At 43.9% G+C, this 54,593-nt stretch carries 58 protein-coding genes, 1 other RNA gene and 1 pseudogene; 31 read left to right on the top strand and 29 right to left on the bottom strand.

Annotated features, from left to right (window positions below; translation table 11 throughout):
* The first annotated feature begins 459 nt into the window (after positions 1 to 459).
* The 3 genes from MSG38_RS11165 (at position 460) to MSG38_RS11155 (ending at position 5,094) form a co-directional block, all read left to right on the top strand.
* Positions 460 to 1,536: an efflux RND transporter periplasmic adaptor subunit gene (locus MSG38_RS11165; RefSeq protein WP_248401869.1), complete on the top strand. Its 1,077-nt coding sequence runs from the start codon at positions 460 to 462 to the stop codon at positions 1,534 to 1,536.
* Positions 1,536 to 4,649, top strand: a complete 3,114-nt coding sequence (gene vexH / locus MSG38_RS11160; protein ID WP_248401868.1) for a multidrug efflux RND transporter permease subunit — start codon at positions 1,536 to 1,538, stop codon at positions 4,647 to 4,649. The genes MSG38_RS11165 and vexH overlap by 1 nt, the downstream gene beginning before the upstream one ends.
* 124 nt (positions 4,650 to 4,773) lie before the next feature.
* The gene (locus tag MSG38_RS11155; RefSeq protein ID WP_004736423.1) at positions 4,774 to 5,094 is read left to right on the top strand and encodes a DUF1244 domain-containing protein; all 321 of its coding nucleotides are present in this window, start codon (positions 4,774 to 4,776) and stop codon (positions 5,092 to 5,094) included.
* A gap of 93 nt (positions 5,095 to 5,187) precedes the next feature.
* On the opposite strand, the gene MSG38_RS11150 is transcribed toward MSG38_RS11155, so the two are convergent.
* On the bottom strand, positions 5,188 to 6,255 hold the full coding sequence (locus MSG38_RS11150; RefSeq protein ID WP_017064069.1) for a PLP-dependent cysteine synthase family protein: 1,068 nt from the start codon (positions 6,253 to 6,255) through the stop codon (positions 5,188 to 5,190).
* A gap of 129 nt (positions 6,256 to 6,384) precedes the next feature.
* Between MSG38_RS11150 and MSG38_RS11145 the strand changes: the two genes are divergently transcribed.
* Together MSG38_RS11145 and MSG38_RS11140 are read left to right on the top strand one after the other, a co-directional pair.
* Complete coding sequence (locus MSG38_RS11145) at positions 6,385 to 6,858, top strand: Lrp/AsnC family transcriptional regulator (RefSeq protein WP_017062025.1); 474 nt, start codon at positions 6,385 to 6,387, stop codon at positions 6,856 to 6,858.
* Positions 6,859 to 6,930: 72 nt separating this feature from the next.
* Positions 6,931 to 7,596, top strand: a complete 666-nt coding sequence (locus MSG38_RS11140) for a hypothetical protein (protein ID WP_059021110.1) — start codon at positions 6,931 to 6,933, stop codon at positions 7,594 to 7,596.
* 133 nt (positions 7,597 to 7,729) lie between these two features.
* On the opposite strand, the gene tesB is transcribed toward MSG38_RS11140, so the two are convergent.
* On the bottom strand, positions 7,730 to 8,590 hold the full coding sequence (gene tesB, locus MSG38_RS11135; protein ID WP_029224039.1) for an acyl-CoA thioesterase II: 861 nt from the start codon (positions 8,588 to 8,590) through the stop codon (positions 7,730 to 7,732).
* 168 nt (positions 8,591 to 8,758) lie between these two features.
* On the opposite strand from tesB, the gene MSG38_RS11130 reads away from it, so the two are divergent.
* Positions 8,759 to 9,199 carry a YbaY family lipoprotein gene (locus MSG38_RS11130; RefSeq protein ID WP_048609270.1) on the top strand — a complete coding sequence of 147 codons (441 nt, stop codon included), beginning with the start codon at positions 8,759 to 8,761 and terminating at the stop codon, positions 9,197 to 9,199.
* Between the two features lie 75 nt (positions 9,200 to 9,274).
* Here the strand turns inward: MSG38_RS11130 and MSG38_RS11125 are convergent, their stop codons facing one another.
* Positions 9,275 to 9,577 (bottom strand): MGMT family protein, encoded by a 303-nt coding sequence (locus MSG38_RS11125; protein ID WP_059021108.1) that lies wholly within the window; start codon positions 9,575 to 9,577, stop codon positions 9,275 to 9,277.
* A gap of 223 nt (positions 9,578 to 9,800) precedes the next feature.
* Here MSG38_RS11125 and MSG38_RS11120 point away from each other — a divergent pair, with 223 nt between their 5' ends.
* Both MSG38_RS11120 and ffs read left to right on the top strand, forming a co-directional pair.
* Positions 9,801 to 10,544 (top strand): hypothetical protein, encoded by a 744-nt coding sequence (locus MSG38_RS11120; RefSeq protein ID WP_248401867.1) that lies wholly within the window; start codon positions 9,801 to 9,803, stop codon positions 10,542 to 10,544.
* A gap of 196 nt (positions 10,545 to 10,740) precedes the next feature.
* An RNA gene (ffs, locus tag MSG38_RS11115) (signal recognition particle sRNA small type) lies at positions 10,741 to 10,837 on the top strand.
* 230 nt (positions 10,838 to 11,067) lie between these two features.
* Here the strand turns inward: ffs and MSG38_RS11110 are convergent.
* A pseudogene (locus tag MSG38_RS11110) lies at positions 11,068 to 11,308 on the bottom strand (hypothetical protein); the annotation flags it as partial.
* A gap of 372 nt (positions 11,309 to 11,680) precedes the next feature.
* Here MSG38_RS11110 and MSG38_RS11105 point away from each other — a divergent pair.
* Positions 11,681 to 12,331 carry a helix-turn-helix domain-containing protein gene (locus tag MSG38_RS11105; RefSeq protein ID WP_050634784.1) on the top strand — a complete coding sequence of 217 codons (651 nt, stop codon included), beginning with the start codon at positions 11,681 to 11,683 and terminating at the stop codon, positions 12,329 to 12,331.
* A gap of 400 nt (positions 12,332 to 12,731) precedes the next feature.
* Here MSG38_RS11105 and MSG38_RS11100 read toward each other — a convergent pair whose 3' ends face one another.
* The 12 genes from MSG38_RS11100 to MSG38_RS11045 form a co-directional block, all read right to left on the bottom strand.
* Positions 12,732 to 13,004 (bottom strand): hypothetical protein, encoded by a 273-nt coding sequence (locus MSG38_RS11100; RefSeq protein ID WP_050634783.1) that lies wholly within the window; start codon positions 13,002 to 13,004, stop codon positions 12,732 to 12,734.
* Positions 13,005 to 13,711: 707 nt separating this feature from the next.
* On the bottom strand, positions 13,712 to 13,897 hold the full coding sequence (locus MSG38_RS11095) for a hypothetical protein (RefSeq protein WP_050634782.1): 186 nt from the start codon (positions 13,895 to 13,897) through the stop codon (positions 13,712 to 13,714).
* A gap of 609 nt (positions 13,898 to 14,506) precedes the next feature.
* The gene (locus MSG38_RS11090) at positions 14,507 to 14,896 is read right to left on the bottom strand and encodes a hypothetical protein (RefSeq protein WP_140402843.1); all 390 of its coding nucleotides are present in this window, start codon (positions 14,894 to 14,896) and stop codon (positions 14,507 to 14,509) included.
* Complete coding sequence (locus MSG38_RS11085; protein ID WP_248401866.1) at positions 14,847 to 15,176, bottom strand: hypothetical protein; 330 nt, start codon at positions 15,174 to 15,176, stop codon at positions 14,847 to 14,849. The genes MSG38_RS11090 and MSG38_RS11085 overlap by 50 nt, the downstream gene beginning before the upstream one ends.
* A gap of 81 nt (positions 15,177 to 15,257) precedes the next feature.
* Entirely contained in the window at positions 15,258 to 15,566 is a 309-nt protein-coding gene (locus tag MSG38_RS11080; protein ID WP_050634780.1) for a hypothetical protein, read from the bottom strand.
* A gap of 84 nt (positions 15,567 to 15,650) precedes the next feature.
* The gene (locus MSG38_RS11075; protein ID WP_052879784.1) at positions 15,651 to 15,926 is read right to left on the bottom strand and encodes a hypothetical protein; all 276 of its coding nucleotides are present in this window, start codon (positions 15,924 to 15,926) and stop codon (positions 15,651 to 15,653) included.
* A gap of 65 nt (positions 15,927 to 15,991) precedes the next feature.
* Positions 15,992 to 16,993: a porin gene (locus MSG38_RS11070; protein ID WP_248401865.1), complete on the bottom strand. Its 1,002-nt coding sequence runs from the start codon at positions 16,991 to 16,993 to the stop codon at positions 15,992 to 15,994.
* A gap of 536 nt (positions 16,994 to 17,529) precedes the next feature.
* Complete coding sequence (locus MSG38_RS11065) at positions 17,530 to 18,021, bottom strand: hypothetical protein (RefSeq protein WP_050634777.1); 492 nt, start codon at positions 18,019 to 18,021, stop codon at positions 17,530 to 17,532.
* Between the two features lie 282 nt (positions 18,022 to 18,303).
* A complete protein-coding gene (locus MSG38_RS11060) occupies positions 18,304 to 18,726 on the bottom strand; it encodes a hypothetical protein (protein WP_248401864.1) in 423 nt (140 codons plus the stop codon).
* Positions 18,713 to 19,186, bottom strand: coding sequence for a J domain-containing protein (locus MSG38_RS11055; RefSeq protein ID WP_017093466.1), 474 nt, complete (start codon positions 19,184 to 19,186; stop codon positions 18,713 to 18,715). The genes MSG38_RS11060 and MSG38_RS11055 overlap by 14 nt, the downstream gene beginning before the upstream one ends.
* Positions 19,187 to 19,402: 216 nt before the next feature.
* Positions 19,403 to 19,624 carry a hypothetical protein gene (locus tag MSG38_RS11050; RefSeq protein ID WP_122082024.1) on the bottom strand — a complete coding sequence of 74 codons (222 nt, stop codon included), beginning with the start codon at positions 19,622 to 19,624 and terminating at the stop codon, positions 19,403 to 19,405.
* 182 nt (positions 19,625 to 19,806) lie between these two features.
* Entirely contained in the window at positions 19,807 to 21,546 is a 1,740-nt protein-coding gene (locus MSG38_RS11045) for a YadA-like family protein (RefSeq protein WP_248401863.1), read from the bottom strand.
* 526 nt (positions 21,547 to 22,072) lie between these two features.
* Between MSG38_RS11045 and MSG38_RS11040 the strand changes: the two genes are divergently transcribed.
* On the top strand, positions 22,073 to 22,669 hold the full coding sequence (locus MSG38_RS11040; protein WP_162926810.1) for a LysR family transcriptional regulator substrate-binding protein: 597 nt from the start codon (positions 22,073 to 22,075) through the stop codon (positions 22,667 to 22,669).
* A gap of 33 nt (positions 22,670 to 22,702) precedes the next feature.
* On the opposite strand, the gene MSG38_RS11035 is transcribed toward MSG38_RS11040, so the two are convergent.
* Positions 22,703 to 23,041, bottom strand: coding sequence for a hypothetical protein (locus tag MSG38_RS11035; protein WP_050650325.1), 339 nt, complete (start codon positions 23,039 to 23,041; stop codon positions 22,703 to 22,705).
* 236 nt (positions 23,042 to 23,277) lie between these two features.
* On the opposite strand from MSG38_RS11035, the gene MSG38_RS11030 reads away from it, so the two are divergent.
* The 5 genes from MSG38_RS11030 (at position 23,278) to MSG38_RS11010 (ending at position 26,499) form a co-directional block, all read left to right on the top strand.
* Complete coding sequence (locus MSG38_RS11030; protein ID WP_017071183.1) at positions 23,278 to 24,111, top strand: AraC family transcriptional regulator; 834 nt, start codon at positions 23,278 to 23,280, stop codon at positions 24,109 to 24,111.
* A 104-nt stretch (positions 24,112 to 24,215) separates the two neighbouring features.
* Positions 24,216 to 24,944 (top strand): AzlC family ABC transporter permease, encoded by a 729-nt coding sequence (locus MSG38_RS11025; RefSeq protein WP_248401862.1) that lies wholly within the window; start codon positions 24,216 to 24,218, stop codon positions 24,942 to 24,944.
* Between the two features lie 2 nt (positions 24,945 to 24,946).
* Entirely contained in the window at positions 24,947 to 25,276 is a 330-nt protein-coding gene (locus tag MSG38_RS11020; protein ID WP_102434275.1) for an AzlD domain-containing protein, read from the top strand.
* 62 nt (positions 25,277 to 25,338) lie between these two features.
* A complete protein-coding gene (locus MSG38_RS11015; RefSeq protein WP_017070270.1) occupies positions 25,339 to 25,644 on the top strand; it encodes an NIPSNAP family protein in 306 nt (101 codons plus the stop codon).
* 81 nt (positions 25,645 to 25,725) lie between these two features.
* Positions 25,726 to 26,499, top strand: coding sequence for a ribonuclease H family protein (locus MSG38_RS11010; RefSeq protein ID WP_248401861.1), 774 nt, complete (start codon positions 25,726 to 25,728; stop codon positions 26,497 to 26,499).
* Positions 26,500 to 26,684: 185 nt separating this feature from the next.
* On the opposite strand, the gene MSG38_RS11005 is transcribed toward MSG38_RS11010, so the two are convergent.
* Complete coding sequence (locus MSG38_RS11005) at positions 26,685 to 27,833, bottom strand: glycosyltransferase family 4 protein (protein ID WP_248401860.1); 1,149 nt, start codon at positions 27,831 to 27,833, stop codon at positions 26,685 to 26,687.
* 315 nt (positions 27,834 to 28,148) lie between these two features.
* Between MSG38_RS11005 and MSG38_RS11000 the strand changes: the two genes are divergently transcribed.
* The 5 genes from MSG38_RS11000 to MSG38_RS10980 all read left to right on the top strand — a co-directional run bounded on the left by MSG38_RS11000 (position 28,149) and on the right by MSG38_RS10980 (position 32,193).
* Positions 28,149 to 29,075: a glycosyltransferase gene (locus MSG38_RS11000; protein ID WP_248401859.1), complete on the top strand. Its 927-nt coding sequence runs from the start codon at positions 28,149 to 28,151 to the stop codon at positions 29,073 to 29,075.
* A gap of 16 nt (positions 29,076 to 29,091) precedes the next feature.
* Positions 29,092 to 30,528 (top strand): lipopolysaccharide biosynthesis protein, encoded by a 1,437-nt coding sequence (locus MSG38_RS10995; RefSeq protein ID WP_248401858.1) that lies wholly within the window; start codon positions 29,092 to 29,094, stop codon positions 30,526 to 30,528.
* A 136-nt stretch (positions 30,529 to 30,664) separates the two neighbouring features.
* Complete coding sequence (locus MSG38_RS10990) at positions 30,665 to 30,997, top strand: hypothetical protein (RefSeq protein ID WP_017062216.1); 333 nt, start codon at positions 30,665 to 30,667, stop codon at positions 30,995 to 30,997.
* Between the two features lie 98 nt (positions 30,998 to 31,095).
* The gene (locus MSG38_RS10985) at positions 31,096 to 31,710 is read left to right on the top strand and encodes a LysE family translocator (protein WP_248401857.1); all 615 of its coding nucleotides are present in this window, start codon (positions 31,096 to 31,098) and stop codon (positions 31,708 to 31,710) included.
* A 48-nt stretch (positions 31,711 to 31,758) separates the two neighbouring features.
* Positions 31,759 to 32,193: an N-acetyltransferase gene (locus MSG38_RS10980; protein WP_248401856.1), complete on the top strand. Its 435-nt coding sequence runs from the start codon at positions 31,759 to 31,761 to the stop codon at positions 32,191 to 32,193.
* Positions 32,194 to 32,235: 42 nt separating this feature from the next.
* On the opposite strand, the gene MSG38_RS10975 is transcribed toward MSG38_RS10980, so the two are convergent.
* The 4 genes from MSG38_RS10975 to MSG38_RS10960 form a co-directional block, all read right to left on the bottom strand.
* Positions 32,236 to 32,703, bottom strand: coding sequence for a DUF3429 domain-containing protein (locus MSG38_RS10975; RefSeq protein WP_248401855.1), 468 nt, complete (start codon positions 32,701 to 32,703; stop codon positions 32,236 to 32,238).
* Positions 32,700 to 33,245, bottom strand: coding sequence for a glutathione peroxidase (locus tag MSG38_RS10970; protein ID WP_248401854.1), 546 nt, complete (start codon positions 33,243 to 33,245; stop codon positions 32,700 to 32,702). The genes MSG38_RS10975 and MSG38_RS10970 overlap by 4 nt, the downstream gene beginning before the upstream one ends.
* A 104-nt stretch (positions 33,246 to 33,349) precedes the next feature.
* Positions 33,350 to 34,669 (bottom strand): AarF/ABC1/UbiB kinase family protein, encoded by a 1,320-nt coding sequence (locus MSG38_RS10965; RefSeq protein WP_248401853.1) that lies wholly within the window; start codon positions 34,667 to 34,669, stop codon positions 33,350 to 33,352.
* 398 nt (positions 34,670 to 35,067) lie between these two features.
* A complete protein-coding gene (locus MSG38_RS10960; RefSeq protein ID WP_248401852.1) occupies positions 35,068 to 35,454 on the bottom strand; it encodes a DUF393 domain-containing protein in 387 nt (128 codons plus the stop codon).
* Positions 35,455 to 35,840: 386 nt separating this feature from the next.
* On the opposite strand from MSG38_RS10960, the gene MSG38_RS10955 reads away from it, so the two are divergent.
* The gene (locus MSG38_RS10955; RefSeq protein WP_248401851.1) at positions 35,841 to 37,631 is read left to right on the top strand and encodes a hypothetical protein; all 1,791 of its coding nucleotides are present in this window, start codon (positions 35,841 to 35,843) and stop codon (positions 37,629 to 37,631) included.
* A gap of 154 nt (positions 37,632 to 37,785) precedes the next feature.
* On the opposite strand, the gene MSG38_RS10950 is transcribed toward MSG38_RS10955, so the two are convergent.
* Positions 37,786 to 39,129: a sigma-54 dependent transcriptional regulator gene (locus MSG38_RS10950; RefSeq protein WP_248401850.1), complete on the bottom strand. Its 1,344-nt coding sequence runs from the start codon at positions 39,127 to 39,129 to the stop codon at positions 37,786 to 37,788.
* A 285-nt stretch (positions 39,130 to 39,414) separates the two neighbouring features.
* Between MSG38_RS10950 and MSG38_RS10945 the strand changes: the two genes are divergently transcribed.
* From MSG38_RS10945 to MSG38_RS10935, 3 genes are all read left to right on the top strand, one after another.
* Positions 39,415 to 39,972: a DUF1439 domain-containing protein gene (locus tag MSG38_RS10945; protein WP_086775067.1), complete on the top strand. Its 558-nt coding sequence runs from the start codon at positions 39,415 to 39,417 to the stop codon at positions 39,970 to 39,972.
* Positions 39,973 to 40,198: 226 nt separating this feature from the next.
* The gene (locus tag MSG38_RS10940; RefSeq protein ID WP_248401849.1) at positions 40,199 to 41,761 is read left to right on the top strand and encodes a glutamate synthase-related protein; all 1,563 of its coding nucleotides are present in this window, start codon (positions 40,199 to 40,201) and stop codon (positions 41,759 to 41,761) included.
* 325 nt (positions 41,762 to 42,086) lie between these two features.
* Positions 42,087 to 42,608 carry an NAD(P)H-dependent oxidoreductase gene (locus MSG38_RS10935; protein ID WP_102446091.1) on the top strand — a complete coding sequence of 174 codons (522 nt, stop codon included), beginning with the start codon at positions 42,087 to 42,089 and terminating at the stop codon, positions 42,606 to 42,608.
* A 114-nt stretch (positions 42,609 to 42,722) separates the two neighbouring features.
* On the opposite strand, the gene MSG38_RS10930 is transcribed toward MSG38_RS10935, so the two are convergent.
* Positions 42,723 to 43,535, bottom strand: a complete 813-nt coding sequence (locus tag MSG38_RS10930; protein WP_050644619.1) for an enoyl-CoA hydratase/isomerase family protein — start codon at positions 43,533 to 43,535, stop codon at positions 42,723 to 42,725.
* Between the two features lie 130 nt (positions 43,536 to 43,665).
* Between MSG38_RS10930 and MSG38_RS10925 the strand changes: the two genes are divergently transcribed.
* Positions 43,666 to 44,625: a LysR family transcriptional regulator gene (locus MSG38_RS10925; protein WP_012604456.1), complete on the top strand. Its 960-nt coding sequence runs from the start codon at positions 43,666 to 43,668 to the stop codon at positions 44,623 to 44,625.
* A gap of 152 nt (positions 44,626 to 44,777) precedes the next feature.
* Positions 44,778 to 45,218 carry a redox-sensitive transcriptional activator SoxR gene (soxR, locus tag MSG38_RS10920; protein WP_248401848.1) on the top strand — a complete coding sequence of 147 codons (441 nt, stop codon included), beginning with the start codon at positions 44,778 to 44,780 and terminating at the stop codon, positions 45,216 to 45,218.
* Positions 45,219 to 45,235: 17 nt separating this feature from the next.
* On the opposite strand, the gene MSG38_RS10915 is transcribed toward soxR, so the two are convergent.
* The gene (locus tag MSG38_RS10915) at positions 45,236 to 46,000 is read right to left on the bottom strand and encodes a carbohydrate deacetylase (RefSeq protein ID WP_248401927.1); all 765 of its coding nucleotides are present in this window, start codon (positions 45,998 to 46,000) and stop codon (positions 45,236 to 45,238) included.
* 109 nt (positions 46,001 to 46,109) lie between these two features.
* Positions 46,110 to 47,438, bottom strand: a complete 1,329-nt coding sequence (locus MSG38_RS10910; RefSeq protein ID WP_248401847.1) for a 6-phospho-beta-glucosidase — start codon at positions 47,436 to 47,438, stop codon at positions 46,110 to 46,112.
* Positions 47,439 to 47,542: 104 nt separating this feature from the next.
* On the opposite strand from MSG38_RS10910, the gene MSG38_RS10905 reads away from it, so the two are divergent.
* From MSG38_RS10905 to MSG38_RS10895, 3 genes are all read left to right on the top strand, one after another.
* Entirely contained in the window at positions 47,543 to 48,427 is an 885-nt protein-coding gene (locus MSG38_RS10905; protein ID WP_050646353.1) for a LysR substrate-binding domain-containing protein, read from the top strand.
* A 76-nt stretch (positions 48,428 to 48,503) separates the two neighbouring features.
* Positions 48,504 to 48,884 carry a VOC family protein gene (locus MSG38_RS10900; RefSeq protein WP_248369084.1) on the top strand — a complete coding sequence of 127 codons (381 nt, stop codon included), beginning with the start codon at positions 48,504 to 48,506 and terminating at the stop codon, positions 48,882 to 48,884.
* A gap of 170 nt (positions 48,885 to 49,054) precedes the next feature.
* Positions 49,055 to 49,456: a globin gene (locus MSG38_RS10895; RefSeq protein ID WP_048616730.1), complete on the top strand. Its 402-nt coding sequence runs from the start codon at positions 49,055 to 49,057 to the stop codon at positions 49,454 to 49,456.
* 62 nt (positions 49,457 to 49,518) lie between these two features.
* On the opposite strand, the gene MSG38_RS10890 is transcribed toward MSG38_RS10895, so the two are convergent.
* Both MSG38_RS10890 and MSG38_RS10885 read right to left on the bottom strand, forming a co-directional pair.
* Positions 49,519 to 50,079, bottom strand: a complete 561-nt coding sequence (locus tag MSG38_RS10890; RefSeq protein WP_048614692.1) for a hypothetical protein — start codon at positions 50,077 to 50,079, stop codon at positions 49,519 to 49,521.
* Between the two features lie 366 nt (positions 50,080 to 50,445).
* The gene (locus MSG38_RS10885) at positions 50,446 to 51,216 is read right to left on the bottom strand and encodes a DUF481 domain-containing protein (RefSeq protein WP_248401846.1); all 771 of its coding nucleotides are present in this window, start codon (positions 51,214 to 51,216) and stop codon (positions 50,446 to 50,448) included.
* A 139-nt stretch (positions 51,217 to 51,355) separates the two neighbouring features.
* Between MSG38_RS10885 and MSG38_RS10880 the strand changes: the two genes are divergently transcribed.
* Together MSG38_RS10880 and MSG38_RS10875 are read left to right on the top strand one after the other, a co-directional pair.
* The gene (locus MSG38_RS10880) at positions 51,356 to 51,745 is read left to right on the top strand and encodes a DUF4345 domain-containing protein (protein ID WP_050622079.1); all 390 of its coding nucleotides are present in this window, start codon (positions 51,356 to 51,358) and stop codon (positions 51,743 to 51,745) included.
* Between the two features lie 9 nt (positions 51,746 to 51,754).
* Positions 51,755 to 53,257 (top strand): arylsulfatase, encoded by a 1,503-nt coding sequence (locus MSG38_RS10875; protein WP_048616722.1) that lies wholly within the window; start codon positions 51,755 to 51,757, stop codon positions 53,255 to 53,257.
* 68 nt (positions 53,258 to 53,325) lie between these two features.
* On the opposite strand, the gene MSG38_RS10870 is transcribed toward MSG38_RS10875, so the two are convergent.
* Complete coding sequence (locus MSG38_RS10870) at positions 53,326 to 54,351, bottom strand: LacI family DNA-binding transcriptional regulator (RefSeq protein ID WP_248401845.1); 1,026 nt, start codon at positions 54,349 to 54,351, stop codon at positions 53,326 to 53,328.
* Positions 54,352 to 54,593 lie beyond the last annotated feature (242 nt).

Raw genomic sequence — 54,593 nt, 5'->3', positions numbered from 1 at the left:
GATTCGAACCATCGAAGGCAGTGCCGGCAGATTTACAGTCTGCTCCCTTTGGCCACTCGGGAACCCCTCCAGGGTGTTTTTCCTAACTCATAATGGATAGGCTAAAGAGATGTTTTTCCCAACGCATCTCTCAAGTGCGGAGCGCATCATAGCAAACACGCTAAACCTGTAAAGGGTTTTTCTTATGGTTTTGTGTTAAATGCTGCCTTTTTGGGCAAAGATGGCGAAAAGTACGCATATTGCTCGTGAAGTGAACATCTGTACTAAGGTTTACGTACTGATAGGTAACACCTTGAGGTGACAGGCTTTCTGTATTGTGTTCAATGTGTCTAAAACGTGATGAAACGTAAATGGAATTTAATCTAGATTTACACTTCTTGACGTTACAGCATTTATCAGTTGATAGAATACGGTTAATTTCATTTATAGATTTCAAAATTAAACTTGCAGACCATTATTATGAAGCATAAATCTGTTTTAACCCTGCTTAGCTTGTCTATTCTTATGGCGTCTCCAGCCGTACTTGCTAAACGTATGGGCCCTAGCACTGTCACTGTTGTTACTGAGCAGGTTGATATTCACCAAGTTAGCCAATCTCTTTCGTTGGTCGGTAAGTTAGAAGCCGAGCAATCGGTAATGATCACTTCTGAAGTGGCTGGCAGAGTGGACTCTATCAACATTAAAGCTAATCAAGATGTCACTAAAGGGCAGATGTTGGTTCAGCTTGATGACGACAAAGCGAAAGCGGCGGTTGCAGAAGCGCAAGCTTATCTAAAAGACGAGCAACGTAAGCTAGCGGAATTTCAACGCCTAGTGAAACGTAACGCGATCACGCAAACTGAAATTGACGCTCAGAAAACGAACGTAGAGATCGCCAATGCTCGTTTAGCTGCTGCAAATGCCAACTTGAAAGATCTTCACATCAGCGCGCCATTCTCGGGCACTGTTGGTTTTATCGACTTTAGCCGCGGTAAAATGGTGACAGCAGGTACTGAACTCGTGACCCTAGACGACCTATCGGTAATGCAATTAGATCTGCAGATCCCGGAGCGCTACCTTTCTAAACTGTCTAAAGGTATGAAAGTAACGGCTCGTACTAGCGCATGGGGCGACACTCAGTTCACTGGTACTGTAGTAGGCATTGATTCTCGTATTAACGCTGAAACCTTGAACCTTCGAGTTCGAATCCACTTCGACAATAATAATGATTATCTAAAGCCAGGCATGCTAGTGGCAGCGGATATGGACTTCCCACCAGTAGAAGCGCCAATCATTCCCGTTCAAGCGCTTGAGTATTCAGGTACGAAGCGCTTCGTTTATGTTATTGACGAAGATAACAAAGCAACTCGTACAGAAGTATTCCTTGGCGCTCGTATTGATAACGAAGTCGTGATCGACAAAGGCATCGAAATTGGCCAGAAGATCGTGGTGCAAGGTATCGTGAATATGCGTGACGGTGTCTCGGTTCAAGAGCTTACTGTTAATCGCCCGGCTGATGCAGCAAGCGATAAAAAAGTACAAGAAGGCGTTAACTAATGTTGTTGTCTGATGTTTCTGTAAAGAGACCAGTAGCGGCCGTCGTATTGAGCCTACTATTGGTTGTGTTTGGTATTGTCTCTTTCAATAAGCTCGCAGTTCGTGAGATGCCAGATATTGAAAGCCCGGTGGTATCGATCAGTACTCGTTATGAGGGTGCGTCTGCCACCATCATTGAAAGCCAAATAACCTCCAATCTTGAAGACCAGTTATCCGGAATCAGTGGTATCGATGAGATCGAATCCACAACGCGTAACGGTATGTCGCGTATCACGATTACTTTTGAGCTTGGTTACGACCTCAATACCGGTGTGAGTGATGTTCGTGACGCCGTAGCTCGTGCGCAGCGTTCATTGCCCGATGAAGCCGATGACCCCATTGTTTACAAGAACAATGGTAGTGGTGAAGCTTCGGTCTACATTAACTTAAGTTCGACAGAGATGGACAGAACGCAGTTAACCGACTACACCGAACGTGTGTTGATTGACCGCTTTAGTTTGATTTCTGGCGTGAGCTCAGTGGATATCTCAGGTGGCTTGTACAAAGTAATGTATGTGAAGCTGAAACCTGCTCAGATGGCGGGTCGTGGCGTGACTACCTCGGACATCACTTCAGCTCTGAATAATGAGAACATTGAAAGCCCAGGTGGTGAAGTACGTAACGATGCGATTGTGATGTCGGTTCGTACTGCTCGTTCTTACACTGAAGCGGAAGATTTCGAATACCTAGTCGTTAAACGTGCCTCTGATAACACACCTATCTACTTAAAAGACGTAGCGGATGTTTACATTGGCGCAGAAAACGAGAACTCGACCTTTAAGAGTGACGGCGTTGTTAACGTAAGTATGGGTATTGTGCCTCAGTCAGATGCGAATCCACTTGAGGTGGCAGACTTAGTTCATAAAGAAGTCGAAGCAATTCAAAAGTTCTTGCCAGATGGTACTCGTTTAGCTGTCGATTATGACTCAACAGTATTCATCGACCGTTCTATTTCAGAGGTTTACAGCACGCTCTTTATCACGGGTGGCTTGGTTATCCTTGTGCTTTACATCTTTATTGGTCAAGCACGTGCAACACTTATTCCAGCGGTAACCGTACCTGTATCTCTGATCTCGTCGTTTATTGCCGCGTACTACTTCGGTTTTTCTATCAACCTGATTACCCTGATGGCACTTATCCTGTCGATTGGTTTGGTGGTCGATGATGCGATCGTGGTGGTTGAGAACATTTTCCACCATATTGAACGTGGTGAATCGCCACTGCTTGCCGCCTATAAAGGTACCCGTGAAGTAGGCTTTGCGGTAATCGCAACAACGCTTGTATTGGTAATGGTATTCCTACCAATCTCGTTCATGGACGGCATGGTTGGCCTGTTGTTTACTGAGTTCTCTGTATTGCTTGCTATGTCGGTGATCTTCTCGTCGCTAGTCGCATTGACGCTAACGCCAGTATTAGGCAGTAAGATCCTTAAAGCGAATGTGAAACCAAACCGCTTTAACCTGTTTGTCGAGCGCGTATTTGGCAAGCTTGAATCTGGTTACCGCGCGGTATTGCGCCGTGCTTTAAACTGGCGTTGGGCGGCTCCAATCATCATTATCGCGTGTATGGGCGGTAGTTATGGCTTGATGCAACAAGTGCCGTCGCAACTGACGCCACAAGAAGACCGTGGTGTTATCTTTGCGTTTGTTCGTGGTGCCGATGCAACCAGTTACAACCGCATGTCTGCCAACATGGACATCGTTGAAGAACGCTTAATGCCATTGCTTGGTCAAGGCTTCTTGAAGTCATTCAGTATTCAATCACCAGCGTTCGGTGGTAATGCGGGCGACCAAACGGGTTTCGTAATCATGATCCTAGAAGATTGGGATGAGCGTGACGTTACCGCACAAGAAGCGTTGAACGAAGTTCGTAAATCGTTGAATGGCATTCCAGATGTACGTGTATTCCCGTTCATGCCGGGCTTCAAAGGTGGTTCAAGTGAGCCAGTTCAATTCGTACTTGGCGGTTCTGATTACTCTGAACTTCAGAAGTGGGCAGAGCTCTTAAAGCAAGCGGCTGAAGACTCTCCAATGATGGAAGGAGCGGACATCGATTACTCTGAGAAAACACCAGAGCTATTGGTAACCGTAGATAAGCAGCGTGCAGCAGAGCTAGGTGTTAGCGTTTCAGACATTTCAGATACGTTAGAAATCATGCTTGGTGGACGCAGTGAAACCACCTTCGTTGACCGTGGTGAAGAGTACGACGTGTATCTGCGTGGTGATGAAAACAGCTTCAACAACGCGAACGACCTAAGCCAAATCTACATGCGAACTCAATCTGGTGAGCTGGTTACACTCGATACGCTGACGCACATTGAAGAAGTGGCATCATCGATTCGTTTGTCGCACTACAACAAGCAGAAATCGGTGACCATCAAGGCGAACCTAATGGAAGGTTACACGCTAGGTGACGCGCTCGATTTCCTTGATGAACAAGCGATTGAACAGTTACCGGGTGATATTTCAGTGAGCTACTCTGGCGAGTCAAAAGACTTCAAAGAGAACCAATCAAGTATCCTAGTGGTATTTGCTCTAGCAATGCTGGTCGCTTACTTGGTACTGGCCGCGCAGTTTGAAAGCTTCATTAACCCGCTGGTGGTGATGTTCACCGTACCTATGGGTATCTTTGGTGGCTTCTTAGGCTTGGTGCTGATGAGTCAAGGCCTCAACGTCTACAGCCAGATTGGTATGATCATGTTGATCGGTATGGTAACTAAAAACGGTATCTTGATCGTTGAGTTTGCTAACCAACTTCGTGACCGTGGTATCGAGTTTGAAAAGGCGATCATTGATGCTTCGGCTCGACGCTTACGTCCAATCATGATGACCGCATTTACCACGCTAGCAGGTGCAATACCATTGATTACCTCGACAGGCGCAGGCTATGAAAGCCGAGTGGCAGTGGGTACGGTTATCTTCTTCGGTATGGGCTTCGCGACACTGGTAACTCTGTTCGTTATCCCTGCGATGTACCGACTGATTTCTGGCTCAACACGCTCTCCGGGTCACGTGGAAGCGGAACTTAATAAAGAGCTTAGCCATGACAACGTGGGAAGAACCTCTCACGGTTAATGAACACGGAATAGTGTAACAATATTGAAAAGCCTGCGTTTGCTCCTAGCGAATTGCAGGCTTTTTTTGTATAACAAACAGAGCTCAACGAATTAATACAATAAATCGAATAAAGGAAAGTAAAGTGGCTGAATTTAAATACAAAGATCTTTCTCAAGAAGAACAAGATAAGCTGGATGCAGCAACCTTTCGTCGCCTGCTAGCACACCTAGATAACAATAAAGATGTGCAGAACATCGATCTGATGATCTTGGCTGGCTTCTGCCGAAACTGTTTCAGCAAATGGTACAAAGCGGAAGCAGAGCAACAAGGCTTAGACTTGGATATCGATGACGCTCGTGAGCGCGTATACGGCATGACTTACGATGAGTGGAAACAAAACCATCAGCCAAAAGCGACGCCTGAACAACTCGCGGCATTTGAAGCGAAGCAGAAGCCAGAGTAATTTGTTCTCGTTGGTGGTTGATTAATAGAATGAATAAACAAAAAGAGCCCATCAAGGGCTCTTTTCTATTTCGAACTATCGGTTTATATGAACTTAAGCCAGCTCACCTGTTTGCGAGAAAGCTTCTAGTTTCGCAGCATAAGGTTGTAGGTCACCAATATTCAGATTTACCCACTCGTCATTGAAGTAAGTGTCTAGGTAACGCTCACCGCTGTCACACAGTAAAGTCACGATAGAACCTTTTTCTCCACGTGCTTTCATTTCACTGGCTAGCTGAAGCACACCGTACATGTTAGTACCGGTTGATGCGCCAACCTTGCGGCCAAGAATGTCAGATAACCAATGTGTCGTTGCGATACTTGCTGCATCTGGAATTTTACGCATTTCGTCAACCACACCAGGAATGAAGCTTGGCTCTGCTCGTGGGCGACCAATGCCTTCAATCTTGCTGAATGTACTGCCTTTCACGTTCGCATTGCCGGTTTGGAAGTATTCGTGGAATACAGAGTTCTCAGGGTCCACAACACAAAGCTTAGTTTCATGTTGTTGGTAGCGAATGAAACGGCCAATTGTCGCTGAAGTACCGCCAGTACCTGGGCTCATTACTACCCAAGCTGGAACTGGGTGATCTTCCATCTGCATTTGATTGAAAATCGAGTTCGCGATGTTGTTGTTACCACGCCAGTCGGTTGCGCGCTCAGCGTAAGTAAATTGATCCATGTAGTGACCATTCAATTCTTCTGCTAAACGGCGAGACTCATCGTAAATTTCATCTGAGCGGTCAACAAGATGCGCTTGGCCGCCGTAGAATTCTATCTGCTCGATCTTTTTCTTCGCAGTGCATTTTGGCATTACCGCAATAAACGGCAGGCCAAGTAGGCGAGCAAAGTACGCTTCAGATACCGCAGTGCTACCCGATGAAGATTCAATGATTGTTGTTTCTGGACCAACCCAACCGTTACAGATAGCGTATAAGAAGAGAGAACGCGCTAAACGGTGCTTTAAAGAGCCTGTAGGGTGTGTGCTTTCATCTTTAAGGTAAACATCAATGCCTTCGATACTTGGTAGATCGAGCTTGATAAGGTGCGTATCCGCTGAGCGTTGGTAGTCCGCTTCAATTTTACGAATCGCGTTGTTAATCCATTGATGGTCAGTGCACATAAGCGTTCTCCTGAGCGAGTGTAGGAATTCTTTGTAATTGGTATGGTTCTAATTTATCCATATTCCGAGAGAAAAACTTTGCCATATTTGCTTTGTTTTGCTTAAATTGTAGAAAATTATTCTCTTTAAATGCGATTTGGTGAAAGTGTGATAGATGCCGTAGATAAAAAAATATTAGGGTTACTGCAAGAAGACAGCACCCTGTCATTGAACGATATTTCTGAAGCGGTCAACCTCACCACAACGCCTTGTTGGAAAAGGCTTAAGCGCCTCGAAGAGAACGGCATTATTGAGAAAAGAGTCGCACTTCTGAACCCAGAAAAACTGGATCTTTCCTTTACTGCGTTCGTATTAGTGAAAACCAGTGATCATTCTCATGAGTGGTATGGTCGTTTTGTGAATACTGTGTCGGAATTTCCAGAAGTGATGGAGTTCTATCGCATGGCTGGCGAATATGATTATATGATGAAGGTTCAGGTTAAAGACATGAAGTGCTTTGATGATTTCTATAAGCGCTTAGTGAATAGCATTGATGGTATTTCTAATGTGACCTCGACGTTTGCGATGGAACCATTGAAGTACACGACAGCATTGCCGCTTTAAGCTACTCCTAGTTACGCATTAACAATCGTCTCAGTTTAGATATCGCCTCTGCGATAAAGAAAAGGATTATTCATGTTTGCAAAAGTATCTACCGCTATCCAGCTGGTATTGGCGGTCGCCATTTTTTACTTGGGTTACACCATCTACTCATTGACCAATAAAGTCGGTGAAATCGTTGATACTTACCCGCAAGTTATCGAAGACATATCGGGCCTCACCAAAGGGCTCAAAGTAGAAGAGCTATTAGCGCTTGCTGAACATGTCAGCGATCTTGCTCCTCAGGTGTTAAACACTGTCGAAGACGTTAGAAAGACGATCGATGATGTGAATCAAACGGTAGCCTCGGTCGACAACAGAATCCCTGCGATTTTAGATGAAGTCAAAAATGTTCGAACGGAAGTCGAGCAGGTAAGAACCGATGTTATCCCACCAACATTAACGGAATTAAAGAGATACCGCGTAGATGTAATGCCACCTATGCTCGCTGAAAGTAAGTCTTACCGCGAACAGACTATTCCTGTCATCGTCACTGAATCTGAAATGCTACGAGCGGAAGTCCCAGGTATTTTGGCGCAAGCTAATTTGTTAGCGGATAAGAGTAAAGAGCTCGCTCAGGGAGCCGCAGAGGGCGCGGTGAAAGGCGTAGTGTTATCGCCATTTAACCTACTGCGTGATGCAGGTGATGGCATCAAAACGCGAGTTCAGAGCGAGTTTGAGCCAACGTTAGAAGTTGAGTAGGTTTTATTGATTTTTATGTGACGGGTTGTCTTAAGGGTCATTAAAGAAAGAGGCTAGGTATTGAACCTAGCCTCTTTTTGTTTGTGCGTAATTGGGGCTTGTAAGAAGCGTTTATCCGCTATTTATTTGAGCGCTATTTAGTAAAACGCATCACACCTTCTTGTACTGCCGTCGCTACCAGTTCACCTTTCTGATTAAAGATCTCGCCGCGCACTAGGCCGCGAGTGTTCGCTGCCGTTGGGCTTTCAATCGCATAAAGCAGCCATTCATCCATCTTGAATGGGCGATGGAACCAGATTGAATGGTCAATCGTCGCCACTTGGAAATTTGGCGTCATGATAGAGACTTCATGCGGGTGAAGCGCCGTCACCAAGAATCCCCAGTCCGATGCGTAAGCAAGCAGGTATTGGTGAATCAATTGGTTGTCTGGCATTGCGCCATTCGCTCTTACCCAAAGGTATTGTTTCGCTTCCGTCTTCTTAGGTTTCAGTGGATTTACCACGGTCACCGGGCGCATCTCAATCGGCTTTTCGCCACAGAAGGTTTTGCGCAGTTTCTCTGGTAAGAATTCCGCGATGTGGCTCGCTAATTCAGTTTCTGAGGCAAAGTTCTCTGGTCCAGGAATGTCAGGCATTGAAATCTGGTGCTCAAACCCTGGCGCATCGCCATGATAAGAAGCCGTGAGATAGAAAATAGGGCGGCCATTTTGAATCGCTTTTACACGGCGTGTGCTAAAGCTGCGTCCATCTCGTAGGTTCTCAACATCGTAAATGATTGGCTTTTCAGGATCGCCGGGAAACAGAAAATAACTGTGGAATGAGTGAACACTACGGTCGTCTTGGACGGTATAACGAGCAGCAGAAAGCGCTTGTCCCAATACCTGACCGCCGTATACCTGTGGTAGGCCTAGGTTCTCACTTTGCCCACGGAATAAACCTTCTTCCAGTTTTTCTAGCTGAAGTAAACTTAGTAATTCTTGTAAAGGTTGACTCATCGCCAGCATTCCTCTTCGTAAAATGGGTGTCAGATTATGGTGTTAATCATTTAGCTTAGTCAGATATCTGTCAATAAATCATAGGGTTTCAAGACAGAATATGAAAGCTCTCTTATAATTGGTCAGTAGATTTGCCGAGTCCGGCAAACATGTTGAGAGAAATTGAATATGAAAAAGGCTCTAATTCTTATTACGTCTTTAGTATCGTTTGGCCTACTTGTTGGTTGCCAAGCAACATCAGAAACGAACGCTTCTCAAGAAGTGGTTGCAGAGAACACTCAAGTGATTTCAGGAACAGTAAGCTACCGTGAAAGAATTGCATTGCCAGAGAATGCAGTAGTTACCGTTACGCTAGAAGATATCTCACTGGCTGACGCACCATCGACGGTTATCGCAACTCAAGAGTTCACCACAGACGGTAAGCAAGTACCGTTCGCATTCGAGTTAAGCTACGACAACGACAAAATTAAAGCTAACCACCGTTACAACATGCGCGCATCGATTCATGTTGACGGCAAACTGCGTTTCACAACGGACACGATTAAGTCAGTAATTACTGATGTAGAAAATACACAGCAAGCAGACCTACGTTTGGTTGGTGTTCGTTAATCAGAAATCGATGCCACTGTTAAGGCATCTTGATTGGCTTAACTTAGCCAGCTGAATCAGCGATTAGTGGCAGCTCTAGGGCTGCCATTTGTATATTCTGAGTTTGATCTTTCCTGCATCACTCACCTCAATCCCTTCTTTAACCAAATGCTTCTTTTGTCGGTCGAACGAATCACCCTTTAAAGATATTTCACCCTTGCTGTTTATCACTCGATACCAAGGCAGTTTGCTACCTTCTGGCAGGTTACCCAGCGCTTTACCAACATGGCGCGCATAGCCCGGAAATCCTGAAAAACGTGCTATGTCTCCATAAGTTGTTACTTTTCCATATGGAATTTGGTGAATCACAGCAAAGATTTGGCTCAAAAATTGGTCCATACTAAATGTTCCTAGTTCATAAATACCAATCACAGTAAGTGTTCAAAAATAGCGCAGGGAAAAAGCTTGAGAGCAAGGCCGCTCTTTTTGATAAGAAGTTTTGATAAGTAGTTATTCTACAATCAAAAAATCTAACGAGGTTATCGAGTTTTTTAACAAGCTAGGGTGACCAGTTAATTACTACGATTGGTATGGTACCACGGATCGGTAGAAGGAGAGGGCTATGGTATTTACAACGTTTCAGTTTTTGATCACCACATTATTAGCGGTTGTCTGCGCGAGAGCAATCAGTTTAAGTGAGGGAGATATCCCGGTGCTTGCAATGGTAATTCCTGCATTATGGGTTTTACCGCAGGGAGGCATAGCAGGATTAGCTTTGCTTGCTGCTATGACCACTTATGGTCTAACCCTTCCTTTACAGCCTATCACGCTGTCTGTCAGTGCGTGGGTACTATTCCCGCTATTGATGGTGGTCTTCTCAAGACGCAGTAGTTTGTCGGTCGTGATTATTTCCGGCTTGATTGTGACTACTTTGCAGGTCGGGATCATGGTGACACAATCAGCAGGCAAGCTTGAAGGCGTCCCGTGGGTTACCACACTTCAAACCTTATCAATCATCGTGATTTGGTGGGCGGCAAATCATCTTAAGCCTGCTAGCCGACACAGCTGGTGGTCATTAGGCTTAATACTTCCATTATGGATAGCCGATTTACCTTATGCTGCTTTGGTGGCCTTGTGTATAACGGGCATCATGGCATCGATGGAAACGCTGACGCGCTTGAAAACCTTCCGCTGGAATAAACTACTGTGTTGGACACTGCCAACGGTCGGTTTTGCGGCTCTGGTGATTACTCCAAGCATCGAAGTACCGAGCCCTGTCTTTGTGGTGTGGTTGTGTCTATTAGGTACCGCGTGGATGACAGACTACATCATTCGCACAGAAGATAACGAAGACATCGATATCTAGTTCTACTGCAATCCAAATCTTCCAAATGCGGGTAAATGGTGAATTTACCTGCGATTTTCTAATGGTTTGAATAAAGGATAAGCACTTAGACCGCAATTGTTCAAAAATAGGGTGGAAGGGCTTGCAATGGTTGCTGTGATGCTTAATAATCCAATCACTCTTTGAGGCAAGCCTCTTAGAAAACGAATCTATGGGGGCCTGGTCCTCCCGCAACAATAGCTCGTGAACTCGGTCAGGCCTGGAAGGGAGCAGCCGCAGCGAGTGACTTGTGTGCCGGGATGTGGCTGGGTTCCCACCCCTTAAAAAAGCCGCTCTTAACGAGCGGCTTTTTGCTATCTGAAGCATAAGAAATCAATAACTTAGACTCTCCATACTAGAGCGAGTTGGCTTTAGTATTAAAATGGGCTTTGTTTCCTAATTCAAATTTTGATAAACAATCCCCTGCGCAGCTAATTACTAGGTGATTGCTATCCTTTCAGATTTATCTAGCCCTGTTAGCTTGTTTAACACATTTCTTATCGCGTAAGCTCCTCCAGACTCGTCGCTTCGCGTCAATTCCATGCTTTTTAACTTTCCATTTACCCCCACCGTAGATTCATTGGTTAAGTCGTTAAACAAACGAGATCTTCCAAAGTTTCTTTGTTTGATCTGTTGTCACTGTTGGATAACTTTATTCATCGTTCCAAAATGTTAGTGAACCACCATTGATAAAAATTTGTTTAATAGTGGCTCCAGTTAGTTGTTTTATATTAAGGCTTGGTCATTAGTCTAAGTCTTTGAATGAACTTAATAGATCAAACTGTGAGTTGAAGGTTCAGTGCTTTGATTTAGGAAACAAAGCTCCCTTCATGGTTATCTGGCTGTCAAATTAGTTAAATACTATATGTTGACCGGAATTAATATATACATAACCAATAAGAATATCTTTAAGATGGGTATAGTCGTTTATCATCAATTAGAGCGCTTGTTAGATAAAGCGGATGGCTAAATAAACCTTTTTTAACAATAGCTTATTTCGATGCGATAAATTTAACAACACATCAGAAATCTGTTTATTTGTTGTCGAACGCGTCATTTTCAGGCACTATCTACATGCATACAGTGTGTTTACTCTTTTTAACTTTTGAGGTGCGACCATGACGGAGCTATCTATACTCGCTACAAACATCGATCAGCGAAAAAAAGACCTAAACATCCGTACAAATATTGAAATTGCTCGTTTATCTGGTGTTAGCCGTGCAGTGATCACTAATATCATGCTACATCCAGAAAAAAGCATAATGCTGGATAGTGCAATTTCTTTAGCTAATGCTTTGGATTGCCGTCTAGAATGGCTAGCTACTGGTAATGGACCTGTTAACTATGACGACGTTGTTCGTCACGCTCGTATCAAATTCGGTTCTCCAGTAGTGACAATGCAGGAATTGTCAGCGAGCAGCATTAAGGATCTTCTTGAGGATTTGATGGAAGACGAACACCGCGAGCGCTTGCCTTGTCCAGCTCGCAGTAGTGAAACTACATTTATTATTCGTCTGAACAACAATGTGGGCCGTTATTTTGCTGGTGGCATGATCTTTTTTGATTATGATAAAACGGCAGTTTCTGGTGATTTGGTCTTGGCGCGAGTGCGTGAGGGGGTTATGCCAGAAATAATGGAGTACCAAATTGCTCACGGTCGTGAGTTCTTGAAATCAATGAATCCTGATATTCCAGAAGATCTAAAATTTATCGAAATGAGTGATTCTATTAAAATTATTGCGGCGTTCTCTGCATTTGCAGTAATCTAACACGGCATTAATATCCAAAAAATCATATCATATCAAATCAAAAGCCTAGCGCTCGCTAGGTTTTTTATCTCGAACAATTCTAAATTTGTACACTTGGTATGCCCTCATAAAATATACCCTCTAATCGCTTCACTACTTTTTCAACTTACTGCACCATGCATGTTCATGATCCTAAAAGAGAAAAGCCCACTTCATTCTGCAGGTAGGCTTTAACAAGGTAATTATGGCTGACAAGACTCCCCAATCGGTTGATGTGTCCGTAAACAACCTAACTTGAATGTTTCAAACTCTAGAAAGCCTCTCTTCACTTCGAAATCTAGTGTAGCAAGCGTTCGAGGTAACAAACGCCTTTCGGTAGCGAGCCTAGTTACACATCTTATGTAAGGCTTTTTGGTGTTTTTTATAGTTCTTCTCGAATATTTAACTTGAGATATTTGGCAATTTCTAACAAGGCGTCGCGTTCAACATGATAAATCGACTCACCAGCTCGAAGTATGAAAGCTACCGGATTTAGGTCATCAGCACCAATATGAGTAAGTTTAACGTTACAAGTTTGCTCTGCTTGTACCGTGATCCCTTCACCAATAGAAATGAACACAAGGCTATCGTTGGGTCTGTTAATCGTTAACTTAGCGCCCATTGTTTCTAGTATTAACTTGTTATCTACAATCATTAGCTAACCTTTTCACTTTCAATTTTATAACCGTATGATCAATTTCTTTATCCGTCATATGGCGCGTCGTTTCATACTGTTGAGGTTTTTTTGTAGGTGCTTTACTTTTTGAGTGAGCGATAAATCACCTAAACTAAACGTTACAGCACTTATAATGAGAGCAATGCCGACGGTTTGTAAATGATGTTTAATGTTCATCAGTGGTCTCTTATATCTCGTTATTCAGCCCGTGATTTGTCATAGCTTTGTGTCAAGTTTCCATTTGCTGGCATCGACAAGACTTAATGGATTGACGTTTATCATGTTCAGCAATTGCAGGTACTTAAAACACTGATCAGAATCCGTTAATAGTGTCGCTGCTATTGTTGTTAATAAGAACGTTCACCCAACATAAGTTAGACTGTGAATTGATAGGTTTATCATTCAGCTTTGAATTAAAGGTGATTGTTGATATCGCTAATTACCTATGCGGTGTTTTTACTGCGTACCACTAAATGGTTAGTAGATCAGTGGTCAAAGCCCTCAGGGACTGTTAGAGCGTCTTTACAGGGCTATACTCGCGTGGATTGATACTGTTCTACGGTGCTTAGTACAACTCTTAATGTTCATAACATGATTAATATAATGCACAGGCCCGATGTGGCTATTGGTTGTAGGCATTAAAAAAGGGCCATCCAATGGCCCTTTATTCATTTCGATATACACACTTATGTATACACATCACCTGTAACGTCTTCTGACGTTAAAGCATTCAACTTTTTAACCGTTTTCAGCAGGTTTGCAGCCTCCGCTGTCGTTTCCGCAATAAAAGCCTTGGTACTGTCGTCAAGAGGCTCTTTTATTTCCATCAATGTGGAAACAACACGTAAATCACGCTGTAGTTTAGTTATCATATCGGACCTCGTAGTTAGTTGAATGTAATGTGAGCAGAACAACAATATAGAGTATTTACTCAAAGTCCTCACTGTTTATGTGCAAATAGTGATTTCAGTATTGTGTATTATAATGATAACTATTAACATGTACTCTATGGGGTTGCTGTTGCATACGCGCCTGAAATACTTATTTATTGATTAAAAAATTGTTTTTTAATCTGACTCATATACTTAGCATTGTAGTGTGCCCAATTACTGCTTGTTGTTGCTTAATTTGATGTGAACGAATAGATCGCATCAGCGCTGAACCATTCATCTCGTATTCCACACTCCATGGGAAAGATCTTCGGCCTAGCGTGCGCCTGGCGCTCAATGAATTTTATTAATGATTCTGGCCTTGGCCACACTTCTACAATCTTAATGTTAAATGGTGCGGTCTTTTTTAGTGACCTAATACGCTTGTGATAGTTATAGCTCAAAACGTATTTACGATCGCCGATTTCGTTTCAAGAATATAGAGATACATGGCCTAACATTGTGCAGTGTAATCTGGATACGGATGTATACACTTATGACTCGATCGTAAACAATGTGAATTAAAGGAAGCGAATTTCGACATCGCCCAATCTATAACCTGAATTTCATCAGAATGGCGTCACATCCAAAATCCTCGTAGTAGAGAGTTGCCGCGTACTCCTCTCTCAAACTGTTGATTTTTTCCAGCTGTTCTTTAAAGGTCAGATTTTTATCGTAAAGCGCATTTTCTTTGCTATACAAATCTAGGTAGCCACGTGCGTAATATTCGCCAGTTTTCTGGTTAACAATCGAAATGTTCTTATGGGTAGCGAAATAATCAAAGGACTCCACAGCATCATAGTTTTTGCTCGCCTCAGCCAAGTAGGCGCATGCGCCTATAGATTCATCAAAATTCAAATAAGTCGTTGGTACGCCGATTGACACTTCAGCATTAGCAGCACCAACAACGAGCAGTAACATTAATAGGGTTAGTTTCTTCACCTTCATTTACCTCTAACAAATAGCGCCAAAAGAAATAAGTATTTTTTTGGCCCTTGTATGGAATACCAAATGGCCTGCCTAAAACGCTCACAATGATTCTGTAAGCATCGTTATGGTTTTTTTGAGCATAAAATCGCTTGTTTGAAAACGATATCTCTGCAGTATCACCACGCTCGCGTGTATAGCGCTCTGATATTAAGTCTTCTCGTGAAAATTCGTAGCCAGCTTCTAGTAACTGATTCACGATCAATTTTTTCTGTTCATCCGTTGTTTTTTTCATCGTTATATTCATCGTCTGATGTCGATATCTACCAGTTATCCCAAAGGGCCATAATGATGCATACCGACTCGGAAATAATATTTAGCGTTGTGCTGATGCAATAGCTATACGCTTGTTTTCAAGCTCTAGGTAGTACTCATCGACATAGTATTTAACCGAATCGCGCAATTCGCTTATGGTATCGGTTTCAAACTCTACGATTAGTAAAACATCTACAACCTTGCACACGTACAGGTCCTGACTGCTTGATGACTGTTCACGGCGCATAAGCATCACACGAACGCCACGATATGCAAATGCGCAAAAATCATCGTGGTTTAAGTTTGCACTGCGCATATTTACGAACTTTGGGAGTTTTAACATGTTCACTCTTGGGTGTTGGTCGGTCATTTCTATCCACCTTGCGTTTGCTGGGTGTCTCGAATATAAACAAGAAGGGCGCAATTGTAAACAATGAAGGTAAAAGTGATCGGTTCAGAACATTACTTTGAGTTTAACCGCAGTGCTGTCTAAATCTAAGTCTGGATATTCTGTATTTAGTTCCCCTCCGACTTCAAAAGAAACACTAGTGTCTTCGCTTACGTGGTACTCAATGCCACCAGCATAGTTTATGAGTTCATCATTTTGATCCCTGACAGATTCCAGCACTTCACCTTGACTAACCTCTGTTGGGCGCTGGTCATCGCCTATGAAATTTATGCTTGCGCATCCCTGTAAAATGACAGCCACGATTATTACTATTCTTTTCATAAGATCCTTAACGCAAAAAAGCGGCCCGTTAGGGCCGCAATAGTAATCACAAGGGTAATGTGAATTTAGAAAGTAAGTTTAGCTCCTAGCATTGCGTTGTTTGCTGTGTTGCCAGTCCCATCGTTTAGTACTTCTTGGTATGCTGCGTAGCTAACGAAGTTAGGTGTAAAGTCGTAGTTCATTTCAATAGCAGAATGTTCCACGTTTTCTTTAGCGCTATCTTTATCAAGCATGGTGTAAGTCGCTACAAATGAAATCTCGTTAGTAGCTTTGAATCTTGCCGCTGTTTCGTAGCCTTTGAAGTCATCACCTTTATCTGAACCATCGTAACCAATACCTGATAAGTAAATGCTTTCTGAATTCCACTTAATACCCACAATGCCATCTGTGCTGTCCTTACCAATATCGTAAGTTTCAATAGCGTAAGCACCTGTTAGACCAAAACCGGCACCAATTTCGTAGCTGGCAGCTGCGCCGTAGCCAGCATCGATGGTTTGCTTCAGTGTTGATTCTGGTACGAAATTGCCAGTTTTAGAATCTACGTGTGCATCTTCGTGGAATAAAACCTTGCCGTCTTCACCACCGAAGTTAACGTGCGTACGTAGAGTAAGATCGCCCAAATGAGAAATGGCTAGAATTGAGTTCTTGGCGCGGTCTGCTGTAAGTGGTTTGATGTTACCGTCACCGCCGTAAGTGTTCATGATATCGGTGTAATCAGTAGTTAGTTCTAGTGCGCCATCAGTTTGACCATAGTAGATCTCGTTATTTTCAGTCGCGAAACCAACATACATATGTTTCGGTAGGATGTTCTCACCGCTAGCGTTGTATTCTTGCTCTAGATAACCAACTGCATCGACGTCTTTACCAATGTCTTGAGTAACTTTAATGTGCAGACGTGCTCGAGAAATGTCATTCGTTTTGTGAACATCTTCACTTTGGTATTGTCCACGAGCTTCAACTCGACCACCTACATTGATACCAAAACCGTCCTGTTCGTAAACTTGAGCCGCGTTAGCTCCAGTTGATGTTGCTGCAATAAAAATAGCAAGAATTGTTAATTTTTTCATCTTAAGTTCCATAAATTACTGTCTAGAAAACTTGTAAACATTAATATCTGCTAAAAATGAAAAATATATGTATATTTGCAATCATTGTTTTATTGTTTTGATCGTATACTTATTTGTACTGATCGTGAACTCTATTTGCGAGCTTAATGATCTTAGTTCACTGTCCAGATAAAGCCTCGACGCTCTTTCTCCGTCGGGGCTTTCTCATATATGACATATGGCATATGGCATACGAGGAATTGTTATGCCTGCTACCTAATCCTGATTTTACTCAACCACAAAAAAGTGATGAGCTAAACAATGGTTTGCAAGTCGTTGCTAAGTGCTCTTACCTGTATTCACGATTAGAAATAACAAAAAGTCGCCTATCTAAGCGACTTTTTTATTGTGCTTGATGTGATTCGAAGAATAGCTTTTGAGCTATGTCTTAGTAAAAATAGGATCTGTTATCACATACTCGTTGGTATCTAGCGACTGCAGTGACCGAGGCCATAATAAATACCAAACTGGTATTACTTGCATTGGTCGCCATTGTGCTATTTAGCTTCTTTGTTTAGCATATTGATATACATAAGCGTTACCATGCCTAGACCTAATAATTGCCATAAGTATTGGCCATCGTCAGCCCCCGTGATTGTTTGGCTGAATAGCATTACGCTTGTTACACATAGAGACGCAATTGCAGCCAATCGAGTGAAAGTAAGATCGATGTGGCCAGTTAGAAACTCTTGGTTTAAAACACTGCGTAGAATGAATAGAACAGGCATGATCTGCAGACCAATAAGTACCGGGAACATAAATGGGAACATGGGGCTTAATAGCGCATGACCTATTTCTGATTTATCCCATGTTCCGACAATGTACTCGGCCCAACCTGCATACGTATCACCATGTGGTACTGAGCCTGGTGATACGAAACCCATTAGAATGCTGAAAAACTTATCTACCACACCATTCTTAAACCAGAATATGAATAGAAAGATCTGCACAGGAATGATTTGGAAATTTAACTTGCTTAGTGCGTTCATTGTTTTTGTCCTAGTTACGAGCTCTATGCTCTCTTATCCGGGTGTACCGGGTTACTTAACCTTTCCCTTGGTGTACAGCGACTAGCATCCATAACTAACCGCTTATTCGTTTCTATTGGGTTTTATCTCACCACTGCCGATATGACGGGCAATAGTCTCGAACCTGTGAATGTTGCAATTACTTTTCTCGTTCTGCATTTCACGTAGGAGCATTGAAATACAAATTTCCAAAACGTTTCTCTTCATTGCTAACAAGTCATATTTAGCTTGTCTTGTCTTTACTCATGCTTGTTCCTGCAAGGCAATGAAGTATTCAAGTGCACGACGAACGTCTTCAAAACGGCACTTAGGCGCAAAATTCATCGCTTGCACGTGATTCATGGAGAACAACAAAGTAACGCAGTCCTGCTTTGAATTAGGGAGGTATGGAACGCGGCACGCCCATTCGTTATAGAGCTCAGTGATAGCAATCATTTCATGCTCACGTGGGCGCGGTGCTTGGGGATATGTAGCGTCCACCAGTTGTGGTGCGCGTTCAATCTTAGTAATAAGCGTGTTTTGATTGATCATGGTGTCCACTAGTCGTGTAGCCAGTAGTAAACCTGAAATTTCTTGATCGCTTGCGCTAAGGGCAGCTAAACGCAAATGGTCTTTCATTTGGGCCAAAGTTAAATACTGAGCCTCATGGAAATTATTCAATGTCATATTTAATGAGCTCTTGTTCGTATGAATTATTTACTATCTGCATTGCTTCTACTGAGCCGCCAACGTCTGGGTGGAATGCTTTGCAAAGTATCTTGTAACGCGCTTTGATTTCGTTCTTAGTCGGTTTATGGCCAAACATGAATAAAATACTTGAGTCAGATTCACTAATTACTAGCTTGTTGTACTCGCCGATTAGTTTATGTTGACGCTCAAGACCTCTTTCGATAACGCCGCTCTGTTTAACTGAAAGCTTTTCAAGTTGAATACAGCAAGTCTCAAGGCGATTCTTATAGCGATCTAAGACAGTTATCCTCAATTCGCTGGCGCGTTCTTTCTCTTTCATTAACTTGATACTGTTGTTCAGACTCTTGAGGTACCCGTTTAGAAGTAAAGAACCAGATCCCATGGCTGCTACTGTTAGCAATACTGCAATCTCTAGATCGGTTGCGCTTACCCACATTAAAATTCCTTAGAATTGATAAATAAGTTGTAAAAAAGGACCGTTATAAACATGTATGGGGAGTTCATTACATAAGTGTGCACGATCGCGTATGTTTGTGGTGTCATGCTGGATATAGCCAAAGCAAAGAAAGTTACTCTAGGTGGGTAGATAACGAATAGAGACGCCTTACAAGCGTTAGAAAATTTCTTGCGTGGTAAAGCGACCTTAGTCATCTTAGTCAGCCTTTGTGGTCAAGATTGGGCCGTTGTTGGCTTTAGTCACTTTGAAATAGTGGTTCTGGCAATAAGGGCAGAAAGCCATTGAATCCCAATCAAAAGAACCTTTGTTTAGAACGTCTTTGAGTTGCTTCTTGCAACTAGGGCAATTGAATGTCGTTAGACGCTCTGCAGGGAACTTGGATAAGTATCGCTCGTAGGTCTCTATCGCATTTTTCATTGTCATACCTTGTTAGATGGTCTTAATTTGTGTGTATGTGATCTTAAAAACAGTCATATGGTTTTGAAAATGAAAGAAAAAATGCCCCAAGGAGGAGGGGCTGTAGAAAGAAAAATTTGGGATTCTACTAAATGTATGGAAATTGGATGGGCTTTGACGCCATCCATGGCGTCTAATTCAAATTACCACTCGTATGCTGCACCAGCGTACAACGTTGCAGATTCTGAACCTGTATCGTATGCGCCACCTAGCTTAGTCGTAAATTGCTCATTCCAGCGACGGCCTACACCTACAGCGATAGCTTGAGCGTCGCCGTGGTAGCCAAGGCCAACCGTAGCGTTTGTTTTGCCTACGCCGTATGGGTCAACTAAACCAGCGAACGCACCAGCTGTAGCCGCTACGCCATCAAGCTCTTTAGCCTGACGCTCGAAGTCTGAACGAAGATCTTTGATATCTTGTTCGTTCTTGTTCGTTTTAGCTTGCAGGTCTTGAATAGAGTGTGTGTTTGATCTTATCGCGTTGCCTTGGCTCTTGATTGTGCGGCCTTGGTTATAAAGATCCGCCGTGTTGTCGCTAGTCTGCTTACCAATTTTAGAAATTGACGGTTGCGGCTCAACTTGCTGGATTTGGGGTGTTTTAACTGGTACTTGACCCGGTTGAGCGTTTGGTATTGCCTGTTGAGTCGGTGTTTCTTGCTTGATTTGTTGAGGTGTTTTAACTGGTACTTGACCCGGTTGAGCGTTTGGTATTGCCTGTAGAGTCGGTGTTTCTTGCTTGATTTGTTGGGGTGTTTTAACTGGTACTTGACCCGGTTGAGCGTTTGGTACTGGTGTTGGCACTTTCTGATTCGTCAAAACCGCAGTAGTCGGCATTACATTAGTATCTGGAATGGCATGAACATTTTGTGAAGTATCTAAAGGTGTGAATTTAGCTGGTGTGTAAGTATCGGTCCACGTATTACTAGTAGTAGCGCGTAACGTTACATTTTGCGCTGGTGCACCAGCTAGTGATTGCTCAGCACCATCAGCTGTAATGGAATTGTAGTGGCGGAATGGGTTATCTGCATGGACCGCGTTATCAGGTTGGCGATGATTTTGAGCATCAAGGTGCGATGCTTCTGCAGGACGATCTAAGTGTGTTGCTTCTTGGATACGTGGTGGAGTCTGTTGCGGCACTGTTGGGATCGCGTTTGGTGTAGCTTGTGGAATATTGTGCATCACTGGTGTTTTTTGACCAGTTGCGTATTGGTCCACTGGAATAGCTACAGGTACTTGCTGCGGTAATTTCGGGTGAATATAAGGTACTGCTGTAGGTACTTCTTGTTTAACCGGGATCGCAGTCGGGATCGCATTTGGAATAGCTTGCGGTGTCGTCTGCAGGACTGGCGTTTGCTGTGGCATCTTAGGGAAGATGTAAGGCGTCGCCGTTGGAACTTCTTGTTTAACCGGGATCGCGTTTGGATACGCATGCGGCGTCGTCTGCAGAACAGGGGTTTGCTGCGGCATCTTCGGGTAGATGTAAGGCGTTGCCGTTGGAATTTCTTGCTTAACCGGGATCGCGTTTGGAATTGCATTTGGAATCGCTTGCGGCGTCGTCTGCATTACAGGGATTGCATTTGGAATCGCATATGGTGTTGCAGTCGGAACAGCTTGCTTAACCGGGATTGCATTTGGATACGCATACGGCGTTGCAGTTGGAATGCTTTGCTTAACCGGGATTTGCTGTATAGCTGTCGGGTATGCCATAGGCGTAGCTTGAGGATGCATAACCGGTGTTCTTTGACCAGTTGCGTAGTGATCAACTGGTACGCGTACCGGAGTCAATTGCGGGAATGCGTCAGGGGTTGCTTGCGGTGCTGTCTGTGCCATTGCTGGCACAGAAAACGCAGCTGCTAACGAAACCGCCAAAATTGATTTTTTCATTTCTTGATCCTTAATTCACTATCGATAGTTTTTTGTGGTACTTGCTGGTTAACGTTGCGCGAACAAGAGAACGAATTAACTTCTTGTCTCTTTTCCAGCGTGTCTCTGCTTCGTCTGATTCATTGGCGATATCAGCGACCTTGAGTTCATACTGTTTCAATTGGTTCGATAACGATTCACCTTTAGAATCGATGTGACCTTATTGTTTACGAATGTAAACTAAATTTATTCGAGTGTTACATATTTTGCAATGAAAAATACTCAACTTGCTTGGAATGAAAGATTTCATTGTTGATCAAGGATATTTGTCGACGAAGTGGTTAGGGGCGTGATAAGTACTCGCCTCTGCCATGAGACGTGCTGAAGATGTGTTAGGTTTCGCTTTAGTCCGAAGAGACAGTCGTACCTTATTGTTAACAGAGGAGGGGAGGTTGATTGCTGAGTTCGTTAGACAGTAGGAATTGTAGGGAGAAGTGTTATTGAGACTGCTAGACTTATTCAAAAAGATGTCGCTGGGCAGGTGAAAGTGGCTTCTTTTGGCGCATCCGCTTCCACACATGTTTTACCCAACCTAATTCATGCGATTAGCCAACACTTACCTCAAATTAAAATTGAAATAATCGAGTTCACTGACGAGGGAGCATTATTAGCATTGCGAGAGGGGCGCGTAGATTTTGCAATCGCGGTTGATAAAGAGTATTTGGATCTAGAGAGCATCCCAATTTTAACTGACCGTATGGTGGCTTTAGTTCATGAAGATTACCCTTATATCCCAGTTGCCAGTTTTGTCGGCTTTGGATATCGAAGACCGAGATTTTATATGAGTAAAGGGGGCAGCGAGGCGCTCATTAGAGAATGGTTTAAGCTATCAAAATCTCGCCTTAGAGAAAAACACACCATCGTTCAATTGACCTCGATACTTGCTTTGATTAGAGCGGGCTTAGGTGTTTCTATTGTTGCAGAGCTTGCTGTTCCAGAATCTTATCCCAGCGTAAATGAGTACCCTCGTAATATTTGTGTAGCGAAAAGAAGCGGTTGTTTTTCTTCGAACGCAGCCAGGTTAACTTGGGATTTTTTGAGTAAAAATAGGTCACTTAATTACCTAAGCAAGCGAGGTCATTAAGTGCGAACAGACGTTTAGCTGTCATCGCCTCATTTAATTCGCAGGCAACACCACTGCCGACGCTTCTTCGTCCGAATCTTCTTTGTCTTCTACTTGGTCAGCAACCCAATCAATTGTCTTTGTTAGATAAAGCTTGTTGGTTTCGGTGTCACACCAACTCTTGGATAATCCTCTTCGATTGAATTCACTGCCAATTGCTGCGAGTGTCTGGTTGCTTGAGCGCCCGTAATACAAGGTGTCGCACAGTTGCAGGTTCGACATGGATTGTGGGTATGTGTTAACCGACGAGGAGTTCATGCTCAGTGCTTTGGATTGATTGTGCGTACAGCCTGTAAGGCTCAGGAAAAAGAAAAGGATTAGCGTATTTTTCATGGTGTATCAGGTCTATTGCCGATGATTTGAAGACAGTATTGGCGTGTATGATTAAATTATTGTCAATTTTTTGCCAACTAGTTATAGACCAAGACTTTCCTCCCAGTTAGAAAGCGTGATTAAGCCAACGACAAAAACGGTATTAACAAACAAAAGCGCAATTTTGTACAAAAGCTTAAAGAGACTATAGAGTAGATTGATAAGTCGCTCGATAATCAACAGGCTTGGGAATTGTTATGGAGAACAAGAAACACTCTAAAGAAAAGGCCGAATATAAGATAACCGAAGAGCTCGGTGGCCTTGAAATTCTTAATGCTGAATACGAAAAGCAGAACTTCTCGCGCCACAGCCACGAGGGCTATACGCTGGGAGTCATCGAGCAGGGCGCTCAGCGTTTCTATCGAACGGGCGGACATCATATTGCGCCACAAAATGCGATTATTCTGGTCAATGCCGACGAAGTTCATAGCGGTCACTCTGCCACTGAAGGCGGTTGGGCGTATCGAGCCATGTATCCACTCCCAGAGCAACTTGCCAAGATCACTCAAGAGCTAAACCTACCCAATTACGGCGCACCTTACTTCCCAAGAGCGGTTGTTGAAGATCCTGAACTCGCCAATCAATTGAGGTTGGTCTTCAACACGATTGATGAATCCGACAATCGCTTGTTAAGAGAGACCTTGATGTATGGGATGTTGGTTAAGCTGATTAGCCGACATGGAAAATCGCCGCTTAACCCTCAACTCGATGGGAAAACTCAGCGTCAGCTCGTTCTGGTTAAAGAGTTCTTAGATGACTTTCCACAAGCCGACGTTTCCCTAGATGAACTATCTAAGTTAGCGGCATTGAGCCCGTTTCACTTAGTGCGTTCTTTCCAAAAAGAATTTGGTCTTCCGCCACATGCGTATCAAATCCAATCTCGGTTAAGGCTTTCTCGTAAGTTATTGAAGCAAGGGCATACCATTTCTGATACCGCGCAAGAGTGTGGCTTTCACGACCAAAGCCATTTTCATCGACACTTCAAAAAAGCCAATGGCTACACGCCGGGGCAATACATCAAAATGCTCTAAATCGGACACCTTAATTCGTTCGCGAAATCGAGCAAGTTTGTACAATCGAACCGACTCAACTCTTCTTACATTGAATAGCGAATGTGAAGAGACAAAAGAATGATATGGATAGTAAAAAAATGGATAGACGAACACAGTTATGGAAAGGCGTTTTAGCGGGAATGCCCTTGAGCATTGCGGTAATCCCTTGGGGAATTCTTGCGGGCTCATATGCGATAGATGCTGGATTGAATCAACTTCAAGCGCAAGCGATGTCGGCTATTTTGTTTGCTGGCTCAGCGCAACTTGTCGCCGCAGGTATGTTCAAAGCGGGTATTGGTTTAGGCACTATGTTGTTGACCACACTGTTCATCACCTCAAGGCATTTTCTGTATAGTGTATCGATGCGTGACAAAATCAGCCATCTTCCTGCGCGTTGGCGTCTATTACTCGGATTTTGGCTCACCGATGAGCTGTTCGCGATTTGTAGTGGGCAGTCTCAGAAAGAATTTAATCGCTGGTATGCTGCGGGCGTAGGCGGCGGTTTTTATCTCGTTTGGAATATTGCGAGCTTTGTTGGCATTGTCGCGGGAAGCCAAATTCCTTCACTCAATGAAATTGGTCTCGATTTCGCGGTCGCAGCAACCTTTATCGCCTTGGTGTTCCCATTGATCCGAACTCTACCCGTTGTAGTGTGTGTGGTGGTTTCATTGGTCACTTCGGTTGCCATGTCGGTTAACAATATTGAGGGCGGGCTAATGATTGCAGCGATTGCCGGAATGTTAGCGGGCTTTATCAGCGAATCGTTCCAAGAGCGAAACAACGGTAACAAGACAATTGTGGAGGGGAAATAGAGATGATTTGGTTAACGATATTACTCATGACTGCGATTGTTTTCTTTAGTCGGTATTTGTTTCTTGAGCCTGCAATCCCGCTTCGACTCAATCAAACCGCAAGGCGCCTATTGCGCTATTCAAGCCCAGCGGTGCTGACTGCTATTTGGGGGCCGATTGTATTTGCTCCTGAACAAACATTTTGGCCAAGCCTTGAAAACCCATACTTGATAGGCGCGGTGGTCACAGGTCTGTTGATTTGGAAAACAGGCAATGTGCTGCTAACGATCGGCGTCAGCATGGCGGTGTTTTTGTTCTATAACCTTGTCGCGGTTGATTTCCTTTTTTCTTGAGCTTCAACTTCAATGTCAACTTAGGCTTTGTGTTTCTCCTATTATTTAAGGGCTGTATAAATATGATTACTTGTTATGTTCGATATGTGATTGATCCTAAAAAGGTAAATGAGTTTGAGGCATACGCAAAAATGTGGATTCCTCTGGTCGCTAAATTCGGGGGCCAACACAATGGTTATTTTTTACCGTCGGAAGGGGCGAACAATATTGCCTTGGCGCTGTTTACCTTTGAAAGTTTGGCTGCCTATGAAGAGTATCGGATTAAATCGTTGAACGATGCTGAGTGTATTAAAGCGTTTGAATTTGCAGACGAAGTTGATTGCATCGTGAGTTATGAACGCAGCTTTTTTAGACCTGTTTTAGAGTGATAGACCTTGCAACGTATAGCGTGGTGGCATCTAATGTACTGATTCACTGTTTGTGTGTTTAGGTTTTGGTAAGGAGTTAGTTTGGCTAAGAAATATTATGTGGTTTGGAAAGGTCGCACACCGGGTATTTTTACCACTTGGAACGAGTGTAAATCCCAAGTCGATGGTTTCGCTGGTGCGAGATATAAATCGTTTCCAACACTAGACGAGGCTGAGTCTGCTTTTGGTGGTAAAACGTCGTCTGCGTCAGGTTCTACTGCGACAAAGCCAAGCTCTGCGGGTAAGGCGACGAAAGCTAAGGTGCCGCCTCTTTCGGAGCAGCAAATCACAGATATGCCTTATGATATCAAGATCTTTACCGATGGTGCGTGTGAACCAAACCCTGGTGAAGCGGGGACGGGTTTAGCGGTATACCAAAACAACCAATTAACCGAATTGTGGTATGGCTTGTATCAACCTGTTGGAACCAATAATACCGCTGAGTTACATGGCCTTAAACAGGCGTTTTTGCTCGCAAAAGAGAAGCTAAAAGCGGGTCTCTCTGTAGCGATTTATTGTGACTCTAAGTACTCAATTGATTGTATTACTAAGTGGGCAACGGGTTGGGAGAAAAAGGGCTGGACTAAGTCGGGCGGCGAGATCAAAAACCTCGATATTATTAAGCCGGCGTATGCGCTCTACCAAGAGCTGGCTTCAAAAATTACCATCTACCATGTGAACGGACACGTTGGTATTGAAGGTAACGAATTGGCCGATAGAATGTCGATTGTGGCTATTTCATCGAAAGAGCAACAACTCGCTCAATATCGTGACATCGACGATATTGAGTCTATTTTGGCACTGCGAGCAGGCTAGTTAGGCTTCTTAATGAAAAGCTACTGAAAGCATAAGTCGCGATCATTGGGCAGTGCTAAGTTGAGCGTTACATTTCAAATTGATGTAGCGCTCTTTTGTTTTTGTGGTGCTCCGTTTTCTTATGGTGCTTAGTCGTTCTTGTGAGGCGTAGTGGTCCTTGTGATGCTTACTGCCTGAGTTAATCCTTATTGAGCTGGGTTCTCTATCCAACGAGATAATTGCTGAGCTTGTTTGATCGAATTAAAACTGTCTTTCACTCTCTCACGTGCCTTTAAACCCATTGATGCTTTATCGTTGCTGCTTAGCTGCGCGAAACGCTCAATCGCTTCTCTTAATTCTTCCACGTTTTTTTCGCTGACCACAAAACCTGTCTCTGGTGAGACGATCTCTTTGCATCCCATGATGTTGGTGGTAATAACTGGCGTTCCTACGGCCATCGCTTCTTTTAAAACCAGTGGTCCTGTATCCACACACCCGGTTTCGGAAAAACAGAAGGGCGCGATTAGGCTGTCATAATTCGATAGTTTCTCTTTCACCCATTCATGAGGCTTAGCGCCAAGAAAGGTCACGTTTCGAGTGAGCCCTTGCTCTTTGACCTGCAATTTTAACTGTTGCTCTAAATCGCCAGTACCGATGATATCGAGATGAATGTCGAGAGGTTCGGCAATCGGCGCCAATGCATCAATAAGATGGTGGATACCTTTTTGCTCCACTAATCGGCCAAGGAAAATAAAGCGAAGTTGCTTCGTTTCGGTTTTTGGGTTGAGTTGGAATTGTTTGGTATTAACTCCGCAGTGCAAGAGTTTAATGTTTCCTTTCGCCATGGTGTTGAAGTCAGCAAGCATGTCTTTACACACGGCAACCACAAAATCACTCGATGAAATCTTATGTTCAATGTCATAAGCGAACTCATAAACATCATGACCGTGAGCAACGAACGAACAGGTGATATTCAGCAGCTTTGCCGCGACGATGGCGTGAGCTGTGGTGTGCTGACAGAAATGCGCATGAACGTGTTCGACGTCGTTTTCCGCGAGTTGTAGCGCTAATTTAAAACCATAAGCGAACAGCGACTTTTTGGGCATACTGGTTTGCTTAGAAATAAATGAGACAGCCTTGATGAACCCTATCCAGTTAATGCTGGCGACTTTACCCATCTGAACATTTTTACCTATTTCGACAATGTCGTAGTCGAACTGTTTTTCGCTGTTTTCAGTTTTGAACGTCAATACACAAACATCGTGCCCACAAGCTTTCACAGAGTCGACTTCTGTTTGAATGAAGGTCTCACTGAGTACAGGGTAGGTTGGTGCCACAAATGCTACTTTCTTCATTCCTTACTCCTCAAATCCATATGACTAAAGCTATCAAGCCAAGGTAATAACCAATAAAGCAAGATACGAACCAAGATCGAATCGTAGCTTTAGAGGGCTTTCTGATTGCTTTTCGAAGGTTACCCCTTAAGAGGTGGCTCGTTTTCTCAAATTGATAATCAAATTGGAGTTGCAGTTTTTTTGAACATCTGTGTTTGGTCGCATTTTGAGAATGGACGCGTAGGTGGCTGATCTAGAGGTGATTTCATAGCAATGCACTCTCGGCATAGAACATGCAACGTCAGCCATATAACGTATAAATCTGAGGGCGTCATTATGGCTAAAGTAAGTGTTGTTATTCCTACCTACAATTGTTTGGATTACCTGCCGAAAGCGATTGGCAGTGTACTAAAGCAGACTCATCAAGATGTTGAGCTGATTGTCATTGACGATAACAGCAACGATGGAACGTCGACGTATCTTGCTTCTATAGACGATGAACGCATTATTACGTTGTCCACATTGGGTGTTGGTGCGCCTCAAGCGAGAAACCTAGGGATTGAAAAGGCGACAGGTGAATACATCGCTTTTTTAGACGCAGACGATTTCTGGTTTCCTGAAAAAATTGAGCGCCAACTCGAATTTCATCAACGTTACCCAGAACTTGCGATGAGCTTTACTAATTACGAACACTTGACGGAAGATTACCAAGTGATAGTCGACTGCTTTAGTTACTGGTCGCAGTTTCAAGACCAAGACGAGCTGTTCATCAATATCGAGAACCCGTTGGAGTTCATCATTGAAAACAATGTGATTGGAACATCAACGGTCATGGTGAAAGCGGATGTATTTTCTCAAACAGACAGTTTCAATGCTGACATTAAGTATGGGGAAGATTGGGAGCTGTGGCTTCGAATTAGTGAAAACCATCAGATTGGTGTGTTGAACTCGGTGCAGGTTGGGTACTTGATGAGAGCGAGTTCAGTAACCCAAACTGAAAATCTTAAATTGAGAAATTTGCAATCTATAGAGACCATTCTTCAACATTATCAAAATGACAGTCAACGATGGAATCTACCCACTTCCAGTTTCAAAATTGCAAAGGCAAGAATACTAGAAGGTTACGCCGACTATTACAGAGGCTTACAACAGAACCGACGAGCCATCTCTTATAGCATCCGCTCGTTAGCGTTGGCTCCTCAAAAAAGAACCTTACGACATCTTCTTGGGGACTGTAAAAGTTTCCTAATGCCTGCATTGTAAGGAATAGGTGACTTCTATGGGTTCATTAAAACAGTCGGCCTATTACGCCATCGGCATCGTGATGATGAAAGGGATCTCGCTCGTGATGATCCCCTATATCACCCATAAGATGACGTTGGCTGAATACGGTTCTTTAGAAGCCATCGTCTTGTTGGCTGACATCGGGACGATCCTATTTAGCTTTGGGATTGTTGAGGCAATGTACCGGTATGTGGGCGTCGCTGAGGGTGATAAAAAGAGAAAGCTTGTCTCGAACTGTTTCACGTTGAGTGTCTTGGTCTGTGTTTTAGGCGGTGCTTTAATTGCTCTTAGTATGCCGTTGTTGTTATTGATGCTGCCCGTCGAGTTTCAGCCCTATCAAATATTACTTCTTCTGATACCGACCATGTTAGATGGTGCGATTTCTATCCCGTTAACATTGATGCGAATGAATGCGATGGCTAAGCGCTTTTGCATGCTCAATGTAATGAAGGCGAGTGTGCAAGCTGCTATGACGTTTGCATTGCTTGAAGCGGGTTATGGCATTGATGGTGTACTAATATCTGCCGCTGTTTCGAGTGTGTTATTGATGCTGTGTTTATTGAGTTATCAATGGCAGGAGATGGGCTCATTTGGCAGCCTCAAATACTCCGCTAAGATCCTAAAATTTGGATTGCCCACGTTAGTCGGTGGTGCTTCTATTTACATGATTACAGGCCTAGACCGTTGGGTGATGGCAAGCTTTGTTGGTGTTGAAGAACTGGCGATTTATGCGGTCAGTGGCAAGTTTGCGTTGCTGCTTGGCTTGTTACTGCAGCCTTATGCTCTGTGGTGGTTTCCAAATCGGGTGGCCATGCTGCAACAATCTGGCGGTAAAAAAGTCTGTGCGGACAGAGCGCTAGTCGGTGTTAATCTGGCCATTGTATTGGGGTGTTTGATGATCCTTACTGTACCTGGTTTTATTACTTTGATTTTGCCAAGCAGTTATCAATATGCAGGAACGATTGTCGTGGCACTCTTGGCGATTGGTGTGATTAAGAACGCAGGGGATTACCTTAACCTTGGCTGTTTCAGCGGTCACTCAAGCCAATCGCAAATGTGGATACAAGGCGGATGTGCGATTGTCGCTGTGATTGGTTATTTTGTTGTGACACCTTTCTATGGAGTGTGGGGCGTTGTGGTGGTGCTTTGTGGCACTTATGCTGTGAGACTGTCACTGCTCTATATCGTGAGCCAAAAAAAGGAGTACTTGCCTTACGACCATCGTAAATGGATGGCAGCGCTGAGTATCGCCATACTTGCCATCATTAGTGATCGAGTTCTTGGCTTGGTGCTGGTTGATGTTCATGATTTTGTTTTAGGCAGTTTTGTGGCGATAGTGACGTTAGTGGCCTTCATTCGATACTCTGTTATCCCAGTTCCACAGGCGCTGCTTGATAAGTTTACGTTAGGCAAACATTCACATGTGAGTTGAATTCATGCCACCCAAGCTCTGGGCTTTCTAATCGGCATTCTTAAAGATAATAATTCCTGATAATAAAACACTGTTCATAATGCCCCTGATTAGATAGTATTTATAAATTCAGTGAATATTAACGATGGAAAGATATATGAATAAGTGGATGCTGCTCCTTTCTCTGTTTTCAGCTGCCTCATACAGCGCCTCTGAGTTTTCAAGTGAGGGTATTACTGCTCCCGACTTCAATTCACCGGATTTTAAGCCACCTGAAGTTTCCCAACAGGAACAACACAATATCGTTTGTGAAAGTGTCGTTTGTAATTCAATCTCGCGATCGCAGCCAGTTCCTGAATTGGGCGAAGTACCGGATAGAGAGCCGAATAAAACATTAGAAACGATAGCGAGTGCGATTTTCATCGCGGGCGAAATCGGTATTGCAGAGAATTTGATTGAACCAGACGAAGAGCATTATATTGTCGAGTAATGATTAATTAAAATGGCGGCATGTGAAGCGGTAAATACAGAGCTTTCTGCATTCGTTCATTGATTAAATATTTACGAAGTTTTTAACAAGGACGAAAAATGGAAATCTGGAAGTTAATGCTATTCATCCCCGCTTGTTTTGCGCTTAACATGACTCCGGGCCCAAACAATTTGTTATCAATGAACAACGCCCGCTGTTACGGATTTCAGGCCGCCTTTGTCGCAGGCCTAGGAAGAATCCTCGCTTTTTCTGGCATGATTGCTTTGGCTGCATCTGGCTTAGCGGTTGTGCTTTATACTTCTGAAACGCTGTTTTTCCTGATCAAACTATTTGGCGCGATGTATCTGTTGTGGATCGCGTTCAACCTATGGCGCTCACACGCCAGTCCGGTCGTGGATATCGAACGAAATAAGAATTGGTTTGGTCTGCTTAAACAAGAATTTGCACTCGCTGCTGGCAATCCAAAAGCGATACTTATTTTTACTGCATTCCTTCCTCAATTTGTCGATGTTTCAGCGAACGTAAATACTCAATTCTTTGTTTTAGGAAGCACGTTTCTTGTATTAGAAATGCTCGCGATTTCTATCTATGCGGCGTTTGGTTTATATCTACGAAGTTGGTTTTCAAAACCTCAAATGGCCAAGCGCTTTAATAAAGCATGTTCTGTGTTTCTTGCCTTATCTGGTGCGAATTTGTTGGTAAGTCGTCAGTAGTTCTTATTTTGCTTTTTAGTTTATAGTTAATCTTTTTAAGGTCGATGTATGAATGTTGTTTGTGCGGAAAAACAAGAGCTCGCTAATATTTACCAATTGGAACATGCTTTATTTGGCGATCACGCCTATCCGTTGTTTTTCTTTCGTCAGGCATTGGATTGCTGGGGGAAGGGCTTGTTGGTGGCGAAACAGGATTCGCAGGTTGCGGGCTACGTGTTAATGACGCCAACCGACAAACAACAAGAGTATTGGGTTTTGTCACTGGCTGTTGATACTGCTTACCGAGGTATGGGGATTGGCCGTTCATTGATGCAGCAGGCGATAGGAACCTTGCCCCAAGATTCCAAGCTGTTGCTTACTGTTGATCCAAATAACAACTCGGCTTGTGAGCTGTATTTGTCGATGGGGTTCGTGACCATCAAGGAAGAGAGCAATTATTTCGCTGACGATGAGCCTCGTCTGGTCATGCAGCTCATCGTCTAGTTTCCGTTTCATTGCGTCTATATAGGTGCAGGCATCACGCGCTTAGGTCAACATCACGATACCGTGCATTAACACCACGCTCGAGGTTAATCGGGTTCGCATATCAAAATAGCCATCAGGGCCTTCACTTTGGTTCTCTTCTCTCATTGACCTTTCTGCTCGCCAAACCGCAATGTAGCCTAAGATCAGAATCAGAGTGGTGAGGAACTCTCGTTGCTCACCGAGTAGCACCGCTAACCAGGCTGCCAACACAATAACATTGCTTAGAATCAGAGCCTTGTTGCTAGATTGGCTTTCGAAGTTCTCTATCCCATTGCCCCACAAGATGCCCGACAAAAAGCTCAAGATAACCACGCTGTAGGTAATGAAGAGTGTTTCTCCGCTCAAGCTAAAGACTTGGCTGTCGGTGAGTGATAACAGTAGACCGAACAAAAATGGGATTAAACCCATATAACCGAGCTTGGCCATGGTGTTTCGTGTTTGAGTTGTCTCCAAGTAATCTGACCTCATAACTGCTGCTCTATTGCATTTTTGAGGGTACTACTGGTTGGCGATGTCGAACTCGGGAAGGTTGCTATCACTTTGCCTTCTTTGCTGACCAAGAACTTGTAGAAATTCCATTTTGGTTTGATACCGGCTTGTTGTTGGATTTCGGCAAAGACTGGATTTGCGTTTGGCCCTGAGAGTGAAGCGCGCGCCATCATCGGAAAAGTCACACCATAATCTAGGTAGCAGATTTTAGCGGATTGCTCCTCACTTCCTCTGTCTTGGCGAAAATCATTACTTGGGAAACCAACAACCGTGAACCCTTCATCTTTATACGTTTGGTGAAGCTGTTCAAGTTGCTCGAACTGTGGCGTGAAACCGCATTGGCTTGCCGTATTCACGACCAATAAGGTCTTGCCTTGAAACTCTTCACACAGCTCAATTTCTTCGTTTGAATTTAACAGCCTTTGTTTGCCGTTGAGTATATCAGGGCAGCCTGCTGAAAAAGCGAATGAACTTGTTAGGCTCGCGATTAAGGCGGTGGAGCACAGCAGTGAATGTTTCATAAGTCTGACTCATTTTAGTTGGCGTAACTGTTATTACTGTTCAGCGACTTAAAATGATCACTTTAAAGACCAGAATCGCTCCAGTATCAGCTGTCGCTTGAGTGTCAATTGTTGCTTAGCAAATAGGGCTCCACCAAGCGTCTGATGTTTACCTTGGCTCCAAGACGGGATGCCAGCAGGTACATGCCTCCGATCTTTCGGTGCAGGAACAGCGCATCGGCTGGTGGCGTGTGCCAATACTCTTGCTCCATGCTGAGTATGGTTCCTGCTTCACGAAGCCTTTGTGCTAAACCACTGGCTTTGAAGTCGTAATCTTCATCGACAAGCATGGGTTCACACGCCATTGTCACTAAGTTGAGAATCGCTTGGCGCTGGTCTGGGAGGATGGTCTCGCTAAAAAATCCAATTTGCTCTAGGGCTTTGTTTAACCCCTGCTCATCATGATTGACTACAGATGTGAAAGCTATGCGATAACCATCACTGAAGCGGTCGCTGTATTCACGGGTGGCACCGAAATCTAATAAGCCAATCTGTCTTGTTTGTTCCACATACAAGTAATTGGCGAAGTTGGGGTCGGTCTGCACCATCTTAAAATCGAACAATTCCCTGAACATGAGTTCGAGCAAGCTGTGCATCACAAAATCTCGAGTACTTTGATCATAACCTTCAATTTGCTCTATCGAGATGCCCTCAATGAAGTCCATGGCGAGCACCGATTCTGATGAGATTTGCGTATGAATCTTAGGTACGACGAAGTGAGAGTGCTCTTTTAGTGCATTGTGATAACGAGTCGCATAGTCAGCCTCGCGAGCATAGTCGGCTTCATCATGTAGTTGTTTTTTTGCCTCTTCTAGCAAGCCTTTGTAATCGACTGACTTTGGTATCAACCCTACGATATTGAGCAATGTACCAACGTTATCCACATCACTGTCGATGCTTTTTCGAATGCCAGGGTATTGGACTTTGACGGCGAGTTTGTCTCCCGCATCGCTATAGGCTTGGTGAACCTGGCCTATAGATGCGCTGGCAATAGGTTTAAAGTTGAAGGAAAGGAATTCGGCTTTCCAATGGCTCCCGAGCGCGCTTTCTAACACTTGGTTGAGCTGCTTTGTTGGCAGAGGATCTGCGTCTGAGCGCAGGCGAGAAAGAATGTCGGCTAATTCAGGTTCTAAGACATCGCCTGCATCCATTGATAGCATCTGCCCCAGTTTCATTGCTGCACCGCGCAGGTGTGCAAGTTGATCGGTTAGACGAGCAATGTTTTGTGGCGTTAGCAGTAAGTCTTTTGCTTTAGGCCTGTTGCCTTGTGCTATTTGCTTGGTACCTTCCGTTAGCACATTACCCGCGACCCTTGTTGCCAGCGAGGCAAACTTACTGAATCTAGAAATTCGATGAGTGGGAAGGTTTCTCTCTTTTGCCGACATAAAGGTTCTCACTTAGTTATCAAGATTGATACCAATCGTAGTAAATAACTGTTCACCCTAGCTTGTTAAAAATCTCGATAACGTCGTTAGATTTTTTGATTGTAGAATAACTACTTATCGAAACTTCTTGTCGAAAAGAGCCGCCTTGTTCTCCAGCTTTTTTCCTGCGCTATTTTTGACCACTTACTTACTGTGATTGGTATGACTACAAAGTTCTATAAATCATTACCCAACCGAATGTTTTGTTGTGGTAACGTGTCTCGCGAAACAGTAAACAGAATTTAAAGGACAAAACATGAAGTTTATTTGGTTAAAAGTCGCGGTTACCGTTTTAGTTTTTGCTGCGCTGTTTGGTGTGGTGTATTACAAAGTCGCAAGTGGTATGTCTTAACCAAGCACTATTTTGTACAGCTGTTACCATCGCAGCGCGACTTTCCGGTTAACCAGAACGAGACTTTATATCGGTTCTTGGCAAATCGTAAATAACACCAATCTGCCACTGGCTTGAATATCGCCCAACGTAAAGGGGCGTATAGCCAACCTTTTCCTACTAAGCGCCACGCTTGGTAGGTCACGTCTAAACCTAGCAGCAGTTTTCCCTTCTCATCCAGTGCATGCAAAATGGTGTTGGCTGCGTCGGCATCAATCTGTGGGTAGTCTGAAAAGGCTTCACTGTAGATATCGATGGTTTGAATCTTATTCTCGGTATCATGCTTGGCAAGTGCCGCCATCTCTTTTGCGCACAATGGACACGTCCCATCGTAGAATATCGTAAGTTGTGTCATCGTCTGTTCACCTATCATTTCACGATCTGAACCTCCCGTTACCCGTCAATTCAACCGCTTGTTATTCAATAATCTAGCAATGGCTACGTGATTGTACCTTTTAAAGATCACTCTCCTCGTATCAAAGCTCTAAAGATGTCTGACTTAGACACTTTGTTCATCCTTCCAAGTCCTTGATTGTTTGGTCAAATCTCTGGTCTATGGACAAATGATAACAAAGCGTCCAATAAAGGTGTTCCGTCAATATATAAACATCAATCAAATCAATTAGTTGAACTTGGCTTGGAATATGCTCTATCGAACCTACGAATTGCTAAAGGATTTTCTCCAATTTGGGCAAGGCAGAAAACCCTAAAAGCATAAGTATGAACAAATGGAGAGAGAACATGAAGGTTATAAATTATTTACTTAGTGTGCTTTTGTTGTTTAGTAGCCCCCAGTTGGCGTGGGCTACTGTTGATGTGATGGAACTTGATGGTAATGCGACCAGTGATAATAGTGGTATTGATTGGGACGATGTAAATGATCCCAACAGCATGGTTGGGATTGCAGAATTTTTCCAAAAAGACCGTAATGGTATCGACCAAATCTTTTGGAAGGGTGGATCAAAAGATGATTCCGACATTACGGATTGGGCGTTCCGTACGGCGTCACCACAACCAAAAGATGACTTTACCAATGCGTATGCCGCTGCCTTTGAAAGCGAAGGCGATTTGCTAATTTACTTTGGTGCAGACCGATATGCGAACAATGGTGATATGTACATTGGCTTCTGGTTCCTACAAGACCAAGTAGGGTTACCGGATGGACAAACCAAAGGCGACTTTGTTGGGCAACATGTCAATGGAGACATCCTTGTGCTGATTTCATTCCCACAAGCGAGTGGCGGTAATCCGTATATAGAAGTGTTGCAGTGGGATTTGAATAATGGCGATGTCACCGACAACATGACGAGAATCTTCCAAACTGATGGTGACCCTAAGTCGAATGATTTCGTTGGTGCAAGATGTGGCAGTGGCGCTGTTGGTGTCGATAAGATATGTGCGATTGCAAATGATGACTCTATCGGGGCAATACCGCTACCTAATGTACAAGGTTGGGACTACCTCGCGAAAACGGGTGAAACAACCTCTATTCCGACAGAGAGCTTTGTTGAAGGACGTCTGAATTTATCTGCGTTGTTGAACGATGAGTTTGGTATCAGCGACATTCCTTGTTTCAGTAGCTTCTTAGTTGAATCACGAGCTTCTCGTTCGATTGATGCATCTTTGGCTGACTTCGTTGTCGGTTCATTCAGTTTATGCAGCATCAGCATAGCGGCGACTTGTAACACAACCAGCTTTACGGTTGATGGCATGTTTAACATCGATTACACCGTGATGGTAACCAATACTGGTCCAGGTTCGTTAGGCACCAATGGGGATTACGAAGTGGCCTTTTTATCGGAGTCACCAATCTTAGGCGCGCTTCCAGTGGTTGGTAATGGTGATGAAGTGTGGAGTGTCGGTGAGTCATTCTCATTCATGGGTAATTACTTGTCTGTAAATAATGGTGCTGTCGGTGTCATAGATGGTTCGGTGGATCTTGATGGGCTTATCGTGAATGCTCAAGCGCCAGTGGCCTACAATTGTCCACCAATAGACTTGAGCCCGATGGTTGAGATTTCTAAGGTGTGTAATAGCTTCTTAGAGGTTGATGGCGGTCAAGTTGTGCTTAAGAAAACCTATGATGTTGAAATATGTAATACCGGTGATATCCCATTGGCCATTGAATCGCTGGTGGATTCTAAGGATGACTCTTTGAGCCGTTCTGATTTACCTACTGAAGTAGTCAACAGCAGTTATTACCTCGACTTTGCTTTACCTTGTGATGATCTTGAGGATGTGACCACATGTGGTGCTGGCAATATGTGTAGTGCATTAAGTGCCGACCCTGAGCTGTTTGCTTGTAAAACGGGTGAAGGAGAGTGGATACCGAACTTTGGTGATGCGATTGGTCAAGTGTGTACACAAGTAAGTAAAACTTATGTACCAAATGTGTTACCAACCGGAACTGCAGGGATGTTATCTAATCAAGTGACAGCAACGTTTGACTCGCTGTTCTTGCAAGAAGCATTTATGGAAACATCCAACATTGCAACCTGTGATGTTTGTCCATTTACTGTTCCTGAGCCATAAGTACTTTCATTAATTGAGTACGACTAAACTCTAAAGCAGCCTAGTTCGTTAGGCTGCTTTATTAGTTATTTAGTTATTTAGTTATTTAGTTATTTAGTTATTTAGTTATTTAGTTATTTAGTTATTTAGTTATTTAGTTAGCTAGTTAGGCGACTTAAATTGCTATCTGATGTTTTTTGATCAGCTTGTACAAGGTTGTCCGAGAAATAGACAATGCTTTAGCAGATTGGGAAATATTGTAGTGGTGTTGCTGAATCACTCGACGAACATTTTTTGAAGAAAGTCGAGTGTCACTCTCAGTATCGGGCGAAGCGTCTTTTAATTGAATTCCCATATGACGAGTAGAGAGGGCGCTTGAGTTAGAAAGAACAATCGCTCTTTTTATGCAGTTAAATAATTCTCTGACATTGCCCGGCCAATGGTACTGTTTCATTTGCTCAAGGGTGTCACTAGGCAGTTTGGTTTTGGATGCGTAATTGTGCTTCAGTTCAAATCGAACCAAATCTTCAATGTCTTCTTTGTGATAATTGAGTGGTACTAGGTCTAATGGAAGTACATTGATGCGATGAAAGAGATCCTTTCGAAATTTACCCGCAGCAACGGCTTGTTCGATATTGACGTTGGTGGCGAAAATTACACGGCAATCTACGGGCAATTGGTTATTACTGCCGAGTCGTTCTATCGAACTATTTTCAAGAAAGTGGAGCAGGTAAGTTTGTAGTGAGAGCTCAAGGTCGCCGATCTCATCCAAAAATAGTGTGCCACCATTCGCTTTTTCCACGTGTCCGACGTAGCGTTTGTTTGCACCCGTGAACGAGCCTTTTTCAAAGCCAAATAACTCTGAGTGAATCAGGGATTGTGGAATTGCGCCACAATTTACAGCGATGAAAGGTTTTTGACTGCGGGCTGAGGCCTCATGTATTAAACGCGCACATAGGCTTTTTCCTGTTCCGGTTTCCCCTTGAATCAGCACTGGGAAATCGTTGTTAGCGATCTTGGCTATCTTCTTTTTAAGTTGTTGGATGGTTCTGGATTGCCCTACCAATTGACATTCATGGCACGAGGCAGGCTTAGGTTTAGTTTGCTTGGTATCTACCATGCCATACGCATGCCCTAAATTTCGACAAAGCCATTCTGTATCAATAGGTAGGTGGTAATAATCCCAAAAGGTTTGCTTAATGAGCGATAAGTTGCGGCTTGGTGGTTGGTTGCAGATAGCGATTGCTTTTAAACTTGGAGCGTGAACCTTTAACGCTGATATTTGCTCACACTGTTTGTCGATTGAGGATGATGTTAGACAAGAAACGACAATTGGTGCGTAGCTTTCGCTGCGTCTATCAAGTAAGTGAATGGCTTGTTCGGTCGTTTCTGCAACTTGAGCTTCCCAGTTATGGAGACGCAGCTCTCCTACCCACTGACTATGGTGCAGGCATGCGGTGTTGCATAACAGAATCACAGAACGAGTTATTGGCTCAGGTGATACTCTTTTTGATGGCATTGTGCTCACTCTTCATGTTTCGACTCCATGATGAAACCTTAGTAAGCCCCCTAAATATCCATAAGCTTAGAAGCAAAATTCAATTAATTCGAGCACACAAATCTGATGGCGTTTGGCTGACAAGTGTCATTATCTCAAGCGGGAAAGCTAATCTGGTGCTTTACTTACTGATATTTATGCTTATTAATTAAAGGTATTCACGAATATCGTGTCTTTACTGTTTTGTTTATGGATGACCACACAGTAAACTCCGCGCTAATCACTAACGATAAAGAGCTGATATTGATGATAATTAACGTAGCAAAAAAGTTCATTTTAGCAGCTTCTGCACTGATGCTAGGCGGTTGTGTGAGCTACAGCGTTACTGAACAAGAAATGACGAACTACCTGCAAGATTCGGTGATGTTAGAACAAGAAGTTGGTGTGCAAAACGTTATGTATGCGCAAGTGGCGGTTGATGACTTAGCGGTGCAAATTGGTCGAGCTGATGCCGAGCGTGTGTCTGTTTTGGCGAATACCAATGCAAAGGTTCAAGTGTTTAACATGCCAAACATGGGGCTAGATCTGGATATCGAATTCAGCGCGATTCCCGAATACGACAAAGAGAGTGGTGAGGTCTACTTAAAATCTCTGCGTCTTGAGCGCTTTGAGGAGAAGGGAAAGCAGCTTTCTCCTGAAATAGAGAAGTTACTTAAGCCTGCCGTTTCTATGATTGGTTTTGCGTTGTCTCAGTCACCGGTTTACAAATTGGATAGCAATAAGGTTCAAGAGTCATTGATCAAGTCATCGGAACCTAATCTAGTGATTAAAGACAACAAGCTGGTCATCGAGTTATTTGATTAACCCTTCCCGTTTAGCTTGGAATCAGATTTAAAACACAATGGCTGCCGATTTGGTGGCCATTTTTGTTTGTGTTGAACAAGCAATACTTCTGTTTTTAGGCTGTCTTTTAAGCTTGTTTTCTCTGGCTCATTTATTGAATTAGCCGCGTATCTCACCTTTACTTTACTCTTGTGAGCAAGTCATCGCTTCAGTCATCAAATCATAAGAAAGAAAAGGTGAACGAACTATGAAGAATCCAGTAATAGCGGATAACAAACCCGTTAAGGTCGAGCTAACCGAAGGCGAGGAGTATTACTTCTGTACCTGTGGCAAATCGAAAAACCAACCGTTTTGTGATGGTTCTCATGCAGGAACGGGCTTCAAACCGAAGAGTTTCGTGGCCGAGGAAACCGGCGACGCTTACCTGTGCCGCTGTAAGTATTCGAATAATCTCCCTTTTTGTGATGGCACCCATAAACAGTTTACGGCTGAGCAAGTGGGTCAAGAAGGCCCCGATGTTCATATCCAAGCGGCAACGCCCGATCTCTCACCGGCGGCTTCTGCAACCAAAGAAGAGCCCACGGTCGAGTTCATTCATCAATTAGCACGAGATGGCTTATCCAAAGTGGGCCATCACGGGCCAATGACTTCAATGGGTGTCCCAAGATATCTATTACCTCACTGGGATGATATTCAAGTGATGGTTGCACAAATGGCGACCAAACCGTTATTGGAAAACGTGCCCGTCGGTACTGAGCTTATTATTGGGCCAAAAGCGAAAAAGCCGCTTAAATTGAACATCTCTTTATTTGTGTCTGATATGAGTTTTGGGTCGTTATCTGAAGAAGCGAAAATCTCTTTAGCGACAGGTGCGGAGCTTGCGGGGACGGGAATTTGCTCGGGTGAGGGCGGAATGTTACCCGAAGAGCAAGCGGCGAACTCACGTTACTTTTATGAATTAGCTAGCGCACAATTTGGTTACGACGAATCTAAGCTCAAAAATGTCCAAGCCTTCCATTTTAAAGGTGGGCAGGGTGCTAAAACCGGAACAGGCGGTCACCTACCGGGTGCGAAGAACATTGGCAAGATAGCCGAGGTGCGTGGCATTGAAGCGGGTACCGCCGCGATTTCACCACCCACCTTTGTTGATCTAAAAACCGTCGAGGATTTCAAAAATTTCGCCGACCGAGTCCGAGAAGTGACAGGCGGGATCCCAATTGGCTTTAAGTTGAGTGCCAATCATATTGAAGAGGATATTCAGTTCGCATTGGATGCCAGTGCCGATTACATCATTTTGGATGGTCGAGGCGGTGGTACTGGGGCGGCGCCAGAAATGTTCCGTGACCATATTAGTGTGCCGACCATTCCAGCGCTTGCTCGTGCCAGAGCCTATCTAGACAAGCAAGGCGTAAGTGACAGAGTCACCTTAATCATTACTGGTGGGCTTCGTGTTCCAATGGACTTCGTAAAAGCGATGGCGCTTGGCGCTGATGGAGTCGCTATCTCGAACAGTGCCATGCAGTCGATAGGGTGTGTTGCCGCCCGAATGTGTAACACCAATAATTGCCCGGCGGGCATCGCGACTCAAAAAGCCGATTTACGCCAACGCTTAAATGTCGAAAAGGCCTCGAATCAATTGAAGAACTTCTTCGAAGCCTCGACTGAATTGATGCAAGTGATGGCGAGAGCGTGCGGTCATGACCATTTGAATCAGTTTAACTCTCACGATCTGGCAACATGGAATCGCGAAATGGCCGAGCTATCTGGAGTCGCTTACTCTGGTGTCAGTTCACTAAATCAACTTAAGTAAATAGTATTTCGATAAAGCACACTCACTGTATTTTGGGTGTGCTGACTTTTTCCTGTGTAATGCCAATCTATGTTTAACCTTTCGTAATTAACTGCTTTATAAGTGCTTTTAAATTATTTCCTATTTCTTGAAAATATCACTTTACCTCAAGTTAACTTGAGGTTTTATTATCATCCCCAATCTAAAAACATAAACAATCACCTTGTCACCTAGTGCAGGTTTTGATGTTGTCAAACAGACGTTACGAATCTTCAGTTATGAACTTTGAGCTCCGTAATTGAAGTCATGAGTGCATAAAGGTGAGAAAAATGAACAAGGATCAACAATGAAAGTATTAGCGATTGGCGCGACCAACAGTAAAGCATCGATTAACCAACAATTGGCAGCGTACACCGCAAGCTTAGTTGAGGGCGCGCAAGTAGAGGTGCTCGATCTTAATGATTTCGAGATGCCCATTTACAGTGAAGACAGAGAAAAAGAATCCGGCGTTCATCAACACGCGCAGCGCTTTTTCAGCAAGATTAGCGAAGCAGATGCTATTGTCATCTCTTTTGCAGAGTACAACGGCTCATACACCGCAGCCTTTAAGAATGTGTTTGATTGGACATCACGAATCGACATGAAAGTATACCAAGGCAAACCTGTTGTGATGCTCTCCACATCACCAGGTCCAGGCGGCGCAAGCTCTGTGTTGTCGTCTGCGGTAAATTCTGCACCTTACTTTGATGCAGATGTGAAGGGGTCGATGTCGGTGCCAAGTTTCTACGACAACTTTAATGTAGAAACGGGTGAGATCATCAATGCCGAAATGGCCGAGAGCCTGAAATCGATCATGAGTCAGATCTAAATGCTTCAGTGAGTGAGATAATTACTACATCGGTGCGCAGATAAGTAGATAAATAGATAAATAAATACATACATAAATGGCCATCAAGCGATGGCCATTTAATTGCGTCATTGTCTATTGTGATAACTCTGCTGCGGTGTCAACGAAGATACCTTGAATGTCTTTCGCCTCACGCTCAGTTTGACCACCGTGTTTTAGAAACGCACCGATAATTGCTGCGGTTTTTTGCTCTTTTGCGCGCTCTAAGAAGTAACGCAGTTCTAGCTCAGCGCCCGCTTGCTCATCTTTGATTGAGGCTGCGATGATCTCTTTGTACATCACGATATCACGTACTTCTAATTGACTGATCACACCGAGTGTCGCTGCTAAGAAATCCTCTAGCTCAGCCTTCGGTACGAACTGCGTAATGATGTTACGGTCTTCTGCTTGCTGAGCCGTAAAGTCGTTACCAAGCAGTAAAGCTTGTAGCGCTTTGTTTTTGCCCATGCGTCTTGCAAATTGAACTGCTCCTTGGCCACCCGTTGGGATGTTTACATGAATTTCTGGTTGTGCGAACGCCGAGTTTTCAGTGCCGTAAGCAAGGTCACACGCCATCACAAATTCATTACCGCCCCCACGAGCTACGCCATCAACTACCGCGACAGAGACTTGTTTCATCGCTTTAATGTTCTCAATCATGTGGTTGAATTCAATCGAACCAGCTTGTCCACCTTGTGTACCGTTGATCACATTGAGATCTAGGTGAGCCAGAAAGAAGCTCTCATGTAATGATTTAAAGACCACAACCTTAGTATCACGATCATCTTTCAATGAAAGTACAAAGGCATTGATCTCGTTGATCAAGTCGAAAGTCAGCACGTTCACTGGTGGGTTGTTGATTGATACCGTTGCGATGCCATTTTGGTTAGTCACAGATAGTAGTGTCATGGGGTGTTCCTCTATTAGGTCGGGACTGAATGTTGTCTCCGTTATGTGCAGCTACTATAGATTTGTAATAAGATGAGAAAAATAGTCATATTGGCACTTAATTGGTGCTTTAAATGCAACAAAGGGCGTTATGGATATATCGAGTCGTTTATTATTGTTACTTGAAGTGGTTGAGCTGGGTTCGTTTGTCAAAGTGGCAGAGCAAAGAAACGTCGACCGTTCCGTTATCTCTAAACAGATTAGCCGTCTTGAAGAAGAGCTGGATGTTCGGTTACTCAATCGCACCACTCGTTCGTTATCTCTGACAGCCGCAGGCAATGAGATGGTCAATCAAGCGCATCAGCTTCGTGCACTGTTGAACGATACTCGACGCTTGGCGCAAAATTATCATGCAGAGCCTCGAGGGTTATTAAGAATCACCAGCTCGACCATGTTCGGTCGACAATATGTTCAGCAGGCGATTGCGGTTTTCCAGAAGCAGTATCCAGATGTTGATTTTGAATTGAGACTCGAAGACCGAATCGTCGATATGGTTAAAGAAGGGTTTGATATTGGTTTCCGTATTGGTAAGCCCAAAAACTCTAGCCTAATCAGCCGCAAGATAGCCAGAAGTCGATTGTTGATTGTCGCTTCACCTGAGTTCATTGCTCAGCATGGCGAGATCAACACCATCGAAAAACTTGAGTCATTACCTGCGACTATCTATGCCGCTCCGGGTTTGTTGATCGATAAGTTTTCTTATGTCGATCAAGAAGGGCAAGCGCAGCATTTTCAGCTTAATGCCGCTTATAAAGTGAATGATGTTGAGATGATTTCCAAGAGTGCGTTAACCGGCAGTACTCTCGCGGTCGTCACGGCGCAGATGATTGAAGATGAAGTGCTCAGTGGAGAGTTGGTGCCTATAATGACTCACTTAAACTTGGATGACTTTGGTACTTTTTATGCGGTGTACCCACATCGAGATGCCCCCATAAAAACCAAGCTCTTCATTGATACATTGAAAACCATTGTCGGTGAAGATAAACCTGTATGGGAGCAAGGCATTCCCGGGTTTGACGACATGTATGGTAATCAGAGAACAAAATCATAGCTCAGAAAATCAATACGTTAGGTTTCTTTGTTCGGCGTATTTTGTAACTTAGTCCAAACCTAAATTTGAACCAAAACTTCAAGTTAAAGTGAACTCTATTATACTGGTCATTATCAGGATGAAACGGCTATTCAAACAGGAAGTGAAAGATCATGAGAAACATTGTATATCTCAGCATAGGCCAGTTGGCAGAGCGCAGTGGCGTGGCTCCTTCGGCCTTACGCTTTTACGAAACCAAGGGTTTGATAGCTTCTATTCGAACTAATGGTAATCAGCGCCGTTATCAATCAGCGATGCTGCGTCGAATTGCGCTGATTCAAGTCGCTCAGTCGATAGGATTTACGCTAGAAGAGATTACCGAAGAGCTGTCTAGCTTACCGATGAACCATACCGCGACTAAGCGAGACTGGGAGCGCGTAGCTAAGAAGTGGCAGGGGCAACTCGACAGTAAAATGGCGCAGATTAAATCGCTACAAGAGAACTTAACAGGCTGTATCGGTTGCGGGTGTTTGAGTATGCAGAAATGCCACTTGTTGAACCCTGAAGATATTCTGCATGACCAAGGGCAGGGCGCACAACGGATCGTTGAGTAGCCCTGAATTAATGTATCTTATCTGAGATCGTCGAATCCAATGCACTCAATCTGATGGTCAGCTAGCCACTGTTTTAGCTCTGGGTTAGTGAGAAGTTGATGCTCATCGACGCGTTTATCACTGTAGCTTGATAGGGACTTAAGCTGTTCACTTGCCACTGATGAAGGGTGGCACATTAACTCAAGCACACCGTCAGGCATCATAGCTTGGTAGCTCAGTAATAAATCTTGCAGGCCATTCCGTGATACGCCTTGGTCAAAGAAACGCATGTCGAAAGCATCTGGCGTTGGCACTCGCAGTGCATCTTGGCCACTCAAGATGTTATCGATTCGCCTAACTGGCAGACCAATGCGATTCACTGTGCGGGTAAATGCAGCTTTTAGAGGTTTAAATACGCCACCAAAGTGATGGCTGTCGATATGGTTAATCTTTAAACCGGCATCGACAGCGGCTTGATATTGCGCGTTGAGTTCGAGCATCACCTCATCTTCATTTACATCTGATTTATCGAATAGAGTAACGTTGCTCAAGAAGTGGCCGTGCTCGTCGACTAAGCTCGGAATTAACTCTGGTGGCGTCAGTGGTTTACCTGCGGTGACCGTAAAGTGCAAGCCAACTTCAGAGACTAAACCTTGATGATAGAGCTCAATCGCGTGCTGTGTACCCGGTTGATTCATCATGATGGTGGTCGACTTAACCAAACCCGCCTTAAAGCAGTCGACGATGCCGTGGTTCACGCTTTCAGTGAGGCCGAAATCATCGGCGTTGAGTATCAATTTCATCATGACCTCTTATTAAAAGATTTGGATTCAATATCTTGAATGAGCTCTGCGATCACTGAGCTCATTAGCTGTTATCACCGAGCTTATTGGCGGCTAACAAAATGCCACGTTAAGCGAGTCGATGAGCGAACGCAGGCATGAAGTCTAAGTTCTCGCGAATGGTTTCTTGCAAAGCCTCGTCGATGTGCGATCCACTATCGACGATAGGGTTTAAGATCAGAGCCCGTTTTGCTGTTGCGATGTCACCTGTCATCACCGCTTTAACGGTCAAGGTTTCAAACTCTTTCATCTGCTGAATCAAGTGCAGCGTGTCGCTTTCAAAAGGTTCAACGTTCAGTGGCAGGATTGCACTGCTGGTGATTACCGAACTTACTTCTACCGCACAGTCATCGGGTAATCCTTGAATCGCACCATTGTTGCGAGTGTTGACGTGCATGATAGAACGTTTGTTGTTGTGGATACTGCTCATGAGCTCACAGGCCGCTTCAGAGTAATAAGCACCGCCTCGTTCTTCTAACAATTTAGGTTTGGTATCGAGCATGGGATCTTTGTAGATCTCCAATAACTGTTGTTCAACCTTGGCAACTAATTCTGCGCGATTGGTGCTGTTTTCAGACGCAGTAAATTCTTTGTCTAAGATGTCTCTGGATTGGTAGTAGTAACGTAGGTAAGCACAAGGAACGATGTTCAGAGAACGAATCAGTTCTGCGTCCCACTCAAAGGGAGGGATGTTCTTTGGCATCATTTGATCGTTACCACCAAGGAGTTGCTTGATGAGTTCTCCCAACTTGTCTTCACCTTTATGAAGCACCTTACGAGCCCACACTAGGTGATTTAATCCTGCGATCTGCATCGTGATATCTTTACGTTCTGCACCGAGCATTTTCGCCGCGCCTAGCTCCATGTTGACGGGAACGTTACATAGACCAACGGTTTTAATGGATGAGTGCTTAATCAGTGCTTCCGTTACCATGCCCGATGGGTTGGTGAAGTTGAGTAACCACGCATTCGGACACAACACTTCCATCTCTTTCGCTATCTCGAGCGCAATCGGAATGGTTCGGCACGCATTAGAGAAGCCACCTAAACCATTGGTCTCTTGGCCGATCATGCGATATTTCAGAGCAATCCTCTCGTCACGTAATCTTGCTTCCATTCTTCCGGCGCGAAATTGAGAGCAGACAAAATCCGCGTCTTTCAGGGCTGCTTTTCGATCCGTGGTGAGGTGAACATTAATCTCACAGCCCGCTTTGTTTATCATTCGCTTGGTGAGCGCCGCGATTATCTCTGCTTTTTCCATGCCTTCTTCGATATCGACCAACCACAGAGCAGAGATAGGTAATTCGTGATGGCGCTTGAGCAGTCCTTCAACGAGCTCTGGGGTGTAACTTGAGCCACCACCAATCACGGTTACTTTGAGTTTTCGATTCTGTTGCATGCTGTTCACCATTTAATGTTGTAGATTACTTGGTTTAATTTATATGATGGTCACATACACCGACAAACCAGTTATGACGACTTATGAATTAGTGAGGTTAATGCATGGGGCTGTTCGAAAATCGCCAACAAACGCTGTCACTGCTGCACACCTTTAGTGTTGCAGCCAAACATCTAAGCTTTACACTTGCCGCCGATGAGCTCTTCTTAACTCAGGGAGGGGTCAGCCATCGCATCAAAAAACTCGAACAACAACTGAAGTTCAATCTGTTTGTGCGCAAGACAAGAAAGCTCGAACTGACGCCAGAAGGTCAGCGCGTGTTATCCATGTTGAACGTCTCGTTCGAGTCTATCTTTTCCGAACTCATGGATATTCAAACGGGTGAGCTAAGTGGGGAGCTGTACATCGCGACATCGCCTTATTTTGCTTCATCATGGTTGATGCCGCGCCTCCCAGAATTCAGACGCTTGTATCCGAATCTAAGCATCAAACTGCAAACCAAACAGAGCCAGTCAGACTTCCAGTTTGAACCTTATGACGTGGCAATTTTCTATAGCGAAGGCCATTACCCAAACCATTTTAGCGAGCGATTATTCAGTGGAGTAAGAACCCCTGTGTGTAGCCCTGAATATGCGAAACGCTTCAAACTAGACCAAGGCATTCAACACTTAGACGATGTTCGTTTCATTCATAGTGGTGATATCACTGCGTGGCAACGTTGGTTGTATGAAGCTCAAAGTGATACCAACTGCGCACTTCAGTGTGACTATTACAGTGATAACCGCTTGGCGATGGATGCGGCGATATTATCGATGGGGCTAGCACTAGGGCGGTTAGAATTTATGACACCGCAGATTGAACAAGGCTTGTTGGTCGCGCCTCTTATGAGTATTGAGTCGGGTAAAGGGTATGACTTAGTGTGCCCGAAAGGCATGGAGCAACGAACTAAGTTTCAGGTGTTTGCTCAATGGGTTAAGCAACAGTTGTGACCGAATAGCGTGCCTAGACAAACACGAATTATAGGTCTAGTTTAGGTGGCTCTTTCAATAAAAGAAGAGGTTAGTTATGTTCAGCCATGTTTTTCTCGGTACTGAAGATATTGAACGGGCGAAGGTTTTTTATGACCCAATCATGAAGGTGCTTGGTTATAGCGAAGGCTCTGTGGATCCCAAAGGGCGCTGTGTTTACGTTAGCCAAACGGGTGTGTTGGGTTTAACGAAGCCGATTGATGGTCAGCCTGCGACTCACGGCAATGGCATGACGGTGGGTTTTCTTGCCTCTTCTCCTGAAGTTGTAGATGAGTGGCATCGGATTGGCGTCGAGAATGGCGGTACCAGTATTGAAAACGGTCCCGGAGCGAGAGGTTCTGATGAGCGTCGTTTGTACATGGCTTATTTGCGAGATCCTGATGGAAACAAGATCTGTGCAACTCACTTTATGCCATAGTTCGCTTTATGTCATAGTATACGTTATGCCACAGTTCGCCTTATGCCATCGTTCATTTTATGCCACAGTGGCGTATACTTAGATCATGTTGATGGTTCAGAGTTGGCGAAGTCGCGGCTCTGAACTTGTTAGCTTCCCGAAGACTCAAAATTTTGCAAAGGACTGGCTAAATGAAACCGAATGAACTGTTTTATGAAAGCTTTGAGCGCTGCCGGATTGACCAAGAATTTCTCGAAACGTTTTTGGCGGATTTTTGCGAGCATAACCCAAGGTTTTCAGAACGTTTTGAAAAGATAGGGTTAGAGCAGCAAACCAAGATGCTTAAAGCCTCGATCATTCTTATCTATAACTCTGCTGGTCTACCGAGCGTACGAAACTCGGTGAAAAAGCTTGGGAAGCGACATAAAGATTTAGGAATGGATATCTCTGAGCAAGAACTCAATGAGTGGTTCAATTCGTTACTCAATACAGTTAAAAAATACGATCCTCACTATGATGAAAGCGTTGAACAAGCTTGGACAGAAACTCTTGAAGCTGGCTTAACTATCATGAAGAAAGAGTGCGTAGTCTGAATCAAAATGTGTAACGAAGTAAGCCTCGTCTAACGAGAGGCTTACTCATTTTTTCTACTCAATTAAAAGGTAAAGCCTGCTTGGATACTTAGTGCCGACTCAGTGGTATACCAACCAGTACTTCCTCCGAACTCATACCAATCAAATCCAGCTCGAGTCACAAACTTGGAGTGGCCGAAAACGGGTTTTAGTGACTTATATTCTGCGCCGATACCGTAAGTTAAGCCAAGATCACCATGGGACCCTTTGCGGACTTCATTATTATCGCTAGATAGGAACACCAATTTGGTATCTGAGTGTGCGTAAAAAGCGCCCGCCTTACCATAAACAGCGAAGTTTTCGCTGAAGCTGTGCTTATACATAGGTGTTAATGAAAGCATTAAAGAATCGAACTCTTGCTCTGTTTTAAGATCTTTTTCATCAGTGCTGATAACAAGCAACGTTGATTCAACATACCAGTTGCTTTGCATGACTTGGCTACCAAATGTGAATTGACCACCGACATCGCCATCATCCATCCCGAAACCGCCTAGTGCGTACATTTCATTTGATGCAAAAGCTGAAGTTGATGCGATGCCGGTAACTGAGGCAATCGTAAGAGCTGCTAAGGTTAATTTTTTCATTGTTTCCACTCTGGTTTGTAAATTTCGGGAGAGGATTCTAGCGATATTCTCAAAATAAAAAACACTGTTCGAATGGGGGCGGGAAGGATTAAATGAAGATTAAATATCTCAAGATATAAACCTGTATTTCCATGATCTAAAATTACAACTTTTTAGATAGATTAAATGAACGATGTTCAGGTGTTACTCTATGATTTTATGGATTTTCTTTGAGGGAGGGCGGTGCATGTTTCACGAAGAAAAACCTCTGGCAATAGAGAGCACCACCAGAGGTATGAATCATTTGAGGCTTACGTTTTAATAGAAATTAAATCCAAATGAGCAATATTGGGTTGGCCCAGGTTCTAACACGTTACGATAATTGGATTAAAAGTGAGCAGCCCAACCAATCAGGAACCCTTGCGATGCAGTATCGTATTCAAAGGTGCCCTTGTTTTCGTAATCAACCCAGGTCGATTTGTAGGCAACATTTAAGTCAGACCAACTGTTTATCTGGTATCTAAGTCCAGTTAAGAGAGATGAGGTAAAGTTGGTGTCATTACCAAGCCCTGCATCAATAGTTGCGTGAAACTTCCAATCCTTATTGATCTGCGTTATCCATCTCACACCTATTTGGTAATCTATCCAATCTTCATCTAATGATTTACTTCTATTTAAGTCGCCAACTGAAGTGTAAAGCTTGGCATCTATGTCGTTATCCCACCAACGAAGCCCAAACAGATAATCAATCGTGCCAAAATCGTACTGGTAGCGCTTAAACCCCTTCACATCTAAAACACCTTGTCGGATATCAAGGTTGCCCCTCAATACCTCTAGGTTGCTACCTAACACTGAGTTTGTTTTTCCGCTTAACTTCATGAAGCTGTAATCAATGTAATAGCCCCACTGATTGTCATAGATACCTTCTAATCGCACCATTGCGGTCATATCAAGATGATCCATGATGAATGCAGGATCAACATCGACATCTGCTGACAAGCCACCAATGGTGCTGTCTCCACGGATATTGAGTGCAAGCGCGTAAATTTCGAAGCTATGTTGCCACTTTTTTGTATCCGCTTGTTCGCTTACTTCCTGAGCATTTACGGTTGAACTTGCAGCCAATGCTGATGCGAGTAGGTAACGCCATTTAGCCATATTGATATCCTTATCTTCGATGTGAAATAGCACGAATGTGAATGTGTGTTTTAACTATCCATTTTTCACATATGCAACTTGTATATTGCTGATTGTAGACTATGTTTTTTGAAAAGAGCCAAATTAAAAGAGTAAGGATATGAAGCCACAAAGCATTTTTTTGTTCGTCGCTGTTTTGGGTTTAACACCGATTGCGTTGTCGTACGGTTATGCCCCCGTTGTCTCCCTTGATTATCTTTTCGGAATTGATGCTAGCCCTATCAATGTCACTCATATCTTTCGTGCCGTGATGGGGTTGTACTTAGCGTTGGCTCTGTTTTGGATAGCAGGGGCGTTACTAAAGAAATACCGATTGCCAGCACTCTACAGTTTGGTGGTCTTCATGTTGGGTTTGGCTGCCGGTCGAGTCATTAGCTTGTTGATAGATGGCATGCCTCACTGGCTACTTGTCGTCTATCTACTATTAGAGCTTGGCTTTGGTTTGGTAGGAATAAAAATGGTTCACAAAGAGCAATCTGAAACAGTATAAGGACATTCTATGAAAAGGATTTTCCACCTTGTTGTGATGAGTGTGTTGAGTAGCTTTTCGCTATCGGCATGGTCAGCACAAGAGCAACCGAATATTTTTGTTATCTTCACGGATGATATTGGGATATCAAACCTGAGTGCTTATCACAATGGTGTGATGAGTAGTGAAACACCGAACATCGATAGTATTGCTGAAAAGGGCATGCTACTGACAGATTATTACGCTCAGCCTTCTTGTACGGCGGGTCGTTCTGCATTCTTAACGGGTCAACTTCCAGTGCGAACCGGCATGCACTCTGTTGGATTGCCAGGTGGCCCAGTTGGTTTAAGTGCTGACACACCAACGCTTCCTGAAATCCTTAAAACCATGGGTTATGTTACGGGTCAGTTTGGCAAAAACCACCTCGGTGACCGAGATGAATTCCTACCGACAATGCATGGTTTTGATGAGTATTGGGGTTGGTTGTATCACTTGAATGCAATGGAATACACAGAAGATCCAGATTGGCCAAAAGATGGCTCTTTGGATGCCTTTGCACCTCGTAATGTTATTTACGCAAGATCAGACGGTAAAGGTGGTCAAACGATCGAAGACGATGGTGCATTGTCGATCGAGCGTATGCGTACCCTCGATGACGAAGTGAATAAACACGCGATCAACTTCATCGAAAGGGCGGTTGAAGCGGATAAGCCCTTCTTCACTTGGTACTGTCCATCACGAGGTCACGTTTGGACGCATCTTTCACCTGAATACGAAGCGATGCTTGGCCAAAATGGTTGGGGGCTTCAAGAAGTGGTCATGAAAGATCTTGATGATCATGTCGGTGAGATGATGGCGAAAATGGAAGAGCTCGGTATTGCCGACAATACCATCATCATTTTCACTGCCGATAACGGCCCAGAGATCATGACTTGGCCTGATGGCGGTATGACACCTTATCACGGTGAAAAAGGCACAACTTGGGAAGGTGGTGTAAGAGCCCCTGCACTGGTTAGCTGGCCGGGTAAAATCCCTGCGGGTACTGTAGGCAATGGCATCTTTGATGGTATGGACTGGTTACCCACTCTGGTCGCTGCGGCTGGTGGTCCAACGGATCTAAAAGAGAAACTGCTGAAAGGTCACGATGGCTTTAAAGCGCACCTTGATGGTTACAACCAAGTGGATATGCTGACTGAGAAAGGCGAGTCAAACCGGAAAGAGATCTACTACTACGAACGAGACAAGCTGCAAGCGGTTCGTGTTGGTGATTGGAAGGCGCATTTCATCGTGCAAAACCACGGTTGGAGTGGTCCTAAAGAAGAGCTAAATGCACCATTACTGTTTAACTTACGCCGTGACCCATACGAGCGAGCGGCAGAAGAATCGGGCATGTATCTAAAATGGATGGGACAAAAAATGTGGGCATTTGGTCCTGCACAAGCTGCTGTCCAACAACATCTAGCAACCTTCCAAGAGTGGCCTCCAGTAACGCCTGATTCTCCGGCAGAGAAGACCGGTGGTGTGGGTAACTAGTTAAATATCATAAAAAATCCCGCTCACACTGAACGGGATTTTTATTTGAATGCGTCTTAACGTTGGTTCTATTTTAGCGTCGTGTTTCGTTCAATAAACTTCACTGGCACCATCAGCTTAACTAAGCTCGTGTCTTGCTCTTGAATCTGGCTAACGACAATTTTCACGGATTCACGTGCAAGGCGTCTGAAATCTTGCTTGAAGGTAGTGAGTTGGTAGTTCAACCATTGAGTCTGTGGGATATCATCAAAACCAATCACTTGAAGATCTTCTGGAATACGCAGGTTGAACTCTAAACGCGCCACATCCATTACTGCCATCGCGAGGTTATCTGTCGCACAGAAAATCGCTTGAGGATGTGTGGGTTCTGAAAACAGAGTCCGGATGGTCTCTAGTGCATCAAGGTAGTCATAGTCAGCTTCAATAACACGAGCTTGCTTGCCAGTGAGATCTTCGAATTCTGAGCAAAAGCCCGATTCACGCTCACCGTTGGTGTAGGTTGGTACGTTACCTGTCAGGTAAACCGCTGACTTTGTTCCTACGCTATGTAAATGCTGAGCGGCGACTTGGCCTGCGGCGTAGTTGTCACTCACCACGTGGCTACTCTTCGTCCCTTCAACAACACGTGCAAACTGGACAATAGGGATGTCGAACTCTTCACACTCTTCATAAAGCGACTTATTAAAGGTCGCGGAAGCAGCAATTACGCCATCAACTCGGTATTGGAAGATATTAGGAATCGAGTGGTTGTCGTTTCCATCAACTTGCCAAGGAATCAATACCGCAGAGTAACCCTGTTTTTGTAGCTCAGTAGAGATAAGCTGCAGAGTTTTCATGTGGATAGGGTAGTCGGCATCTGGAAAAACTAAGCCAATCAATTTGGACTCATTCGTCGTCAGACTGCGGGCAAAGGCATTGGGACGATAGTTCAACGATTTTGCTGCATCGAACACTTTCTGCTTGGTCTTTTCAGACACTGAACTGCCCGGGACAAATACACGAGATACAGTTGATTGAGAAACGCCAGCAAGTTTAGCGACATCTTTAGAGGTGACGGTTGGCTTTGACGCCGTGGAGTGTTTTGGAGAGCTCATAGACCACACTTTTGAACCAAATTAACTGCGCACAGAGTAACATATTTAGGTACGTACTCATAAAGTAATACCAAGGAATGATATGAAAAATAAGGAATAATGATTATTTTGAATTTGATGTTGGGTATAACCCATTCTCTGTATTGGGAAAACAGTAGGATTACAGAGGTAGTGACAAAAAAGCTCTGCGTAAGAGCAGAGCTTTAGATTTCGAATTTACCCATAAAATGAGCAACATACCG

Origin of the sequence: Vibrio sp. 1CM24A (genome assembly GCF_023161725.1) — a bacterium.
In the GTDB taxonomy this organism is placed as follows: domain Bacteria; phylum Pseudomonadota; class Gammaproteobacteria; order Enterobacterales; family Vibrionaceae; genus Vibrio; species Vibrio coralliirubri.
Note: the sequence above shows the minus strand (reverse complement) of the source record. Positions and strands in the feature narration are given on the sequence as shown.

What these genes read in the sequence shown, in the direction of transcription:
- MSG38_RS10875 (WP_048616722.1), top strand. Translation starts at nt 51,755, where the DNA reads ATGAAAAGGATTTTCCACCTTGTTGTGATGAGTGTGTTGAGTAGCTTT.
- MSG38_RS10895 (WP_048616730.1), top strand. Translation starts at nt 49,055, where the DNA reads ATGAAACCGAATGAACTGTTTTATGAAAGCTTTGAGCGCTGCCGGATT.
- MSG38_RS11005 (WP_248401860.1), bottom strand. Translation starts at nt 27,833, where the DNA reads ATGAAGAAAGTAGCATTTGTGGCACCAACCTACCCTGTACTCAGTGAG.
- MSG38_RS11100 (WP_050634783.1), bottom strand. Translation starts at nt 13,004, where the DNA reads ATGATTGTAGATAACAAGTTAATACTAGAAACAATGGGCGCTAAGTTA.
- MSG38_RS10960 (WP_248401852.1), bottom strand. Translation starts at nt 35,454, where the DNA reads ATGACACAACTTACGATATTCTACGATGGGACGTGTCCATTGTGCGCA.
- MSG38_RS11130 (WP_048609270.1), top strand. Translation starts at nt 8,759, where the DNA reads ATGAAAAAGGCTCTAATTCTTATTACGTCTTTAGTATCGTTTGGCCTA.
- MSG38_RS11145 (WP_017062025.1), top strand. Translation starts at nt 6,385, where the DNA reads ATGCGATTTGGTGAAAGTGTGATAGATGCCGTAGATAAAAAAATATTA.
- tesB (WP_029224039.1), bottom strand. Translation starts at nt 8,590, where the DNA reads ATGAGTCAACCTTTACAAGAATTACTAAGTTTACTTCAGCTAGAAAAA.
- soxR (WP_248401848.1), top strand. Translation starts at nt 44,778, where the DNA reads ATGAGAAACATTGTATATCTCAGCATAGGCCAGTTGGCAGAGCGCAGT.
- MSG38_RS11035 (WP_050650325.1), bottom strand. Translation starts at nt 23,041, where the DNA reads ATGAAAAATACGCTAATCCTTTTCTTTTTCCTGAGCCTTACAGGCTGT.
- MSG38_RS10870 (WP_248401845.1), bottom strand. Translation starts at nt 54,351, where the DNA reads ATGAGCTCTCCAAAACACTCCACGGCGTCAAAGCCAACCGTCACCTCT.
- MSG38_RS10915 (WP_248401927.1), bottom strand. Translation starts at nt 46,000, where the DNA reads ATGAAATTGATACTCAACGCCGATGATTTCGGCCTCACTGAAAGCGTG.
- MSG38_RS11020 (WP_102434275.1), top strand. Translation starts at nt 24,947, where the DNA reads ATGATTTGGTTAACGATATTACTCATGACTGCGATTGTTTTCTTTAGT.
- MSG38_RS10935 (WP_102446091.1), top strand. Translation starts at nt 42,087, where the DNA reads ATGAAAGTATTAGCGATTGGCGCGACCAACAGTAAAGCATCGATTAAC.
- MSG38_RS10955 (WP_248401851.1), top strand. Translation starts at nt 35,841, where the DNA reads ATGAAGGTTATAAATTATTTACTTAGTGTGCTTTTGTTGTTTAGTAGC.
- MSG38_RS11060 (WP_248401864.1), bottom strand. Translation starts at nt 18,726, where the DNA reads ATGACATTGAATAATTTCCATGAGGCTCAGTATTTAACTTTGGCCCAA.
- MSG38_RS10945 (WP_086775067.1), top strand. Translation starts at nt 39,415, where the DNA reads ATGATAATTAACGTAGCAAAAAAGTTCATTTTAGCAGCTTCTGCACTG.
- MSG38_RS11050 (WP_122082024.1), bottom strand. Translation starts at nt 19,624, where the DNA reads ATGAAAAATGCGATAGAGACCTACGAGCGATACTTATCCAAGTTCCCT.
- MSG38_RS11030 (WP_017071183.1), top strand. Translation starts at nt 23,278, where the DNA reads ATGGAGAACAAGAAACACTCTAAAGAAAAGGCCGAATATAAGATAACC.
- MSG38_RS10925 (WP_012604456.1), top strand. Translation starts at nt 43,666, where the DNA reads ATGGATATATCGAGTCGTTTATTATTGTTACTTGAAGTGGTTGAGCTG.
- MSG38_RS11075 (WP_052879784.1), bottom strand. Translation starts at nt 15,926, where the DNA reads ATGAAAAGAATAGTAATAATCGTGGCTGTCATTTTACAGGGATGCGCA.
- MSG38_RS10970 (WP_248401854.1), bottom strand. Translation starts at nt 33,245, where the DNA reads ATGAAACATTCACTGCTGTGCTCCACCGCCTTAATCGCGAGCCTAACA.
- MSG38_RS10980 (WP_248401856.1), top strand. Translation starts at nt 31,759, where the DNA reads ATGAATGTTGTTTGTGCGGAAAAACAAGAGCTCGCTAATATTTACCAA.
- MSG38_RS11095 (WP_050634782.1), bottom strand. Translation starts at nt 13,897, where the DNA reads ATGATAACTAAACTACAGCGTGATTTACGTGTTGTTTCCACATTGATG.
- MSG38_RS11070 (WP_248401865.1), bottom strand. Translation starts at nt 16,993, where the DNA reads ATGAAAAAATTAACAATTCTTGCTATTTTTATTGCAGCAACATCAACT.
- MSG38_RS10885 (WP_248401846.1), bottom strand. Translation starts at nt 51,216, where the DNA reads ATGGCTAAATGGCGTTACCTACTCGCATCAGCATTGGCTGCAAGTTCA.
- MSG38_RS11065 (WP_050634777.1), bottom strand. Translation starts at nt 18,021, where the DNA reads ATGAACGCACTAAGCAAGTTAAATTTCCAAATCATTCCTGTGCAGATC.
- MSG38_RS10975 (WP_248401855.1), bottom strand. Translation starts at nt 32,703, where the DNA reads ATGAGGTCAGATTACTTGGAGACAACTCAAACACGAAACACCATGGCC.
- MSG38_RS11085 (WP_248401866.1), bottom strand. Translation starts at nt 15,176, where the DNA reads ATGAAAAAAACAACGGATGAACAGAAAAAATTGATCGTGAATCAGTTA.
- MSG38_RS10930 (WP_050644619.1), bottom strand. Translation starts at nt 43,535, where the DNA reads ATGACACTACTATCTGTGACTAACCAAAATGGCATCGCAACGGTATCA.
- MSG38_RS11105 (WP_050634784.1), top strand. Translation starts at nt 11,681, where the DNA reads ATGACGGAGCTATCTATACTCGCTACAAACATCGATCAGCGAAAAAAA.
- MSG38_RS10990 (WP_017062216.1), top strand. Translation starts at nt 30,665, where the DNA reads ATGAATAAGTGGATGCTGCTCCTTTCTCTGTTTTCAGCTGCCTCATAC.
- MSG38_RS10890 (WP_048614692.1), bottom strand. Translation starts at nt 50,079, where the DNA reads ATGAAAAAATTAACCTTAGCAGCTCTTACGATTGCCTCAGTTACCGGC.
- MSG38_RS11165 (WP_248401869.1), top strand. Translation starts at nt 460, where the DNA reads ATGAAGCATAAATCTGTTTTAACCCTGCTTAGCTTGTCTATTCTTATG.
- MSG38_RS11045 (WP_248401863.1), bottom strand. Translation starts at nt 21,546, where the DNA reads ATGAAAAAATCAATTTTGGCGGTTTCGTTAGCAGCTGCGTTTTCTGTG.
- MSG38_RS11015 (WP_017070270.1), top strand. Translation starts at nt 25,339, where the DNA reads ATGATTACTTGTTATGTTCGATATGTGATTGATCCTAAAAAGGTAAAT.
- vexH (WP_248401868.1), top strand. Translation starts at nt 1,536, where the DNA reads ATGTTGTTGTCTGATGTTTCTGTAAAGAGACCAGTAGCGGCCGTCGTA.
- MSG38_RS10905 (WP_050646353.1), top strand. Translation starts at nt 47,543, where the DNA reads ATGGGGCTGTTCGAAAATCGCCAACAAACGCTGTCACTGCTGCACACC.
- MSG38_RS11150 (WP_017064069.1), bottom strand. Translation starts at nt 6,255, where the DNA reads ATGTGCACTGACCATCAATGGATTAACAACGCGATTCGTAAAATTGAA.
- MSG38_RS10965 (WP_248401853.1), bottom strand. Translation starts at nt 34,669, where the DNA reads ATGTCGGCAAAAGAGAGAAACCTTCCCACTCATCGAATTTCTAGATTC.
- MSG38_RS11120 (WP_248401867.1), top strand. Translation starts at nt 9,801, where the DNA reads ATGGTATTTACAACGTTTCAGTTTTTGATCACCACATTATTAGCGGTT.
- MSG38_RS11125 (WP_059021108.1), bottom strand. Translation starts at nt 9,577, where the DNA reads ATGGACCAATTTTTGAGCCAAATCTTTGCTGTGATTCACCAAATTCCA.
- MSG38_RS10995 (WP_248401858.1), top strand. Translation starts at nt 29,092, where the DNA reads ATGGGTTCATTAAAACAGTCGGCCTATTACGCCATCGGCATCGTGATG.
- MSG38_RS10910 (WP_248401847.1), bottom strand. Translation starts at nt 47,438, where the DNA reads ATGCAACAGAATCGAAAACTCAAAGTAACCGTGATTGGTGGTGGCTCA.
- MSG38_RS11055 (WP_017093466.1), bottom strand. Translation starts at nt 19,186, where the DNA reads ATGTGGGTAAGCGCAACCGATCTAGAGATTGCAGTATTGCTAACAGTA.
- MSG38_RS11080 (WP_050634780.1), bottom strand. Translation starts at nt 15,566, where the DNA reads ATGACCGACCAACACCCAAGAGTGAACATGTTAAAACTCCCAAAGTTC.
- MSG38_RS11025 (WP_248401862.1), top strand. Translation starts at nt 24,216, where the DNA reads ATGGATAGTAAAAAAATGGATAGACGAACACAGTTATGGAAAGGCGTT.
- MSG38_RS11000 (WP_248401859.1), top strand. Translation starts at nt 28,149, where the DNA reads ATGGCTAAAGTAAGTGTTGTTATTCCTACCTACAATTGTTTGGATTAC.
- MSG38_RS10900 (WP_248369084.1), top strand. Translation starts at nt 48,504, where the DNA reads ATGTTCAGCCATGTTTTTCTCGGTACTGAAGATATTGAACGGGCGAAG.
- MSG38_RS10985 (WP_248401857.1), top strand. Translation starts at nt 31,096, where the DNA reads ATGGAAATCTGGAAGTTAATGCTATTCATCCCCGCTTGTTTTGCGCTT.
- MSG38_RS10950 (WP_248401850.1), bottom strand. Translation starts at nt 39,129, where the DNA reads ATGCCATCAAAAAGAGTATCACCTGAGCCAATAACTCGTTCTGTGATT.
- MSG38_RS11140 (WP_059021110.1), top strand. Translation starts at nt 6,931, where the DNA reads ATGTTTGCAAAAGTATCTACCGCTATCCAGCTGGTATTGGCGGTCGCC.
- MSG38_RS10880 (WP_050622079.1), top strand. Translation starts at nt 51,356, where the DNA reads ATGAAGCCACAAAGCATTTTTTTGTTCGTCGCTGTTTTGGGTTTAACA.
- MSG38_RS10940 (WP_248401849.1), top strand. Translation starts at nt 40,199, where the DNA reads ATGAAGAATCCAGTAATAGCGGATAACAAACCCGTTAAGGTCGAGCTA.